The organism is Zoogloea sp. (assembly GCF_017302315.1).
Taxonomy (GTDB): Bacteria; Pseudomonadota; Gammaproteobacteria; order Burkholderiales; family Rhodocyclaceae; genus Zoogloea.
In genome coordinates this window covers 1-55,599 of sequence record NZ_JAFLDT010000006.1, presented here as the reverse complement: position 1 = coordinate 55,599, position 55,599 = coordinate 1, and the positions used below count along the sequence as shown (strand labels likewise).

At 64.4% G+C, this 55,599-nt stretch carries 59 protein-coding genes (1 of these 59 only partly in view); 26 read left to right on the top strand and 33 right to left on the bottom strand.

Annotated elements, in window-relative coordinates; genetic code table 11:
• From ptsP to J0L98_RS03645, 5 genes are all read left to right on the top strand, one after another.
• Window positions 1–305, top strand: the 3' portion of a protein-coding gene (gene ptsP, locus J0L98_RS03665; protein ID WP_296410151.1) for a phosphoenolpyruvate--protein phosphotransferase. It extends 1,417 nt beyond the left edge of the window; the window shows 305 of its 1,722 coding nt (coding positions 1,418–1,722); its start codon lies beyond the left edge, outside the window; it ends in the stop codon at window positions 303–305.
• Between the two features lie 171 nt (window positions 306–476).
• The gene (locus J0L98_RS03660; protein WP_296410150.1) at window positions 477–1,601 is read left to right on the top strand and encodes a homoserine O-acetyltransferase; all 1,125 of its coding nucleotides are present in this window, start codon (window positions 477–479) and stop codon (window positions 1,599–1,601) included.
• 10 nt (window positions 1,602–1,611) lie between these two features.
• Window positions 1,612–2,214, top strand: a complete 603-nt coding sequence (gene metW / locus J0L98_RS03655; protein ID WP_296410149.1) for a methionine biosynthesis protein MetW — start codon at window positions 1,612–1,614, stop codon at window positions 2,212–2,214.
• A 58-nt stretch (window positions 2,215–2,272) separates the two neighbouring features.
• On the top strand, window positions 2,273–3,127 hold the full coding sequence (locus tag J0L98_RS03650) for a Dyp-type peroxidase (protein WP_296410147.1): 855 nt from the start codon (window positions 2,273–2,275) through the stop codon (window positions 3,125–3,127).
• A 752-nt stretch (window positions 3,128–3,879) separates the two neighbouring features.
• Entirely contained in the window at window positions 3,880–4,371 is a 492-nt protein-coding gene (locus J0L98_RS03645) for a ribonuclease HI family protein (RefSeq protein WP_296410146.1), read from the top strand.
• On the opposite strand, the gene J0L98_RS03640 is transcribed toward J0L98_RS03645, so the two are convergent.
• The 16 genes from J0L98_RS03640 to J0L98_RS03565 form a co-directional block, all read right to left on the bottom strand.
• The gene (locus tag J0L98_RS03640; RefSeq protein ID WP_296410144.1) at window positions 4,339–4,887 is read right to left on the bottom strand and encodes a Gx transporter family protein; all 549 of its coding nucleotides are present in this window, start codon (window positions 4,885–4,887) and stop codon (window positions 4,339–4,341) included. The two genes, J0L98_RS03645 and J0L98_RS03640, sit on opposite strands and share 33 nt — an antisense overlap.
• On the bottom strand, window positions 4,868–5,257 hold the full coding sequence (locus tag J0L98_RS03635) for a NusG domain II-containing protein (RefSeq protein ID WP_296410211.1): 390 nt from the start codon (window positions 5,255–5,257) through the stop codon (window positions 4,868–4,870). Before J0L98_RS03635 ends, J0L98_RS03640 begins: the two co-directional genes overlap by 20 nt.
• A 2-nt stretch (window positions 5,258–5,259) precedes the next feature.
• Window positions 5,260–6,099, bottom strand: coding sequence for an RNase adapter RapZ (gene rapZ, locus J0L98_RS03630; protein WP_296408126.1), 840 nt, complete (start codon window positions 6,097–6,099; stop codon window positions 5,260–5,262).
• Window positions 6,100–6,246: 147 nt separating this feature from the next.
• The gene (locus J0L98_RS03625) at window positions 6,247–7,149 is read right to left on the bottom strand and encodes an MBL fold metallo-hydrolase (RefSeq protein WP_296410209.1); all 903 of its coding nucleotides are present in this window, start codon (window positions 7,147–7,149) and stop codon (window positions 6,247–6,249) included.
• A gap of 16 nt (window positions 7,150–7,165) precedes the next feature.
• Entirely contained in the window at window positions 7,166–7,345 is a 180-nt protein-coding gene (locus tag J0L98_RS03620) for a DUF1289 domain-containing protein (RefSeq protein WP_296410143.1), read from the bottom strand.
• A gap of 9 nt (window positions 7,346–7,354) precedes the next feature.
• Window positions 7,355–7,564 (bottom strand): DUF1289 domain-containing protein, encoded by a 210-nt coding sequence (locus J0L98_RS03615; protein WP_296410142.1) that lies wholly within the window; start codon window positions 7,562–7,564, stop codon window positions 7,355–7,357.
• Between the two features lie 90 nt (window positions 7,565–7,654).
• Entirely contained in the window at window positions 7,655–8,323 is a 669-nt protein-coding gene (locus tag J0L98_RS03610; RefSeq protein ID WP_296410141.1) for a DUF4126 domain-containing protein, read from the bottom strand.
• Between the two features lie 4 nt (window positions 8,324–8,327).
• On the bottom strand, window positions 8,328–9,176 hold the full coding sequence (fghA, locus tag J0L98_RS03605) for an S-formylglutathione hydrolase (RefSeq protein ID WP_296410140.1): 849 nt from the start codon (window positions 9,174–9,176) through the stop codon (window positions 8,328–8,330).
• A gap of 1 nt (window position 9,177) precedes the next feature.
• Window positions 9,178–10,284 (bottom strand): S-(hydroxymethyl)glutathione dehydrogenase/class III alcohol dehydrogenase, encoded by a 1,107-nt coding sequence (locus J0L98_RS03600; RefSeq protein ID WP_296410139.1) that lies wholly within the window; start codon window positions 10,282–10,284, stop codon window positions 9,178–9,180.
• Window positions 10,285–10,312: 28 nt separating this feature from the next.
• Entirely contained in the window at window positions 10,313–10,897 is a 585-nt protein-coding gene (locus tag J0L98_RS03595; protein WP_296410138.1) for a TIGR00730 family Rossman fold protein, read from the bottom strand.
• 1 nt (window position 10,898) lies between these two features.
• Window positions 10,899–11,501: a 2-hydroxychromene-2-carboxylate isomerase gene (locus tag J0L98_RS03590; protein WP_296410137.1), complete on the bottom strand. Its 603-nt coding sequence runs from the start codon at window positions 11,499–11,501 to the stop codon at window positions 10,899–10,901.
• Window positions 11,502–11,580: 79 nt separating this feature from the next.
• Window positions 11,581–12,201, bottom strand: coding sequence for a 2-hydroxychromene-2-carboxylate isomerase (locus J0L98_RS03585; RefSeq protein ID WP_296410136.1), 621 nt, complete (start codon window positions 12,199–12,201; stop codon window positions 11,581–11,583).
• A 17-nt stretch (window positions 12,202–12,218) separates the two neighbouring features.
• Complete coding sequence (locus J0L98_RS03580) at window positions 12,219–12,677, bottom strand: PaaI family thioesterase (RefSeq protein ID WP_296410208.1); 459 nt, start codon at window positions 12,675–12,677, stop codon at window positions 12,219–12,221.
• Window positions 12,678–12,682: 5 nt separating this feature from the next.
• On the bottom strand, window positions 12,683–13,825 hold the full coding sequence (gene can, locus J0L98_RS03575; RefSeq protein WP_296410135.1) for a carbonate dehydratase: 1,143 nt from the start codon (window positions 13,823–13,825) through the stop codon (window positions 12,683–12,685).
• Between the two features lie 219 nt (window positions 13,826–14,044).
• Window positions 14,045–14,515 carry a PaaI family thioesterase gene (locus J0L98_RS03570; protein WP_296410134.1) on the bottom strand — a complete coding sequence of 157 codons (471 nt, stop codon included), beginning with the start codon at window positions 14,513–14,515 and terminating at the stop codon, window positions 14,045–14,047.
• Window positions 14,516–14,593: 78 nt separating this feature from the next.
• The gene (locus J0L98_RS03565; protein WP_296408353.1) at window positions 14,594–15,031 is read right to left on the bottom strand and encodes a MerR family DNA-binding transcriptional regulator; all 438 of its coding nucleotides are present in this window, start codon (window positions 15,029–15,031) and stop codon (window positions 14,594–14,596) included.
• Window positions 15,032–15,150: 119 nt separating this feature from the next.
• On the opposite strand from J0L98_RS03565, the gene J0L98_RS03560 reads away from it, so the two are divergent.
• The 4 genes from J0L98_RS03560 (at window position 15,151) to J0L98_RS03545 (ending at window position 19,476) form a co-directional block, all read left to right on the top strand.
• Window positions 15,151–16,176 (top strand): MBL fold metallo-hydrolase, encoded by a 1,026-nt coding sequence (locus J0L98_RS03560; RefSeq protein WP_296410133.1) that lies wholly within the window; start codon window positions 15,151–15,153, stop codon window positions 16,174–16,176.
• A 14-nt stretch (window positions 16,177–16,190) separates the two neighbouring features.
• On the top strand, window positions 16,191–18,017 hold the full coding sequence (gene phaC, locus J0L98_RS03555) for a class I poly(R)-hydroxyalkanoic acid synthase (RefSeq protein ID WP_296410132.1): 1,827 nt from the start codon (window positions 16,191–16,193) through the stop codon (window positions 18,015–18,017).
• Window positions 18,018–18,096: 79 nt separating this feature from the next.
• Complete coding sequence (locus tag J0L98_RS03550; protein WP_296410131.1) at window positions 18,097–18,561, top strand: putative toxin-antitoxin system toxin component, PIN family; 465 nt, start codon at window positions 18,097–18,099, stop codon at window positions 18,559–18,561.
• A 93-nt stretch (window positions 18,562–18,654) separates the two neighbouring features.
• On the top strand, window positions 18,655–19,476 hold the full coding sequence (locus J0L98_RS03545; RefSeq protein ID WP_296410130.1) for a mechanosensitive ion channel family protein: 822 nt from the start codon (window positions 18,655–18,657) through the stop codon (window positions 19,474–19,476).
• Between the two features lie 43 nt (window positions 19,477–19,519).
• On the opposite strand, the gene J0L98_RS03540 is transcribed toward J0L98_RS03545, so the two are convergent.
• On the bottom strand, window positions 19,520–20,341 hold the full coding sequence (locus tag J0L98_RS03540; protein WP_296410129.1) for a helical backbone metal receptor: 822 nt from the start codon (window positions 20,339–20,341) through the stop codon (window positions 19,520–19,522).
• 92 nt (window positions 20,342–20,433) lie between these two features.
• Between J0L98_RS03540 and ald the strand changes: the two genes are divergently transcribed.
• Entirely contained in the window at window positions 20,434–21,549 is a 1,116-nt protein-coding gene (gene ald, locus J0L98_RS03535) for an alanine dehydrogenase (protein WP_296410128.1), read from the top strand.
• Between the two features lie 15 nt (window positions 21,550–21,564).
• On the opposite strand, the gene J0L98_RS03530 is transcribed toward ald, so the two are convergent.
• Genes J0L98_RS03530 through argS form a run of 4 tightly spaced genes read right to left on the bottom strand, consistent with a single transcriptional unit; the run spans window position 21,565 to window position 25,477 of the window.
• Window positions 21,565–22,314, bottom strand: coding sequence for an SDR family oxidoreductase (locus J0L98_RS03530; protein ID WP_296410206.1), 750 nt, complete (start codon window positions 22,312–22,314; stop codon window positions 21,565–21,567).
• A 23-nt stretch (window positions 22,315–22,337) separates the two neighbouring features.
• Window positions 22,338–22,976, bottom strand: a complete 639-nt coding sequence (locus J0L98_RS03525; RefSeq protein WP_296410126.1) for a thiol:disulfide interchange protein DsbA/DsbL — start codon at window positions 22,974–22,976, stop codon at window positions 22,338–22,340.
• A gap of 29 nt (window positions 22,977–23,005) precedes the next feature.
• Complete coding sequence (locus J0L98_RS03520) at window positions 23,006–23,725, bottom strand: SPOR domain-containing protein (protein ID WP_296410125.1); 720 nt, start codon at window positions 23,723–23,725, stop codon at window positions 23,006–23,008.
• 18 nt (window positions 23,726–23,743) lie between these two features.
• Window positions 23,744–25,477, bottom strand: coding sequence for an arginine--tRNA ligase (gene argS, locus J0L98_RS03515; RefSeq protein ID WP_296410123.1), 1,734 nt, complete (start codon window positions 25,475–25,477; stop codon window positions 23,744–23,746).
• A gap of 169 nt (window positions 25,478–25,646) precedes the next feature.
• Here argS and J0L98_RS03510 point away from each other — a divergent pair, with 169 nt between their 5' ends.
• The 7 genes from J0L98_RS03510 (at window position 25,647) to J0L98_RS03480 (ending at window position 33,478) form a co-directional block, all read left to right on the top strand.
• Complete coding sequence (locus tag J0L98_RS03510) at window positions 25,647–26,297, top strand: hypothetical protein (protein WP_296410121.1); 651 nt, start codon at window positions 25,647–25,649, stop codon at window positions 26,295–26,297.
• 80 nt (window positions 26,298–26,377) lie between these two features.
• Window positions 26,378–27,913, top strand: a complete 1,536-nt coding sequence (gene ubiB, locus J0L98_RS03505) for a ubiquinone biosynthesis regulatory protein kinase UbiB (RefSeq protein ID WP_296410120.1) — start codon at window positions 26,378–26,380, stop codon at window positions 27,911–27,913.
• Between the two features lie 79 nt (window positions 27,914–27,992).
• The gene (rocD, locus tag J0L98_RS03500; protein ID WP_296410117.1) at window positions 27,993–30,125 is read left to right on the top strand and encodes an ornithine--oxo-acid transaminase; all 2,133 of its coding nucleotides are present in this window, start codon (window positions 27,993–27,995) and stop codon (window positions 30,123–30,125) included.
• A complete protein-coding gene (locus J0L98_RS03495; protein WP_296410116.1) occupies window positions 30,122–30,472 on the top strand; it encodes a YajD family HNH nuclease in 351 nt (116 codons plus the stop codon). Before rocD ends, J0L98_RS03495 begins: the two co-directional genes overlap by 4 nt.
• A gap of 240 nt (window positions 30,473–30,712) precedes the next feature.
• The gene (locus tag J0L98_RS03490; protein ID WP_296410114.1) at window positions 30,713–31,471 is read left to right on the top strand and encodes a hypothetical protein; all 759 of its coding nucleotides are present in this window, start codon (window positions 30,713–30,715) and stop codon (window positions 31,469–31,471) included.
• Window positions 31,459–32,046, top strand: a complete 588-nt coding sequence (locus tag J0L98_RS03485; RefSeq protein WP_296410111.1) for a FlgO family outer membrane protein — start codon at window positions 31,459–31,461, stop codon at window positions 32,044–32,046. The genes J0L98_RS03490 and J0L98_RS03485 overlap by 13 nt, the downstream gene beginning before the upstream one ends.
• A gap of 169 nt (window positions 32,047–32,215) precedes the next feature.
• Window positions 32,216–33,478, top strand: a complete 1,263-nt coding sequence (locus J0L98_RS03480; RefSeq protein ID WP_296410110.1) for an Hsp70 family protein — start codon at window positions 32,216–32,218, stop codon at window positions 33,476–33,478.
• Window positions 33,479–33,827: 349 nt separating this feature from the next.
• On the opposite strand, the gene J0L98_RS03475 is transcribed toward J0L98_RS03480, so the two are convergent.
• From J0L98_RS03475 to scpA, 6 genes are all read right to left on the bottom strand, one after another.
• Window positions 33,828–35,144: a GGDEF domain-containing protein gene (locus J0L98_RS03475; protein ID WP_296410109.1), complete on the bottom strand. Its 1,317-nt coding sequence runs from the start codon at window positions 35,142–35,144 to the stop codon at window positions 33,828–33,830.
• Window positions 35,141–35,884, bottom strand: coding sequence for a transporter substrate-binding domain-containing protein (locus J0L98_RS03470; protein ID WP_296410108.1), 744 nt, complete (start codon window positions 35,882–35,884; stop codon window positions 35,141–35,143). The genes J0L98_RS03475 and J0L98_RS03470 overlap by 4 nt, the downstream gene beginning before the upstream one ends.
• Before the next feature lie 194 nt (window positions 35,885–36,078).
• Entirely contained in the window at window positions 36,079–38,091 is a 2,013-nt protein-coding gene (locus J0L98_RS03465; protein ID WP_296410106.1) for an acetyl/propionyl/methylcrotonyl-CoA carboxylase subunit alpha, read from the bottom strand.
• A gap of 137 nt (window positions 38,092–38,228) precedes the next feature.
• Entirely contained in the window at window positions 38,229–39,764 is a 1,536-nt protein-coding gene (locus J0L98_RS03460; protein ID WP_296410104.1) for an acyl-CoA carboxylase subunit beta, read from the bottom strand.
• 44 nt (window positions 39,765–39,808) lie between these two features.
• Complete coding sequence (gene meaB, locus J0L98_RS03455; RefSeq protein WP_296410203.1) at window positions 39,809–40,801, bottom strand: methylmalonyl Co-A mutase-associated GTPase MeaB; 993 nt, start codon at window positions 40,799–40,801, stop codon at window positions 39,809–39,811.
• Between the two features lie 140 nt (window positions 40,802–40,941).
• Window positions 40,942–43,104, bottom strand: a complete 2,163-nt coding sequence (gene scpA / locus J0L98_RS03450; RefSeq protein ID WP_296410102.1) for a methylmalonyl-CoA mutase — start codon at window positions 43,102–43,104, stop codon at window positions 40,942–40,944.
• Window positions 43,105–43,386: 282 nt separating this feature from the next.
• Between scpA and J0L98_RS03445 the strand changes: the two genes are divergently transcribed.
• Window positions 43,387–44,058, top strand: a complete 672-nt coding sequence (locus tag J0L98_RS03445) for a GntR family transcriptional regulator (RefSeq protein WP_296410100.1) — start codon at window positions 43,387–43,389, stop codon at window positions 44,056–44,058.
• A gap of 114 nt (window positions 44,059–44,172) precedes the next feature.
• Here the strand turns inward: J0L98_RS03445 and J0L98_RS03440 are convergent, their stop codons facing one another.
• Entirely contained in the window at window positions 44,173–45,837 is a 1,665-nt protein-coding gene (locus J0L98_RS03440) for a cation acetate symporter (RefSeq protein WP_296410099.1), read from the bottom strand.
• Entirely contained in the window at window positions 45,837–46,172 is a 336-nt protein-coding gene (locus tag J0L98_RS03435; RefSeq protein WP_296408085.1) for a DUF485 domain-containing protein, read from the bottom strand. The genes J0L98_RS03440 and J0L98_RS03435 overlap by 1 nt, the downstream gene beginning before the upstream one ends.
• Window positions 46,173–46,407: 235 nt before the next feature.
• Here J0L98_RS03435 and J0L98_RS03430 point away from each other — a divergent pair, with 235 nt between their 5' ends.
• Window positions 46,408–47,190 (top strand): enoyl-CoA hydratase-related protein, encoded by a 783-nt coding sequence (locus J0L98_RS03430; protein ID WP_296410097.1) that lies wholly within the window; start codon window positions 46,408–46,410, stop codon window positions 47,188–47,190.
• A gap of 12 nt (window positions 47,191–47,202) precedes the next feature.
• On the opposite strand, the gene J0L98_RS03425 is transcribed toward J0L98_RS03430, so the two are convergent.
• From J0L98_RS03425 to J0L98_RS03415, 3 genes are all read right to left on the bottom strand, one after another.
• Complete coding sequence (locus tag J0L98_RS03425) at window positions 47,203–47,871, bottom strand: hypothetical protein (RefSeq protein ID WP_296410095.1); 669 nt, start codon at window positions 47,869–47,871, stop codon at window positions 47,203–47,205.
• Between the two features lie 132 nt (window positions 47,872–48,003).
• The gene (locus tag J0L98_RS03420) at window positions 48,004–48,813 is read right to left on the bottom strand and encodes a sulfite exporter TauE/SafE family protein (protein ID WP_296410094.1); all 810 of its coding nucleotides are present in this window, start codon (window positions 48,811–48,813) and stop codon (window positions 48,004–48,006) included.
• The gene (locus J0L98_RS03415) at window positions 48,810–49,280 is read right to left on the bottom strand and encodes an EVE domain-containing protein (RefSeq protein WP_296410093.1); all 471 of its coding nucleotides are present in this window, start codon (window positions 49,278–49,280) and stop codon (window positions 48,810–48,812) included. Before J0L98_RS03415 ends, J0L98_RS03420 begins: the two co-directional genes overlap by 4 nt.
• 455 nt (window positions 49,281–49,735) lie before the next feature.
• On the opposite strand from J0L98_RS03415, the gene J0L98_RS03410 reads away from it, so the two are divergent.
• The 4 genes from J0L98_RS03410 to ruvC are packed head-to-tail and all read left to right on the top strand — an operon-like array spanning window position 49,736 to window position 53,185.
• Window positions 49,736–51,472 carry a mechanosensitive ion channel family protein gene (locus J0L98_RS03410; protein ID WP_296410091.1) on the top strand — a complete coding sequence of 579 codons (1,737 nt, stop codon included), beginning with the start codon at window positions 49,736–49,738 and terminating at the stop codon, window positions 51,470–51,472.
• A 58-nt stretch (window positions 51,473–51,530) separates the two neighbouring features.
• Window positions 51,531–51,764 carry a hypothetical protein gene (locus J0L98_RS03405; protein ID WP_296408078.1) on the top strand — a complete coding sequence of 78 codons (234 nt, stop codon included), beginning with the start codon at window positions 51,531–51,533 and terminating at the stop codon, window positions 51,762–51,764.
• 6 nt (window positions 51,765–51,770) lie between these two features.
• The gene (locus J0L98_RS03400) at window positions 51,771–52,628 is read left to right on the top strand and encodes a DMT family transporter (protein ID WP_296410088.1); all 858 of its coding nucleotides are present in this window, start codon (window positions 51,771–51,773) and stop codon (window positions 52,626–52,628) included.
• Window positions 52,610–53,185: a crossover junction endodeoxyribonuclease RuvC gene (gene ruvC, locus J0L98_RS03395; protein WP_296410087.1), complete on the top strand. Its 576-nt coding sequence runs from the start codon at window positions 52,610–52,612 to the stop codon at window positions 53,183–53,185. The genes J0L98_RS03400 and ruvC overlap by 19 nt, the downstream gene beginning before the upstream one ends.
• Window positions 53,186–53,358: 173 nt before the next feature.
• On the opposite strand, the gene J0L98_RS03390 is transcribed toward ruvC, so the two are convergent.
• Window positions 53,359–53,796: an Rrf2 family transcriptional regulator gene (locus J0L98_RS03390; protein ID WP_296410086.1), complete on the bottom strand. Its 438-nt coding sequence runs from the start codon at window positions 53,794–53,796 to the stop codon at window positions 53,359–53,361.
• Between the two features lie 122 nt (window positions 53,797–53,918).
• On the opposite strand from J0L98_RS03390, the gene J0L98_RS03385 reads away from it, so the two are divergent.
• From J0L98_RS03385 to J0L98_RS03375, 3 genes are all read left to right on the top strand, one after another.
• Window positions 53,919–54,158 carry a hypothetical protein gene (locus J0L98_RS03385; protein ID WP_296410085.1) on the top strand — a complete coding sequence of 80 codons (240 nt, stop codon included), beginning with the start codon at window positions 53,919–53,921 and terminating at the stop codon, window positions 54,156–54,158.
• A 52-nt stretch (window positions 54,159–54,210) separates the two neighbouring features.
• Complete coding sequence (locus tag J0L98_RS03380; RefSeq protein WP_296410084.1) at window positions 54,211–55,407, top strand: globin domain-containing protein; 1,197 nt, start codon at window positions 54,211–54,213, stop codon at window positions 55,405–55,407.
• Window positions 55,404–55,599, top strand: a 196-nt coding sequence (locus J0L98_RS03375; RefSeq protein ID WP_296410083.1) for a hypothetical protein, incomplete at its 3' end; no start/stop codon positions are given. The genes J0L98_RS03380 and J0L98_RS03375, both read left to right, overlap by 4 nt.

Here is a 55,599-nt window from a genome sequence, read left to right as displayed (position 1 = left end):
AGGCGGTCGCACACCTCTACAACCCACTGCACCCGGCCGTGCTGCGCCTGATCCACCAGACCATCCAGGCCGGCATCAAGGCCGGCATCCCCGTGTCGGTGTGCGGCGAGATGGCCGGCAACCCGGAGTGCGCCCGCCTGCTCATCGGCATGGGCCTGCGACAGTTTTCCATGCACCCGGCGCAGATCCTGGAAGTCAAGCAGGCCATCCTGCGGGCCGACGCCTCCGACCTGACCCCCAAGGTACAGCGCCTCCTCAAACTGGACGACCCCGACCGGGTGCGCGAAGCGGTGGAGAAACTGTAAACACGCGTTCCGCCGGGTTTGACTTGCCACCAAGCCTCGCGCTAATCTCTGGGCTCAGCGCCGATTTGAACCCTTCAGCTTGCGGGCGCTTTACAAGTACGGCTAAAGCGACGGCAGCCCAGTCAGCGACCGTTCGCCGGCTGGGTTTTTCGTTTTCGGGACGAAACTGAGATGAAAGAACAACAATCCGTCGGAATCGTGGTGCCGCAGACGGCCCACTTCAGTGATCCACTCCCCCTAAAGAGCGGTGGCGTGCTACCCCAGTATGACCTGGTCTACGAGACCTACGGCACCCTCAACGCCGCCCGCAGCAACGCGGTGCTGGTGTGCCATGCCCTGTCCGGCTCCCACCACGTGGCCGGCAAACACGCCGACAGCGGCGCCGAAGGCTGGTGGGACAATCTGGTCGGCCCCGGCAAGCCGCTGGATACCCGCCGCTTCTTCGTCATCGGGGTCAACAACCTGGGTGGCTGTTATGGCAGTTCCGGGCCCAACTGCATCAACCCGGCCACCGGCAAGCCCTGGGGCGCCGACTTCCCCTTCGTCACCGTCGAAGACTGGGTCGATGCCCAGGCCCGCCTGGCCGACCGGCTCGGCATCGAGCGCTTTGCCGCCGTGGTAGGGGGCAGCCTGGGCGGCATGCAGGCCCTGTCGTGGACGCTGCAATACCCCGACCGGGTCGCCCACGCCCTGGTGATCGCCTCGGCCCCCAAGCTCACCGCCCAGAACATCGCCTTCAATGAGGTGGCCCGTCAGGCGATCCTGAAAGACCCGGAGTTCCACGGCGGCCACTACTACGAGCACGGCGTGGTCCCCACCCGCGGCCTCGCCCTGGCGCGCATGATCGGCCACATCACCTACCTGTCCGACGACGCCATGGGCCAGAAATTCGGCCGCGCCCTGCGTCACGACAAACCGGTGTTCAGCTACGACGTGGAGTTCGAGATCGAGTCCTACCTGCGCTACCAGGGCGACAAGTTTGCCGGCTTCTTCGACGCCAACACCTACCTGCTCACCACCAAGGCCCTCGACTACTACGACCCGGCCTTCGACTACAACGGTGATCTGGTAGCCGCCCTCGGCCGGGCCAAAGCCGACTATCTGGTCGTTTCCTTCAGCACCGACTGGCGCTTCGCCCCGTCACGCAGCCGGGAGATCGTCTACGCCCTGATGCACAGCGACCGCCGGGTCAGCTACACGGAGATCGACTGCCCCGCCGGCCACGACTCCTTCCTTCTCGACGACCCCCAGTATCACGGCATCCTGCGGGCCTATATCGACAACATCCAGGTGTAAGGGGCGTGCCATGAGCTTCCAGCGTTACGACTACGACGTGATCGCCAACTGGATCGAACCGGGCGAGCGCATCCTCGACCTGGGCTGCGGTGACGGCAGCCTGCTGCGCTATCTCGCCGAAGTCCGCCAGGTGCGCGGCTATGGCGTGGAGAAAGACCCCGAGCGGGTTCTGGCCTGCGCCCGCAACGGCATCAACGTGATCCAGATCGACATGGAAGAAGGCCTCGCCGGCTTCGACGACGGCTTCTTCGACCACGTCATCATGAGCCTGTCCCTGCAGGCCATGCACAACACCCAGGGCATCCTGAAGGAGATGCTGCGCGTCGGCCGCGAGGCCGTGGTGAGCTTCCCCAACTTTGCCTACTGGCGTCACCGCCAGGCCATCCTCAACGGCCACATGCCGATATCGAAGAACCTGCCGCACCAGTGGTACAACACGCCCAACATCCGCTTCTTCACCATCGCGGACTTCGACGACCTGTGCGCCCAGGAAGGCATCGCCATCCACGAACGACTGGCCTTCGACGAGGACAAGGTGATCACCGACGAACCCAACTTCCTGGCCAGCGTTGCCCTCTACCGCCTCGGCCGGAGCGAACCATCGACAGGCTGACGGCCAGGGGGGATTGCCCTATCATCTCCGCAGATAGCGTCCATTTCCGGAGAGCGTCATGAGTACCCCCCAAGTCGGCATCCTGCTGCCCCTGCCCCCCCTCGCCCGCTACCTCGCCTTCAATCTCGAGCCAGGCACCGACGTGGCCGCCGGGCTCGCAGCCCTGCAGGGCGTCGTTGATGGCGAGCGCACCGTCGCCGGCATCGGCATGGCCCCCCTCGGCGCCCTTGGCCGCAAGGTCCCAGGTCTCAAGCCCTTCCCGCCCCTTTCCGGCCCCGGCGTGGACATCCCCTCCACACCCTTCGCCCTGTGGCTATGGCTGCGCGGTGACGACCGGGGTGAACTCCTGCACCGGGCGCGCCACATCGAGACGGCTCTGGCCCCGGCATTCACCCTGACAGACGCCTGGGACGCCTTCAAGCACGACGGTGGGCGCGACCTCAGCGGCTACGAGGACGGCACCGAGAACCCGGAGGGCGACGACGCCATTGCCGCCGCCATCGCCGCCGACGGCTCCAGCTTCGTCGCCGTGCAGCGCTGGACCCACAACTTCAGCCACCTCGAAGCCATGCAGCCCGAGGAGCGCGACAACTGCATCGGCCGCCGGCGCAGCGACAACGAGGAGCTCGACGACGCCCCCGAGTCCGCCCACGTCAAACGCACCGCCCAGGAGAGCTTCACCCCCGAGGCCTTCCTCGTGCGCCGCTCCATGCCCTGGGCCGAAGGCCGTAACGCCGGCCTGATGTTCGTCGCCTTCGGCCACAGCGTCGACGCCTTCCAGGCCCAGATGCGACGCATGCTGGGCCTGGAGGACGGCATTGTGGACGCGTTGTTCCGGTTTACCCGGCCGGTATCCGGCGCGTACTTCTGGTGTCCGCCGCTGGTGGGCGGGAAGCTGCAGCTACCACGCTGAGGCTCAGGCACCTCAATCCTTCCGTCGACGACTCAGGCCCCCCATTCCACCCAGCGCGAAAAAGTCCATCGTGCAAGGCTCGGGCACAAGTTGTGTCCGTCGACTGAATGCGGAGAGTCACCGACGGCACGTCAGCCAGCCCCATAAATGAAAGCTGGACTGCGAACATATACTCATTCGCTTGCCCCACTGCATCCGGCGACCGGGAGAGACTGGTGGCGGCGCCATCGAGCAAAGTCTCAAGCAGACTCGGTCACATTCGGATTGCTGCGCCAAGCACCCAAGACATAGCCAGCCGGCTGATCGAAGACAAACTGACCGTTCAACGTCACCGTGCCCCACTGATTCACCGCATGCAACCCCACCTGCGAATTGCTTTGGGTAATCACCCGGGGTCACGCGTGGAGAAGTATCCTTCATTGCTTGGGAGAGCCGCCCGGGTGTCACGGGTTGCAGGCTGTAGATGTTCTCAACCTGGATGCTCGCCGGCTCCGTCACCGTATGGATCGCTCCAGTCGCCGGATCCACCGTTGCGCTGTCCCACAGGAGAGCACTCCGTTGCGTTTCCGAACCCGTACCGGCAATCCGGAAGCTATTCCTGCTCCTTGTCCTGCGTTCAGTCGCCGTCGCCGCCATGATGTAAGTCAATCAGCTCAGGACACCCGGGAAACGTATCCTTGGTTTGTATTTGCTGTCGCAGGCCGCCAACGACCAATCATCAAAGATGCGCGTGCACAACGAGCCTGACATTTATGGTCAATTCGAACATGACATCGAACTGCCCCTCCCCAAATCCCGAATGTCCCGCTTGGGCGATCTGGTTCGACGGCTCCGCCCATCCAAACCCTGGCCGTATTGGCTTGGGCGTATTCCTACGCGACCCCGAAGGGCGCAGACACGAATTCTCCGCCGCAGCATCTTCCAGCGGCTGCAACAACGAAGCAGAGTTATTGGCTCTGGAGCAGGCCCTGCTCATGGCGCGGACATTGGGAGCCTTGTCCGTTGCACTGCACAGCGACAGCGACTTCGTCGTAAAGCATGTCAACGGCCTTGCGCATACCGAGGTCTTGCACCTTAAGGCCCTTATTCAGAAAGTGAGGAGGCAACTCGAAGGCTTTCCCGGGAGTACCCTGATCTGGATCCCGCGCCATCGCAACAGTGATGCGGACCGCCTTTCCCGGGCCGCCCTCGGCCTGCCGGACAAGCCGGGGCTACACCCCGGCCTGCTGCGCCGTCGGCGCTGACGTCTCCTGGAGCAGACGTGCGGCCATCAAGCCATTGACCAGCCCGAACAGGGTGGCGGCCAGCGCAAACACCGGGACGAGATAGAACACCCCGTCATGGGGAACCAGCCAGGCCCGCGCCACCACCAGTTGCCCGGCGATATGAGCAAAGGCGGCCAGTACGCTCTGGCTGACCGGCCCGAAAGCCCGCCTGGGCAGATGCCTGGCGAGGCCCAGCACCGCCAGGCTGGCCACGCTACCAGCCAGGCTGAGGAAAAACCCCGGCGCCAGAAACTGCCCGAGGAGCAGGCTGCTGACCAGTACCCGCAGCAGCGCCACCCACGCCGCTTCACGCCAGCCCCAACGGGCGAGCACAACCAGGACGATGATGTTGGCGAGCCCGGGCTTGACGCCGGGCAGGGGCAGCGGGATCGCAGCCTCCGCAACGGTCAGGACGATGGCCGCCGCCGCATGGCGGGCCACCCGATGGTCTTCGGCCGAAGGCCTCAGGATGATCTCAGTAGTTGAGGGAGTCATAGTCGGCGTTACGGCCGGACAGGGCCAGACTGACCTGGTTGGGCGCACAGATCGCCACTGCACCGGCACGACTCAGCCACCCCTGACGCACACAATACTGGCGCGGCCCGGGGTCGGCGGCAACCCGGGCACGGCCGGGCTGGATCTCGATGCGGGTAGCACCAAGCGGCCCGGGCACTTCAAGGATCCGGGGAACGGTCAGATCCACCTCGGCAAAAACCCTGCCACCGGCCTTGATCACAGCCCGGTCGGGGCGGCCCCCCTGCCACAGTGTCACGGCCGATAGCCCGCAGGCCATCAAGGCGATGGCCAGAACCAGCAGGTCGCCAACCTTGAGAAAGGCGGCCCAAGCCCCCAGCCACTGCCGCAAGTTCACTTCAGGGAACGGTGGCGCACATGAACCCGAGCCGTTTCGCGGAAGCGCTCGGCGAGTTGCTCGGCGACATACACCGAGCGATGCTGCCCGCCCGTGCAGCCGATCCCGATGGTCAGGTAGCTACGGTTGTCATTGACATAGGCCGGCAGCCAGGACGCCACGAAAGCGTAGATGTCCTCCACCATCCGCCCCACTTCAGGCAATCTGGCGAGGAAATCGATCACGGGGCCGTCCTTGCCGGTAAGGGGGCGCAGCACCAGGTCATAGTGGGGATTGGGCAGGCATCGGACGTCGAAAACCAGATCGGCATCAAGGGGAATACCGTGCTTGAAACCGAAGGACTCGAAAAGCACGGTGATCTGGCTGCCCGCTTCCAGGTCCATGAAGCCCTTGACCCAATTACGCAGCGTGTTGGCCGACATGTCGCTGGTATCAATGCGTTGCCCAAGCTCGGCAATCAGCGCAAGGGCTTCCCGCTCTCGGGCAATGGCCTCACCCAGGGTGCTGCATTCGTCACCGAGGGGATGCTTGCGCCGGGTTTCCGAGAAACGGGCGATCAGGGTGTCGTCACGGGCATCGAGAAACAGGATCCGCAGATCACTGACCATGGCGCGCAGGGCTTCAACCTGCCGGGGAAGGGCTGCGATGCTGGCACCGGAGCGCACGTCCACTGCCACCGCAATGCGCTGGTAGCCGGCCCCCCTGAGATGGGACACCAGTTGCGGCAGCAGGGCTGAGGGCAGATTGTCCACGACGTAGTGGCCCGAATCTTCCATCACATTGAGGGCGACGCTCTTGCCCGAACCGGACAGACCGCTGATCAAGACGAGTTGCATGGCGTTACCTGTTGAGAGCATGGCTGCTGATCCTTTTGCCAGCCTGCCATTGATACGTGACAGATTCTCACTTTCTTTGAGGCAGCATAAACAACTTTCTACAATCTGGGCGCCTCGTATTTCTGTGAAAATGGCATTTTTGTGAATTTATGTCACAAGAAGAAGATGGCCTTTGCGGCACGCTACGCCAGCCCGCTCCAGATCGGTCACCAGCCACGCCGCGAGCGCCTCGGGCGTCAGCCCGAGAAAACGCCGGTTTGCTTCACGGTAGAGGTAAACCTCATCCAGGTATGCCGGCAGGGCATCCACATCGATGCTCCGCTGTTCGAGGAGCATGAAGGTGATGCAGGCACGAATGGCATTGCGGGCCATCCGGGCACCATCCTGCTCGAAGGCATGCAGACGCGAGAACGCCGCACGCAGGGCTTCATCTACCTCAACAAAGGGGGCACCGTGGCCCGGTATGACCAGATCGACGGGCAAGCGTGCGATGGCCTCAAGGGTTTCACGCACGGCCGTGAGGCCGCCGCCAGCACCGATAACCTCGACAAAAAGAATGCCGAAGCCATCCCGCCATAGGGCATCACCGGAAATCAGCAGGCGGGCGTCGGGAGAATGGAAGACGAGAGCATCCATGTCGTGCCCCGGAGCGGGCAAGGCCTGCCACTCGAGCCCCCCCATGACCAGGCATTCACCGGGCACCAGCGTGAAGTCAACCTGGAAGGGTTCGCCCTGTTGGGCGGCAACGCTCAGCAGCAGGGCTTCCTCATCCCATCGCGCCACCGCGCCGGCCATACCCTCGGGCACGCCGATGCGGCAGTTGAAGGCGCGCTGCACGGCCGCGTTGCAGCCGATGTGATCGGAGTGGGAGTGGGTGTTGATGAGCCGGGCCAGACGCCGGCCGGCGAGCACATCGCCCACCAGCGCGACGGTCTGGGCCGCATGGCTCACGTAGCCGCTGTCCACCAGGGTGGCTTCGGGGCCGTCGAACAGCAGCACATTGTTGGCCGACAGCCAGCCCCGTTCAATGACCTTGATGCCGGGCGGCAGCGTCACGGGCCCAGCCTCAATCCGAGGACTCGACCTGCTCGCCGGGCAGGGGATGAATGCGGTCCGCCCCCGCTTCACTGTCGTCGCTGCCCGCCGAGTCGGTCTCGCCAAAGATGACCTCGGCGCTGCGACCGCAGCCGATGCAGTAGCCGTCCTCGATCTCGCAGATGCCGATACAGGGGTTGTCGTCGCTCATCGCCCGTCCTCAATCCCGCACGCATTCGCCGCGCAGGCCCAGATCGAAGAGATCGGCCGCAGCCCGGCGCGAAGCCACCTCACTCAGGATGGCCTGCTTGCGGGCGTCGCTGGCGCGGCTCCATTCGGTGATTTCGGGGATGCTGCGATAACAGCCTTCACAGTAGCCGCTGGCTTCGTTCATGCGGCAGACGTTGATGCACGGGGACGGAATACTCATGGGGGACTCTTGGGGAAAGCGTGCCCGCCGCTACGTGGCGGCAGGTCATGGATGAAAAGGCCTTGATCCGGTTATCGCAGACCGCAGCCCCTATGGCAAGGGCCGGGCGCTGCGGGGTGCAAACAGGCGCCGCACGAAACGCCACAACATCACGATCAGCAGGAAGGCCAGAACACAGAACACGGCCAGGGCCGCCAGGAAAAGCAGGGGCTGATGGATCAGCGTCCACATCCCGCCGGCAAACAGCGCGTCTTCCCCCAGGGAGGCCACCACGTTGCTGACCGGCTCCGGGGAAGTGTTGATTGCCGCCCGGGCGCCGGCCTTGGCCAGGTGCGTGCCGGCGGCCAGCGTTCCGCCGAGGAGGCCCATGGCGAGCTGCAGGGCGCCGCCCTGATCACCCATCACCGCGGCCGCAAGCGCGGCCCCGGCCGGGATGCGGATGAAGGTATGCACCGCATCCCAGATGGAGTCCAGCCAGGGCAGCTTGTCGGCAAAGAACTCCACCAGCAGGAGCAGACCTGACACCCCGAGGACCAGGGGATGGGCCAGCATGCCCAGGCCGCCCGGCAGCTGCACACCGGCAAAGCGCTCCAGGGCGCCGAGCACGAACACCAGGGCATACAGGCGCAGGCCGCTGGCCCACCCCAGCCCCGCCGCCAGCGCGGCCAGGGACGCCAGATCCACCGGCACATCACGCCAGTCGAGGAGCGGCTTGATGCCCTCGGCCAGGGCGTGCAGATCGGGACTGGCGAGGTCCATGGACTCAGGCCTTCAGGTGCTGCGCGTGGTGGGCCAAGTGGTCCGCCATGAAGGTGGAGATGAAGTAGTAGCCGTGGTCATAGCTCGCATGACGGCGCAGGATGAGGGGCTGACCATCGGCACACACCTGCTCGAAACGGTCTGGGTTGAGCTGGGTCGGCAGGAACTGGTCGGCCATGCCCTGATCAATCAGGATGGGCGGGCAACGCCGGCCATCCTCCACCAGGGTGCTGGCGTCATGCTCGCGCCACACTTGGCGGTCCGCTCCCAGGTAGCCACCAAAAGCCTTTTCACCCCACGGGCACAGACTGGGCGCGGCAATCGGTGCGAAGGCCGATACCGATCGGTACAAGTCCGGATGCCGCAGGGCCAGGGTGAGGGCACCGTGCCCCCCCATGGAGTGGCCGAAGATTCCGCAACGGACCGGATCGGCGGGAAAGCGGCTCGCCACCAGCTGGCGCAGCTCGCCGGTGATATAGCTCTCCATGCGCCAATGGCGGGCCCAGGGCTCGCACACCGCGTCCAGGTAGAAGCCGGCGCCCACACCGAAGTCCCAGCTCTCCGCCTCGCCGGGCACGTTGGCGCCGCGGGGGCTGGTATCCGGCGCAACCAGCATCAGGCCCAGCTCGGCGGCCATCCGCTGGGCGCCGCCCTTGATCGGGAAGGTCTCTTCCGTACAGGTCAGCCCGGCCAGGTAGAACAGCACCGGTACCGGGCCGCTGGCAGCCTGGGGTGGCACGAACACCGCGAACTTCATCGGCAGGCCGATGGCCCGCGATTCATGGCGGTAAAAGCCCTGCCGACCGCCGAAGCAGCCGTGTTCGGAGAGGGTCTCGAAGCCGGTGTCGCCCATCTCAGTACAACACCACCGAGCGGATCGATTCGCCCTTCTTCATCAGGTCGAAGCCGTCATTGATCTGGTCGAGGGTCAGCGTATGGGTGATCAGATCGTCGATGTTGAGCTTGCCCTCCATGTACCAGTCCACGATCTTGGGCACGTCGGTGCGGCCGCGGGCGCCACCGAAGGCAGAGCCCTTCCAGACGCGACCGGTGACAAGCTGGAACGGCCGGGTGGAGATCTCGGCGCCCGCCTCGGCCACACCGATGATCACCGACTGGCCCCAGCCCTTGTGGGTGCATTCCAGCGCCTGACGCATCACCTTGGTATTGCCGATGCACTCGAAGCTGTAGTCGGCGCCGCCGTCAGTGAGCTGAACGATGTGATCGACCACGTTCTCGACTTCGTTCGGATTGATGAAGTGGGTCATGCCGAACTTGCGGGCCATGGCTTCACGACCGGGGTTGAGGTCCACGCCGATGATCTTGTCGGCGCCCACCATCCTGGCGGCCTGGATCACGTTGAGGCCGATGCCACCAAGGCCGAACACCACCACGTTGGCACCGGCCTCCACCTTGGCGGTGAACAGCACGGCGCCCACGCCGGTGGTCACGCCACAGCCGATGTAGCAGACCTTGTCGAAGGGCGCGTCCTCGCGGATCTTGGCCAGGGCGATCTCGGGTACCACGATGTAGTTGGAGAAGGTGGAGGTGCCCATGTAGTGCAGAATGGGCTTGCCATCCAGGCTGAAGCGGCTGGTCGCGTCCGGCATCAGGCCACGGCCCTGGGTGCTGCGGATCTTCTGACACAGGTTGGTCTTGCGCGACAGGCAGAACTTGCACTCGCGGCATTCGGGCGTATAGAGAGGAATCACATGATCGCCAGCCCGCAGGGACTTCACGTCCGGCCCCACATCGACCACAACCCCGGCACCCTCATGGCCGAGGATGGCCGGAAAAAGGCCTTCCGGATCAGCCCCGGAGAGGGTGTAGTAGTCGGTATGGCAGATGCCGGTGGCCTTGACCTCCACCAGCACCTCGCCAGCCTTGGGGCCGTCGAGATCGACCATTTCAACGGATAGCGGTGCTCCGGCTTTCCAGGCAACGGCGGCGCGGGTCTTCATGGGTGTTCTCCTTGGGGTGTAGCAGTTGTCATAGCTGTTTCTCGTCGCGGATGCGCTTGCCGACGGCAGGGGGGTGGTAGACCCCCATGGCGCGCAGCAACGCAAACACGTTGTCTTCAACCAGCAGCAGGCCACGGTTCTCGGCCTTCATGAAACCTTCACCGACGCCACGGTCCATCATCTGGACGAGTGGCTGGTAATAACCTTCGACATCGAGCAGGGCGATCGGCTTGCTGTGGAAGCCAAGCTGCGCCCAGGTGAGGATCTCGAACAGCTCCTCGAATGTGCCCAGGCCACCGGGCAGGGCGATGAAGCCATCGGCCAGTTCGGCCATGCGGGCCTTGCGGGTGTGCATGGAGTCAACCACCTCCAGACGGCTCAAGCCCTCGTGCCCCACCTCCCATTCCATCAGGGCGCGGGGAATCACCCCCACCACCTTGCCGCCGGCCGCCAGGCAAGCATCGGCAACGGCGCCCATCAGGCCGACATTGCCACCGCCATACACCAGTTCAAGCCCGCGCTCGGCGAGGGTCTTGCCGAGAAACTCGGCTGCAGCCCGGTAGGCTGGCCTGACGCCCGGGCGCGAACCACAGAAGACGCAGATGCTGCGCATGTCAGAAGGGGCCGTTGGCCAGCCAGCGTTCGAGCTGCGGCAGGCGGTCGTTGCCCCAGAAACCTTCGCCTTCGACAATGAAGAACGGCGAACCAAACACACCCCGGGCCTCCGCCAGGTCGATCTCGGCCTTCAGGCGAGCCTTGGTGGCGGCATCGGAGAAAGCGGCAGACACGTCCTCCCGGTCAAGCTTGAGCGCTTCGGCGATCTCCAGCAGGACGGCGGTTTCGGCAATGTTACGGCCTTCGACGAAGTAGGCGCGGAACACCGCATGGGCAAAACTGCGGGCCTCGTCCGGGTTGCGGTCACTGAGCCACTGGAAGGCACGTGCGGCATGCTCCGTATGCACGGGGTAGGGTATCGGCGCCTTGTAGGGAATACCGAAATAGGCGGAAGAGCGCTCGACGTCACGCCTGACGTACTCGGTGCGCATCAGCGCCGCCGGAATCTTCATGCCACCCTGGGGCTGAAACTGGGCATCCAGCACGATGGCATGCCACATCACCGCACGGCCATGCCTGGCACCAAGTGCGTCGATCTGCTCCGACGCCAGATAGCCGTAAGGTGAGGAAAAATCGAAATAGAAATCAATGGGCGCTGACATGGGGTCTCCGGGAAGCTCGAGGGTCAACTTAGCTGGCATTATCCCTGTGTTGCCCCCCACTTGGCGGGCGATACAGGGATCAGAAGCCCCCTTCGGCCAGCCACCGCTCCACTTGGGGAAGACGATCGGCCCCCCAGAACGCTTCGCCATCGACGAAGACAAAGGGCGAGCCAAACACCCCGCGCGACAGCCCCAGATCGACTTCGGCCGCCAGACGCGCCTTGATCTCGGTGCCCGTCAGCACTCCGGCCAGTTCGTCACGGTCGACTCCCTGCGCCGCAGCAAGGTCGAGCACCGCCGCGAGATCCGAGATATTCACATCATCAACGAAGTAAGCCCGGTACGCAGCCAGACCGAAAGCCTTTGCCCGCGCCGGACTGCGGTCATTGAGCCACAGGAAGGCCCTGGCCGCATGTTGGGTAGGAATGGGAAAGGCACTGGGCTGTCGGAAGGGCAGATCGAAATAGCGCGCCGAACGTTCGATGTCGTGCAGCGAGTAGGCACCCTTGAGGGGGATCGTGGGCAGCGGCGCGAGGCCGGTGACCTTGAAGGTGACCCCAAGCAGGAAAGGATGCCAATGCACTGTGCGCCCATAGCGCGCCGCCAGGGCATCAATCTTTTCGGCGGCAAAGTAGCCGTAGGGCGAGGAAAAGTCGAAGTAGAAATCAATGGGCGCAGCGGGTTGCCGGGTGTCGGCCATGGCGTAGTCCTCCGTTTTCAGGCCCCCCTGGGCCACAGGATCATCTGGGTGCAGCGGAAGAGGGCCAGACGCCGGCCATCGCCGCTGCTCACTTCCGCATCCCATACCTGGGTGCTACGGCCAAGATGCACGGCCCTGGCCTCGCAACACAGTCTGCCTTCAGTCTGGGTGCCAAAGAAGTTGCTCTTCAGTTCGATGGTAGTGAAACTCTCCGCCCCCGCCGGCAGATGGGCAACGGTCGCATAGCCGGCACTGGTGTCTGCAAGGGCAATGACGGTGGCCGCGTGCAGGAAACCATTGGGTGCGAGCATCTCGGGACGGATCGTCAGGTGCGAAAGAAGCCGCCCGGGGGCGAGCTCGAGCGCCTCGAAGCCGAACCAGCCGGGCAGATGCCCCTGCCCGCGGGCGTTGAGGCCGTCAAGGGTCACCTCCTTGCGCAGAACCCCCTTGGCCATACCACGCACCGCGTCATGCATGGCATTCACGCTTCGAGGGTCTCGAGGGCGGAAAAATAACGGGGCATGAGATCCTCACGACGGCTCACATTGATGCCAAGGTCACGGATCAGGCCGTCCTTCAGGCCATACACCCAGCCATGCACCGTCAGACGCTGCCCCCGCTTCCAGGCATCCTGGACGACGATGGTCTGGCACACATTCACCACCTGCTCCAGGGCGTTCAACTCGCACAGGCGGTCATGTCGCATGTCTGGGGGCAGCAGCTCAACCCGGTCCAGGTGCTTCACATGGACATCCTGCACATGGCGCAGCCACAGATCCACCAGCCCGACCCGCTCACGCTTGAGGGCAGCCTTCACACCACCGCAGCCGTAGTGGCCCACTACCATGATGTGCTTGACCTTCAATACATCAACGGCAAACTGGATCACCGACAGGCAGTTGAGGTCGGTATGCACCACCACGTTGGCCACGTTGCGATGCACGAAGACCTCGCCTGGCAGCAGACCGATGATCTCGTTGGCCGGCACGCGGGAATCGGAGCAGCCTATCCACAGGTATTCGGGGTTCTGCAGGGTGGACAGCTTCTCGAAGAAGCCCGGATCCACCTGGCGCATCTTGCGCGACCACGCCAGGTTGTAGTCGAAGAGGTGGAAGAGGTTCTCGTTCTTGATCTCGGATTCCGACCAGTTTTCCAGGTCGAGGGCGAGGAACATCGTGCCTTCGACCGGCGTCGGGTAGTAGGCCGGCGCCTCCTTGAAACCCAGCTCCCGATAGAGCTTCACTGCGATGCGCATGGCCGGCAGGGTATCCAGCATGACCTTGCGATAGCCCAGGCTCTTGGCGGCCTTGATGGCGGCAAGAGCGAGTTCGCGGCCGACACCGCTGCCCCGCGACTCCGGCTCCACGTATAGACGCTTCATCTCGCAGACGCCTTCGGTGGCCGCCCGGATGCCAATGCAGCCGGCGGGCCGTCCATCCAGCTCTGCAAAGAAAAGACGCCCGCTGGGGGGCGAATAGGCCCCGGGCAGCGAGGCCATCTCCTCGGCAAAGTTCTGATAGCCCAGATCGACACCCAGCCATCCCGCGTAATTGCGGAAAAACTGCCGGACATGCTCGATCTCGGCATGATCATCATCACCCAGGATGCGGAGGGTTACTGCCATCGGTCACTCATCCTCAAAGTTGAGACAGCCCGACAAGATACCCTGCCGCGCAGTACGTTTCATCATGAACGTTTGTAGCCCCCGCCGGATGCGCTCAGCACCTATGAAGAAATCGTCGCGAGCCGTTCGACTTCGTGTCGAGAAGCGCAGGCTCACCAGGCGTGCGGTGCGCCTCGCAGGGGTGAAATCGGACCGTGCAGCAGATTCAATCACGAGCGCTCAAACCCCTTTCTCCTTGCGCCCATGCATGGCCATGATGGTCTGCTGCATCACCGCGCACAGGGTCCATTGCTCGGCCTTGATGGCGAAGACCTCGGCCCTCGTGATGATCAGCGTGCGCCCTGATCGGATCACCTCGCCACGGGCCACAAGGCGTTCCCCGTCGGCCGGGGCGATCAGGTTGAGCTTGTACTCGACGGTGAGCACGCTGCTGTCGGCCGTGGTGAGTGTGTTGGCCGCATAGCCGGCGGCCGAGTCTGCAATCATCCCGACCACCCCGCCGTGGATGAAGCCGTGCTGCTGGGTGATCTCCTGCCGGTAAGGCAGGTGGATCTCCGTATAGCCCGGCTCGACCACCGCCAGATGGGCGCCGATCAGACGCATGGCCTGTTGCAGGTTGAAACTGGCGCGCACTCTGCCGACATAGTCGGGATCGCGGGGGTGGAAAGGCTCCAGGGGTGGGCGGGTCACGACAGGTTTCCTCGATTGGGCCCGCTTCGGCGAGCCGCTTTTTTAACGTTTACGTAAACGTAACTTTAGTGGTAAAAATCATCCACCTTCGCGAAGACGTGCGGCAAGTTCAGCGCGGGCTTCGGCGGCCCCCTCGGGATTCTCGGCCAACAACTCCAAGCATTGCTTTTCGAGCATGCCGATTTCGCCAAGAACGGCAACGATGTCCTCACGCTGCTGCTCGATCACCCGCCGACGCTCATCCAGCACGGACAGAAAACGACGGAGCTGGGGTGCCGAATTGCGCACACCGTCGTACATGCCAAGCAGCTCGCCGATCTCGGCCAGGGACAATCCCAGGCGCTTGCCGCGCAGAACGAGGCGCAGCCGGGTACGGTCACGCTTGGCATAGATGCGATTGCGACCGGCACGGGTCGGCGCCAAGAGGCCTTCATCCTCGTAAAAACGGATGGCTCGCGGAGTGATGCCGAATTCACGGGCGAGTTCGGTAATGGTGTAGGTTTCTTCCTGGCTCATCGGGTCCGGCGCAGAACATGCTTTCGCATAGGGAACGAGGTGCAGTAAATCAGATTTCGCAGCCCCGGGCAACGCGGCGAAGCGAAACAACCCACTGGAAACAACAGGAGAAGAATTGGATGACAGCGACACTGGACTACCCCTTCGAGACCGTGCCCGCGGCCGGCGAGACCCGACAAGTCGCACCCGGGGTGCATTGGATCCGGATGCCCCTGCCTTTTGCTCTCAACCACATCAATCTGTGGCTGATCGAGGATGGCGAGGGTGTCGTGATCGTCGATACCGGCTACGGGCTTGAAGGCAGTCAGGATGCGTGGAATACCATCCTCGACGGACTTGACCGGCCGGTGACACGGATCATCGTCACCCACTGCCACCCGGACCACCTGGGCCTGGCCCAGTGGCTTGCCGAAAAGACCGGCGCACCGGTCACCATGACCCTGGGTGAGTTCCTCTGCGGTCACGCCCTGTGGAACCAGCTACCTGGCTACAACGTGACCGACATGGTTGCCCAGTTTCGCCAGCATGGCCTAGACGGGGAACGTTGCAACGCGCTCGCTAGCCGTGGCAACGCCTACAAGCGGGGCGTCCCGTCCCTGCCGGCCCGCTACGACCGGGTGATCGGTGGAGACAGCCTGGAGATCGGCGGCCGCCGCTGGACCGCGATCACCGGACACGGCCACTCGCCCGAGCATATGTCACTGCATTGCGAGTCCGTTGGCGTACTGATTTCGGGCGACATGCTGCTTCCCCGCATTTCCACCAACGTGAGCGTATTTGCCGCCACGCCGGATGACGATCCACTGGGACGATTCCTCGATTCAATCCGCGGTTTCAAGCAGTTGCCCGCAGCCACGCTCGTGCTACCATCCCACGGGAGCCCGTTCCGAAACATCGGTTTGCGCGTGGATCAGCTCGTCGAGCACCATGCCGACCGCTGTGCGGAACTTCTCGCCGCCTGTACCGTGCCGCGCTGCGCGGGGGAGCTTCTTGCAACCCTTTTCCCGCGAGAACTGGACACGCACCAGGTCATGTTTGCCATGGGAGAAGCCATCGCTCACCTGAACCATCTTGTGCACAAGAGAGAATTGTGCCGTTCAGGGGAAACCGATGGGATCGTCCGTTTCGTCATAAGCCATCAATAAAGGAGAGCCCGAGAATGGCTGCGCAAGACAAAGAAGTTGCCAAGTCCGAACTGCCGGACCCCAAGGAAGTCGCCAAGACCTACGCTGAAGTCGCGCAACGGGCCTCCAAGCTGCTGGCCGATCACATCCAGAAGCAGGTCAAGAAGGGCATCACCGCGCCCGCCGACGAGCTGGGCATCGCCCAGGCCTTCATGGACATGATGGGCAAGCTGCTGTCCAATCCCTACCGCCTCGCCCAGGCCCAGATGAACCTCGTGTGGGACTACTTCTCGCTGTGGCAGCACTCCATGATGCGCCTCACCGGAGTCGGCGCCGGCAGCCCGGTAGCCACCCCGGCCAAGGACGACAAGCGCTTCAAGGACGAAGAATGGCAGGAGCACTTCCTGTTCGACTTCATGAAGCAGTCTTACCTCATCGCCGCCCGTCACATCCATGACACAGTGAGCAGCGTTGACGGCCTGGACGACCAGAGCCAGAAGAAGGTCAACTTCTACACCCGTCAGTACATCGACGCCCTGTCCCCCTCGAACTTCGCCCTGACCAACCCGGAAGTCTTCCGTGAGACGGTCAAGAGCCACGGCCAGAACCTAATCAAGGGCCTGAACAACCTGCTGCGCGATGTGGAAGACGGCGGCGGCAACCTGCGCGTCAAGATGACCGACACCACGGCCTTCGAGCTGGGCAAGAACGTCGCCACCACCCCGGGCAAGGTCGTCTTCCAGAACGACATGATGCAGCTGCTGCAATACACGCCGAGCACCCCCGACGTGTCCAAGCGTCCGCTGATGATCGTGCCGCCATGGATCAACAAGTTCTACATCCTCGACCTGCGCGAGAAGAACTCCTACATCAAGTGGTGCGTCGATCAAGGCCACACGGTCTTCGTCATCTCCTGGGTCAACCCTGACGAGCGTCAGGCCGAGAAGAGCTTCGACTCCTACCTGCTCGAAGGCACCCTGGCCGCAGTCGACGCCATCGTCGAACAGACCGGCGCCAAGGAGATCAACGCCGCCGGCTACTGTCTGGGCGGCACCCTGCTCGCCACCACCCTGGCCTACATGGCCGGCAAGAAGGACAAGCGGCTGGCCTCCGGCACCTTCTTCACCACCATGACCGACTTTGCCGATCCGGGCGAACTGGGCGTGTTCATCGATGAAGGCCAGGTGTCCAGCCTCGAGAAGAAGATGTTCGAGCGCGGTTACCTGGAAGGCTCCGAAATGGCCGGCACCTTCAACATGCTGCGTGCCAACGACCTGATCTGGTCCTTCGTGGTCAACAACTACCTGATGGGCAAGGACCCCTTCCCCTTCGATCTCCTGTACTGGAACTCCGATTCCACGCGCATGCCGGCGAAGATGCACAGCTTCTACCTGCGCAACATGTACATGAAGAACCTGCTGAAGGAGCCGGGCGGCATCGAGATCGGCGGCGTCGCCATCGACCTCTCCAAGATCAAGGTTCCGACCTACTTCATCTCCACCATCGAAGACCACATCGCCCCGTGGAAGAGCACCTACTCCGGTGCCCGCAACTTTGGCGGCAACGTGCGCTTCGTACTGGGCGGCTCCGGCCACATCGCCGGTATCGTCAACCCGCCGGCTGCCAACAAGTATGGCTACTGGACCAACCCTGCCGCCAAGCTGCCGGCCACGGCCGACGACTTCTTTGCAGGTGCAGAACAGCACCCGGGCTCCTGGTGGACCGACTGGCAAGCCTGGCTACTCGCCCAGGACTCCAGCAAGGTTCCGGCCCGCGACCCCGTCGCCGGCAACCTCAAGGTGCTCGAAGATGCACCGGGCTCCTATGTGAAGGCTCGCCTGGACGCCAAGAAGGCCGCCTGATCGCCTGACCGTTGCAAAGGGCAAGGGGGCTTCGGCCCCCTTTTCCTTTTCAGTCTCACCGTTGTCGCCAGAGCCTGCCGTGGCCACCTATCCCCTCGAAGCCCCTCTCCCCGATGGCCTGCCGGTCATTCTCGACACCAATGTGGTGTTGTCCCTGTGGATGTTCGAAGATCCGGCGCTGCAACGCCTTCGCGCCGCAGTGGAGAACGGTGCCCTGCAGCCCTTCACCCGCGAGGACTGCCTGATCGAGCTGTCCCGCGTCCTGGCATACGCCCAGTTCAATCAACCCCCTGAACGCCAGCAGGCGATTGCAGAGCGCTATCGCTCCCGCTGCATCCTGATTGAACCCCTCGCGCACCCGGACTGTGAGCTTCCCAAGTGCCTTGACCGGGATGATCAGAAGTTTCTCGAAGTGGCCCGCGACAGCGGTGCCCGCGCCCTGCTGAGCCGGGACAAGCTGGTCTTGAAACTGGGAAAACGTCCGGTGATCGCCAGCCGGTTTGCCATCCTCACCCCCGAGCGCTTCCTGCCGCTCTTGCCCTGACACAAAACGAGCCACAAAAATTAACATGACATGAGGAATCCCTCCTATCTCAGCCGTTAGACTGGTATCCCCCTATCACCACGGAGTTCCTCCATGGCCATCGATACCAGCAGCCTGGACGTCAGCACGCTTATCACAACCTACCTGATTCCCCTCGGCTGGAAACTTGCCGGCGCAATCGCCCTGTGGATCATCGGCGGATGGGTCATCAACCTCATCGGCAACCTCTCCAGCCGGGGCATGACCCGTCAAAAGGTCGAGCCCACCCTCGTCCGTTACGTGGAAGCCACCCTGCGCGTGATCATGCGCATCGTGCTGGTCATCGTCATCCTGTCGGTCTTCGGCATCGAGACCACCAGCTTCGCCGCCCTCATCGCCGCAGCCGGCGTGGCCATCGGTGTGGCTTGGAGCGGCCTGCTGTCCAACTTTGCCGCGGGTGCCTTCCTGATCATCCTGCGCCCCTTCAAGGTGGGTGATTTCATCAGCGGTGCCGGCATCACCGGCACCGTCAAGGAAATCGGCCTGTTCGCCACCACCATCGACCAGCCCGACAACGTGCGCACCACCATCGGCAACAACAAGCTGTTCTCCGACAATATCGTCAACTACACCCTCAATCCCTGCCGCCGGGTGGATCTGACGGCCCAGCTCGCCCATGCCGTCGATCCCAAGCAAGCGATGGAACTGATCCGCGCCCGCATCACCCAGATCCCCAACGTGGCCACGGACCCGGCGCCCGACGTGGAGATCCTGGAATTCAATGCGGCCGGCACCAAGCTGGTGGTGCGCCCCTACTGCCACAACGACCACTACTGGCAAGTCTATTTCGATACCAACAAGGCCCTGGCCGAAGTCGGCAGCGCCAACGGTTGGCCCATCCCTGCGCCGCATCAGGTGTTGCGTCAGCCCTCCTGAAGTCGGTCTGCGGTCCCGACGCCCACCACCCGGTGGGCGTCTTTCATTCTGCCGCCAGGCGGCGACGCAAGGCCGCCAGATGACGCAGGCCTTCGATCGCGCGGCTGCCGTACCAGGACGCCATCTCACCATCGATCAGACTCGCCGGCAGCCCGGAAAGTCGCCCGACCTCCTCCACGTGCCGCTCGCGGAACCGATAGGGCTCCGACGACAGGAAGACCCGTTGCACCTCCGGCAACCAGGGCGCATCCCACTCGAAGGCCGGGTAGCGGGGCTCGCTGAGGACAGGGCGGGTATCCCAACCCACTGCAGCCAGCGTTGCCGCAATATAGGTGCCCTGGGCCACGGTCATCCAGGGCTCACGCCAGATCAGGTAGAGCACCTTCTCGCGCGGCAGGGTCGCGCCCACCGCCCTGGCCTCCGCCAGTGCCGCATCGAGGGCCGCTGCCAGCCGTTCCGACTCGGCGCGCCGATGGAAGATCGCCCCCAGCAGGCGATACACCGGCAGATTGTCCTCCGGTGTACAGGGATGGGTCACGATCACGTTCGGCACGAAGCCGGCAATCTCCTCGACACATTCCCGCCTGTTCTCATCCACGTTCACGATGATGTGGGTTGGCGCCAGGGCCCGCAGGCGCGCCAGGTTCACATCCTTGGTGCCGCCCACCTTGGTAACGGCCCGCAGCACCGGCCGGGGATGGATGCAGAAGCCGGTGCGCCCCACTAGCTGCGGCGCGAGACCGAGGTCGCACACCAGCTCGGTCAGGGAGGGCACAAGGGAAACGATCCGGGCGGGCCCGTCATGGGGTTTGTGACGCTGTCCGGCAGCATCGATCAGCACTTCGTCAGAGGTATCGGTCATCATTGTCAAAGTATCTCAAGAGCCGCGCCGTTATTGGAACCAGGCTTACATCCGGCCACTCTGAAAAAGCACGGCCCACGCACATGGAGAAAAACATGAAGATCGGCGTTCCCAGGGAAACGAAGAACCACGAATATCGGGTCGGCCTGACACCCGGCGCAGTCCGTGAAGTTGTGGCCCACGGGCACGAGGTGTGGGTCGAATCGGGTGCGGGTCACGGCATCGGTGCCAGCGACAGCGATTACGAACGCGCAGGTGCCCGCATCGCCTTGAGCGCCGAGGAGGTCTTCGAGCAGGCCATCATGATCGTCAAGGTCAAGGAGCCCCTCCGCGACGAACGCGCCCGCCTTAAAACCCACCACTTGCTGTTCACCTATCTGCACCTGGCACCCGACCCGGGCCAGGCCGAAGAGCTCATCGCCAGCGGCGTCACCGCCATCGCCTACGAAACAGTCACCGCCCCGGGCGGCGGCCTGCCGCTGCTCGCCCCCATGTCTGAAGTGGCAGGGCGCATGAGCATTCAGGCTGGCGCCTCAGCCCTTGAAAAATCCCACGGCGGCCGCGGTGTCCTGCTGGGCGGCGTACCCGGTGTGGAACCGGGCCGCGTGGTGATCCTGGGCGGTGGCACCGTCGGCAACAACGCGGCCCATACCGCCGTCGGCATGGGCGCGGACGTGACCATCTTCGACAAGTCCCTGCCCGTCCTGCGCCACCTGGACGAGGTCTACGGCGGGCGGGTCAAGACCCTCTATGCCACTCAGGACGCCATCGAACGCCTGGTACTGCAGGCTGACCTGGTCATCGGCGCAGTGCTGATTCCGGGGGCCACCGCCCCCAAACTGGTCACCCGGGCCATGCTCGGCGCCATGAAGCCCGGTGCCGTGATCGTCGACGTAGCCATCGACCAGGGCGGCTGTTTCGAAACCTCCCGCCCGACCACCCATGCCGACCCGACCTACCTGGTGGACGGCATCGTCCATTACTGCGTGTCCAACATGCCTGGCGCCGTCGCGCGCACCGCCACCTATGCCCTCAACGCAGCCACACTTCCCTACGTGCTGGCGTTGGCGGACAAGGGCTGGAAAGAAGCCCTGAAGGACGATGCGGGCCTGCGGGCCGGACTCAATATCTGCAACGGAAACGTGACCCACCCCCAGGTGGCGGATGCCCTGGGCAAGAAGTACCTTCCGGCCATCACTCAGCTCGGCTGATACACGGCGCCGTCGCTAAAGGGGCAGGCCGCGGGGTTTGCGCCCAGCCCGCGCAAAGAGTCGATCAAAGAGGGGGTTGGGCAGCAGACGCAGCAGCTTGCCGACCACCCCCATCTGCCATGGAATGACGGTATAGCTGACGCCGGCTTCGATCGCGCGGGCAAAGCGGACCGCGGCCTGGTCCGCGGGCAACAAGAAGGGCATGGGGTAAGTATTGACCGACGTCATTGGCGTCTCGATATAGCCGGGCGCAATGGTCACGACCTTGACGCCGGTGCCATGGAGTTCGACACGCAGGCTCTCCAGGTAAGCAATCACCGCCGCCTTGGAAGCACTGTAGGCACCCGCACCAGGAAGGCCGCGGATACCTGCAACGGATGCGATACCGACCAGCCGCCCCTGCCCGCTGGCACGCAGGGGCGCCACAAAAGGCTGGAAGGTGGCGACCATGCCAAGCACGTTGGTCCGCAAGACTCGCTCGAAGGCATTCAGATCGTCTGCCATCTCGGTCAGGGTACCCACCGACACGCCGGCATTGGCGATCACGACATCCGGCGGTCCAAACCGAGCGATAAAGTCGCGGGCAGCATCACCCAAAGCGGCCGCATCACCCACATCCAGCCCATACACCGCATGCCTTCCCGGCAGGCTGGCCGCCAGCGCATCAAGGGCCTGAACGCGCCGACCAACCAGCCCGAGACTTGCCCCCCGGGCAGCATAGTGCCGCGCCAGGGCTTCACCGATGCCGCTGGAGGCACCGGTAATGAATACACGGGAAACCGGGCGAATTACTTACGACCCTGTTCGGTACGCGCACGCGCGATCAGTTGATCCGCCACCTTCAGCGCAGCTTCATGGGAACCGGCAATGGAGCCCGATGTGAAGTACTTGCCATCCACAGCCAGGGTCGGCACGCCCTGGACCTTGTAATCACGACCGAGCTTTTCGATGCGCTGCATGCCCACCTGCACGCCAAAGGAGCGGTAGGCATCAGCGAACTTCTTAGCATCGACACCCTTCTTCACCGCCCATTCCTGGGCACCGGCCTCGGTGTTGAGAGGCAGCTTGTCGGTCTGGACAGCATCAAAGGCCTGGGGATGCAGCCGTGCCAGATCACCCGTGGCAGCCAGGGTGAGGTGCAGCTTGGCAAGACCGGCCAGTTGCGGATTGCCCCAGGTCACCGGCACCTGACGGAAGAGCACGTCGGCGGGGAGCTTCTTGACCCAGAGTTCCAGCAAAGGATCGAAGGCCTTGCAATGGGGGCAGCCGTAGTGGAAAAACTCCAGCACCTCGACCTTGCCCTTGGTTTCAGTGGGCTGAGGCGGATTGACCACCTCGAACCCCCCGCCCTGGGCAGCGGCAGGCAGGCCAAGGCTGCCAAAGGCGGCAAGGGCGGACAACTGTAAAAGGACATCACGACGCTGCATTACGGTTTCTCCTGGTTCGGCCAAAGCTCTCATTGAGCGGCGGTGGCCGGCTTTGGTTCCTTTGGCTTGATCTTGATGATGGCCGCGTTGATGCCATTGGACGTCAGCTGCTGCCGCGCCTTGGTCATCTCCTCCTGGCCCAGGTAGGGGCCCATGCGCACGCGATGGACGGTGCCCTTCTCGGGCAATTCGACCTTCTGGACGCTGGCCTCCACGCCCATCAACGCAAGACGCGCCTTCAGGTTGTCTGCTTCGGAAGGATCTTCGAAGGAACCGGCCTGCAGGAAGAACTTCTCGGGGACGGCCGGCTTGTCAAGTAAGGCCGCCTCGGCCTTGGCCCGTTCGGCATCACTCTCGGGCTTGCCATCCGCCTTATCGGCCTTCTCGGGCTTGACCGGAGGCTTGACGACCTCTGTGGTCTCTTCAGGCTTGGTCGGCACCGGCAGGGCATCCGAGCCTTTCGGCAGGACATTGTAGAAATCGAAGCGGGGCTTCTCCACAGGTTTGTCGCCGGCCTTGCCGGGCAAGGCGATGGGCTCGCCTCCCTGGGGTTTGGGCGGCGGCGGTGCAACCGGCCGCTCATCCTGCTTGGGCTTCTGGAAAGGGGAAGACGCCGTGAAATACAGCGCAATCCCCGCCGCCACCAATGCGCCGAGAATCAGTCCGACAAAGATGCCGACCAAGGTACTACCGCGACTGCCCGATTTGGGCTTCTTGGTCTGCAGGCGTGGCTTGAGATCGCGACTCATGAACGGCAGGTCCGGGAGTTACATGGAATCAGGAGCGGAAACCCCCAACAGCCGCAGGCCGTTGCGGATGACATGACGCACGGCAGCAGCAAGCGCCAGACGGGCAAGTTTGAGCCCTTCGTCGTCCACCAGCATGCGCTCGGCGTTGTAGTAGCTGTGGAACTCACCCGCCAGATCCTTGAGGTAAAAGGCAATTTGATGCGGCGCGTAGTCAGCCGCAGCGTTCTGGACGATTTCGGGGAAAGCGGTCAGGCGGGCGCACAGGGCCAGCTCGCGCTCGTTGTCGAGGCGCGCCAGATCCGCTTCGGCCAGATCGGCCAGTACACCGTTCCACTGGTTCAGCACCGAGCACAGGCGGGCGTGGGCGTACTGGATGTAATAAACAGGGTTCTCATTGCTCTGGCTCTTGGCCAGATCAAGGTCGAAATCCAGATGCTGATCGGCCTTGCGCAGCACGTAAAAGAAGCGACAAGCGTCGTTACCGACCTCCTGGCGCAACTCGCGCAAGGTGACGAACTCACCGGAGCGGGTGGACATGGCCGCCTTCTGGCCGTCTCGATAAAGCACCGCAAACTGCACCAGCGCGACATCGAGCTTTTCGGGCGGCAGGCCAAGCGCCTCCAGGGCGCCCTTTACACGGGGGATATAGCCGTGGTGGTCGGCTCCCCAGATGTCGATGATGCGGTCGAAGCCACGCTCGTACTTGTTGGCATGGTAGGCGATATCGGAAGCAAAGTAGGTGAAGAGCCCATTCTCACGCTGCACGACCCGGTCCTTCTCATCGCCGAAGGCCGTCGAACGGAACCACTTGGCTCCATCCTGCAGATAGATGTGCCCAGCTGCCTCAAGGGCAGTGACCGCCTTTTCAACCAGACCCGTATCAAACAGAGAGCGCTCGGAAAACCACTTGTCGAAAGTGACACCGAACTCGGCGAGGTCTTCGCGGCCATCACCGAGCTGCTCGGTCAGGGCAAAACCATGGACCCACGCGTAATCCGAACCCAGCAGGTTCTTGGCATTGGCGATCAGGGTATCCAGATGAGCTTCCTTGTCCGCCTCGACGCTCGGGGCTCCCGCCAACACGTCGACCGCCGTCACCCTGGCAAAGCGGTCACCATGACCATCCTTGATCTGGACTGCCATGTCTTTCACATAGTCACCCTGATAGGCGTTGGGCGGAAAAGGAACGGTGATGGCGAAAAGATCGAGGTAACGCAGCCAGGTGGACAGGGCCAGGATGTCCATCTGCCGGCCCGCATCATTGATGTAGTACTCGCGGGTCACCTCGAAGCCGGCGAAGTCGAGCACATCGGACAAGGAAGCGCCATAGGCGGCCCCGCGACCGTGCCCGACGTGCAGCGGCCCGGTGGGATTGGCCGACACATACTCCACCTGAACCCGCACCCCGGTCTTGGTCCCGCGGCCAAAAGCCTCACCCGCAGCAAGCACGGCACCAACGACCGCGGTCTTGGCGTCGGCCACCAAAGTGAAATTGATGAACCCTGCACCGGCCACTTCGGCCTTGGCGATCAGGCTGGAAGCTGGCAATTCGGCCAGCAACAGGTTGGCCAACTCGCGCGGATTGCGCTTGAGAGGCTTGGCGAGCTGCAGCGCCAGATTGCTCGCAAAGTCTCCGTGACCGGCCTGCTTCGGACGCTCCAGGTTGATCGGGGTCTCGGCTTGCTCGGGCGCCACGCTAAGAAGGGCGGCACGGAGGAGATCGGCAAGCTGGGTCTTGGAATCGGCGCTCATGGGCAGTACTGCGACTAAAAGCACAGGATTATAGCCAAGCGCCGGGCAAACCGGCGGGAAGGCGGGCTTTTGACAGCAACAAAGTACAACAGGCATGACAGAATCGGCGGAACTGACATAGTGTACAAGGCGTGGAGCCCCTCGCAGTCAAATGAGTCCCGAGCTATCCGTGAGCATTCGCTTCCTGCAAGCCCTCGCACTTGCCCTCGGCGTCGTGGCCAGCCTGCCGGCCTTCGCCGAAGCGCCCACCCTGCGCTGGCCCCTTCCGCTGCCCGCCGGCCAACCCTGGCGCATTGTGGATCTCCGCGAGGGCAACGGTATCCGCCACGAGGAGTACATCCCCCGTGGTCAGGGTGTTGAAGACTACCGGGACCGCATCGTCGTACAGCGCATGGTGTCCCAGAACCTCAACCCCGAGACCTATCTGGCCCATGTCTCGGCCGGCCTTCGCGCCCACTGCAGCGAACTCACCACCAGCGGCCTGTTCGCCTCCGAGCGGGATGGTCTCCCATCCGCAGCCCTGACGGTCTACTGCTCACGCTTCGACTCCCGCAGCTATGGCTACGTCGTGGCCCAGAAAGCGGTTCTCGATGGAGACCACCTGTTCGTGGTGGAACGGGAATGGCGACTGCCTGCCTTCAGCGTCGACGCCACCGGCCTGCCCCAGTTCGGCGCCGGCTCACCCGACGACGAGGCCATCAAGCGGGAAATCCGCCTGGCCTTGCGTTGGCTGGTGGAACAGGTCCAGCCGGGCGGGGCGGTCATCGCCCCCGCCCCGCCGCCGGCCAAGCTGCCGCAACACCCCAAGCGCCGCTCCTGATCCATGGCGCGGGGGGCCTGGGCGCTTTGCGCGCCCAGGCTTTCCGGGCACAATCCGCGTTTTACTTTTCGCCACCTGCCGTGCGCCTCTTCCGACTCGTCAAGATCATCTCCGTCAGCCTGAAGTATGGGCTGGACCAGATGATTCTCTCCAACGAGCCGTCCGGCCGGCTGGCCTGGCTGGCGAGGCTTACGCTTTTTCGCCGGACCTTCGACGAACCCGCCGGCGCCCGCCTGCGCCAGGCCCTCGAATCCCTGGGCCCGATCTTCGTCAAGTTCGGCCAGATGCTGTCCACCCGTCGCGACCTCCTGCCACCCGCCATTGCCGAAGAGCTGGCCCGCCTGCAGGACCGTGTTCCGCCCTTCACCAGCACGGAGGCCCTCGCCCAACTGGAAGCGGCCTACGGCAAACCCGCCGATGCGGTTTTCGCGCGCTTCGACCGGGAACCCATCGCATCGGCCTCGATTGCCCAGGTCCACTTCGCCCAGTTGCCCGACGGCACCGAGGTGGCCGTCAAGATCCTGCGACCGGGCATTGCCCCGGTCATCGCCCACGATCTGGCCCTGCTCGACGTGGCCGCCACCCTCCTGGAAAGACTATGGCCGGAAGGACGCCGCCTGAAACCCCGGGAAGTGGTGGCCGAGTTCTCCAAGTACCTGCGCGACGAGCTCGACCTGATGCGCGAAGCCGCCAACTGCTCGCAGCTAAGGCGCAACTTCAAGGACTCCGAACTGCTGGTGGTCCCCGAGGTGCACTGGGATTTCTGCACCACCAATGTCATGGTGATGGAGCGTATGAAGGGCGTGCCCATTTCCCAGCTCGACGCCCTCAAGGCCCACGGGGTGGATCTCAAGGCCCTGTCCCGGGCCGGCGTGGAGATCTTTTTCACCCAGGTGTTTCGCGACGGCTTCTTCCACGCCGACATGCATCCCGGCAACATCTTCGTGGCCACCGATGGCCCCACCCGAGGGCGCTACATCGCCCTTGACTTCGGCATCATCGGCAGTCTCAACGACTCGGACAAGAAATACCTGGCCACCAACTTCCTGGCCTTCTTCCAGCGCGACTACCGGCGCGTGGCCCTGGCCCACATCGAAGCGGGCTGGGTGCCGCCGCACACCCGGGTCGACGAGTTCGAGGGAGCCATCCGCGCCGTCTGCGAGCCCATCTTCGACCGCCCCCTGAAGGACATCTCCTTCGGCAAGACCCTGCTGCGCCTGTTCCAGACAGCCCGACGCTTCGAGATGGAAGTGCAGCCCCAGCTCGTGCTGTTGCAGAAAACCCTGCTCAACATCGAGGGCCTGGGCCGCCAGCTCGACCCGGACCTGGACCTGTGGAAGACGGCAAAGCCCTTCCTCGAACGGTGGATGAACGACCAGATGGGCTGGCGTGCCCTGCTGCGCCACGCACGAGATGAAGCACCTGCCTGGGCAGCCGCCTTGCCCCAGTTGCCACGCCTGGTTCATCAGGCTTTGTCAGCGCCCCGGGACGACGACACCCGTGCCGAACTCGCCCGCCTGACGGCCGAAGCTCGGCGCAACACTATCTGGCTGATCACCTGCACCCTGCTCCTCTCCTGCCTTGCCGCCCTCGAGGCCTGGCACTGGCTGCACTGAACAAAGGGCGGTCTCCTCCGCTCCAACGGGCGTAAAGGTTCCACTTTCGGCACCAACGACCTGACAACGAAAGAAGAACATGCCCGCCCCGCTCGCGCCCCCCCGTCCGGTCCGTATCGTCGGCGTCGGATCCTGTCTTGGCGCCCCCATCTTCGGCCCCGCAGCAGGCCCCCGCGCCCTCAAGGATCTCGGCTTCGACATCCGGCTGCGGCACCGCGGCATTCCCGCCCGCTGGCAGAAGCTGATGGAACCCTCAGCCCCCAAACCCCCCCAGGCACCGCTGCCCGAGCGTCTTGGGGTGGTCAGCGCAATGCTCCACGATCTGGCTGACGAAGTAGCTGCAATCTGCCTGGACAACGCCATTCCCCTTGTCCTGGGGGGCGACCATGCCATTGGCGCAGGCACCTGGCGCGGGGTATCCCGAGCCCTTGCCCATCGGGGCAAACTCGGCCTGATCTGGATTGATGCCCATCTGGATGCCCACACCGACCGCAGCACCCACAGCGGCAACATCCACGGCATGCCACTGGCAGCGCTGCTTGGCATCGGCGACGAGAACCTCACCGGACTCCCGGGCCCGCACCTTGACCCGGCCAAGGTGGCCATCGTCGGGGCGCGCTCCTGGGAGCCCGAGGAGCTTGTGCTGCTGAACCGCCTGGGGGTCCGGATCTTCACCATGGCCGAGGTGAACAAACGCGGGCTGCCCGCCGTTCTCTGTGAAGCCATGAGCATCGCGCGGGAAGGCACCGCCGGCTTCGGCGTTTCCGTGGATCTCGATTCCATGGACTGCGCCGCCCTGCCGGCAACCACCTGCCTGGTTCCCGACGGCCTTGACCCCCAGGATCTGGTGGACAACCTCCACGGCCTGCGTAGCTGTGCCGACCTGGTGGCCCTGGAGATTGTCGAGTACGTCCCGTCACGGGATCGGGACGGAAGCGGTGCCCGCTGGGTCATGGAACTCGCCGCCGCCGCCCTTGGACCAACCACGGCCACCCTGCGCCAGCGTGAGGACACCTTCGGCGCGCACAACTACGCCCCCCTGCCCGTCGTCTTCACCCGCGGCAAGGGTAGCTGGCTGTGGGACGTGGAAGGGCGCCGCTACCTGGACATGATGAGCGCCTACTCAGCGGTCAGCTTCGGCCACAGCCACCCCCGTCTGGTTGCTGCACTCACCGACCAGGCGGGGCGCCTGGCGCTCACCTCCCGCGCCTATTCCAACGACCGCCTGCCGCTGATGCTCGAGCGCCTGTCGGCGCTGCTCGGCTACGACCGGGCGCTGCCCGTGAATACCGGCCTCGAAGCCGTCGAAACCGCCCTCAAGGCGGCCCGCAAGTGGGCCCACACCATCAAGGGTGTACCCGATGGCCAGGCCGAGATCATTGTCTGCGACAACAACTTCCACGGCCGCTCCACCACCATCATCAGTTTCTCCAGCGAGGCCCAGTACCGCAACGGCTTCGGCCCCCTGACACCAGGCTTCCGCAGCATCCCCTTTGGCGATGCCGATGCCCTGGCCGCCGCCATAACCCCGCGCACGGCGGCCTTCCTGTTCGAACCCATCCAGGGTGAAGGCGGCATCGTGATCCCACCGCCAGGCTGGCTGGCCCGCTGCGCCGAAATCTGCCGCGCCAACGGGGTTCTGCTGATCGCCGATGAAGTGCAGACCGGTCTGGGCCGGACAGGCCGACTGCTGGCCTGCCAGCATGAAAATGTTCGCCCCGATGGCGTCATCCTCGGCAAAGCCCTGGGTGGTGGGCTGCTGCCGGTGGCCGCCTTCCTGGCCGACGATGCCCTGATGCAGGTCTTCCAGCCCGGTGACCATGGCTCCACCTTCGGTGGCAACCCGCTTGCCGCGGCCGTCGCAGCCGAGTCCCTGGCCCTGCTGGCCGAAGACCGGCTGACAGAGCGCTCCGCCACCCTCGGCGCCCTTTTCCTGGCCCGCCTGCAGGCCATCGACAATCCGCTGATCGTGGAAGTCCGGGGTCGCGGGCTGATGATCGGCATGGAACTGGACACCCGCCGTGTGCCCGCCCGGGTTGCGGCAGAATGGATGCTTGCCCGCGGCCTGATGACCAAGGACACCCACGACAAAGTGCTGCGTTTCGCACCGCCCCTGATCGTTACCGAGATCGAACTGGATTGGGCCGCCAGGGCCATCGAAGATGCCCTCACCGACCTTGCCCGTCGCTTTCCCGCCGGAGACGCCCCATGACCGACAAACTTGACCGCCTCGTCGCCGAAGCCCGCCGCGCAGCAGACCAGCGCGCCGAGGGCTACCGGGAGAAGGCCCTCAAACTCTACCCCTGGATCTGCGGCCGCTGCGCCCGGGAGTTCACGTCCACCAACCTGCGCGAGCTCACCGTTCACCATCGCGACCACAACCACGACAACAACCCGCCCGACGGCAGCAACTGGGAGCTGCTGTGCCTCTACTGCCACGACAATGAGCACCAGCGGCAACTGGAAGCCACCCGCGGTCAGGTCGCCGCCAAGCAGCCTGCCAAGGCTGCCACCCACTCTCCCTTTTCCGGGTTGGGCGACCTGCTCAAGAAGAACTGAGCGGCCCGGCGCATCGCCGGGAGGAATATGCCCCACGCAATGGCAGATTCCTGTCTGCAAGCCCCCCATCCCGGTGTTCCGGTGCTAAGCTCGCGGACGTGGAAGACCTTCCCCGCCCCAGGCTCAGGTATGTTTTCCACATCCAAACGGAAAGCCACGGGACGATGCCTTGTCATCGTTTGTCCTGCGTGGTCGTCGAAAACAGCTCCCTTTTAGAGCGAGCGTTTTGAGAGGGTTGTCGTGAATAAACTTGCAACGTCCGGCATCGCCATCGCCCTTGCCGGCATGATGATCGGCTGCGCGCCGCGCTACGCGGATGTCCCCGCCCCGACCCGCTTCGAGCACTCGAAGCAGGACAAACTCCAGGCTGCCGAGCACTGGCGCAAGATCGCCGAGCACTTTGCCGGCCAGCTCGCCACCGATCTGCGCGACAAGCTGGGCGGCCGGGCCATCCATGTCCCGAACCCGGGCGGCGAACAAGCCTTCGTGGACGGTTTCCGCGAACTGCTGACCACTGCCCTGGTCGCCCAGGGTCTGCCGGTCAGCACCGAGGCCCGCAACGCCCTGTCGGTGGACGTTCGCTACGCCATCTACCGCTTCCGTCCCGATCGGGCGCAGAACACCTACTACTACGGGGACGCCACGGCCCTGACCGCCGGCCTGTGGGCCATCGGCGCCGTTGCTGCCGCGGACATCTCGCCCAATGCGGGCATCTCGGCCGGCGTCAAGGCACTGACTGCCGTCGCCGGCATCGAAGGCTTCGCCTGGCTTTCGGAAGAGGGCATGGGGCGCGGCCAGTACGCCTCCGGCCCGGTACCACGCTCCGAGATCATCCTGACCGCTGCAGTGGCCGACAACGCCCGGCTTGTCAGCCGCCGCACCAACATCTACTACACCATGGATGAAGACAGCGATCTGTACTGGAAGAAGCCGGGCCGCGGCGTGAGCATCCCGGTGGTGGGTGATTGTGGCGAGAGGAGCAAACCATGCGCTCGCTGATCTATGTCACCCTGGCCTCGGCAAGCCTTCTGCTGGCAGCCTGCGAGACCACGCCCAAGGTCAGCACCCTTTCCGAACCCACTTACGAGCAAGCCCAGAACAACGCCTTCAGCGTCGCCAACTACAACGCTGTGGGCGAGCTGATGAAGCGCTATCCGGCCGCCCCCGCGATGGCGAGCAACGCTGCCGACGGCGGCACCGGCGGCGCCCCCTTCATCATCGCCACCCTGGTCAACATCGACCAGCTGGAACAGTCCTCGACCCTCGGGCGCCTGATCTCCGAACAGGTCGCTTCGCGCATGAGTCAATTGGGCTACGGCGTGCTCGAACTCAAGGTGCGAAATGGCGTCTACATGAAGCGCAACGAGGGAGAGCTCCTGCTGACCCGGGAGATCAAGGAAGTGGCCTCCACCCACAACGCCCAGGCTGTCATCGTGGGCACCTACGCCGAGAGCTCGACGATGGTCTATGTCAATCTCAAGGTGGTCAACCCGGCAAGCAACATCATCCTCGCCGCCTACGACTACGCCCTGCCCCTCGACAAGCAGGTCCACAGTCTGATCCGCAAACGCTGAACCCGCGGGCTCGGCCAGTGCAGGTCGCAAATGGGGGCGTCTCAATGACGCCCCCTTTTCGTGGACACCCCACGAGGATGTGCCTGGCGCAGGGGCGATCTCTCCGGACATCACCGCAAACACGCCAATCCGGCGTAGGATTCGCCCCCCGCCATTTCCTGCACTGTCCATGAGCCCTGCCCCCGCCCGTGCCTGTGGCATCGACTTCGGAACATCCAACTCGACGGTGGGCTGGCTGCGGCCCGACGCACCCACCCTGCTGCCCCTGGAAGCCGGCAAGCCGACCTTGCCCTCGGCGGTGTTCTTCAATGCGGACGAGGAAACCACCCACTTCGGGCGCGATGCACTGGCCGAGTACCTGGAAGGCTACGAGGGACGTCTGATGCGGGCGCTGAAAAGCCTGCTGGGCAGCAGCCTGATGGAAGGCAGCACCGAAGTCGGCGGCCGGGCCCTGCCCTTCAGGGATCTGCTTGCCAGCTTCATCGGCGAACTCAAGAGCCGTGCGGAAGCCCAGGCGGGGCGCCCCTTCGAGCAAGCCGTGTTCGGTCGTCCGGTGCATTTCGTGGACGACAACGAGACGGCCGACCGCCGGGCCCAGGACACCCTGGAGGCCATTGCCCGACAGGTGGGCTTCAAGGAGGTGAGCTTCCAGTTCGAGCCCATCGGGGCGGCACTTCACTACGAGGCCGGCCTGGACCGGGAAGAGCTGGTACTGATCGCCGACATCGGCGGCGGCACGGCAGACTTCTCGCTGGTACGCCTGTCCCCCGAACGGGCACGGCAGGTGGATCGCCGCGAGGATCTCCTCGGCAATGCCGGCCTACACGTGGGCGGCACCGATTTCGACAGGGCCCTGAGCCTGGAATGCGTGATGCCCCTGCTCGGCTACCGTGGCCGCATGAAGAGCGGCGTCGAAATTCCCTCGAGCCTGTTCTTCCAGCTCGCCACCTGGCACACCATCAACTTTGCCTACACTCGCCAGGCATTCGCCGACTTTCAGCACATCTACCGGGATGCGGCAACCCGCAGGGAGCTGGATCGCCTGGCCCGCCTGATCGGCCAGCGGGAAGGTCATTGGTTGGCCCTTCAGGTGGAGCAGGCCAAGATCGACCTGTCCGCCGGTGACACCACCCTGCTGCACTTGGACCGGCTCGAAGCGGGTCTCGCCCACCGCATCGACCGTGAAGACTTTGCCCTGGCCACGCGCAGCCTGGTGGAGCGTGTGGCCGCGACGGTTGGCAACCTGCTGGACCGTACCGGTGTCGCCCGGGAAAAGGTGGACACCCTGTACTTCACGGGTGGCGCCAGTGGGGTCCCGCAGCTTCGGGCCCGCATCGCCGCGGAACTGCCCCAGGCCCGCAGCATAGAGGGCGATCTTTTCGGCAGCATCGGCGCCGGCCTGGCCGTGGAGGCAGCCCGGCGCTATGGCTGAACGCCTGCGATCAAGTCTGCGTGCGGGGCCGATTTCACTCCTCCACCACTCACCTTGCGCCCTGCGCGGCTGCGCGCTTCAGGGCGAATGATCCTTGAAACCTCAGGTGGACGTGGTCGATGGTGCGTCTGGGCGGGATGGCCGGCGCGAAGCGACGACGCGGCAGGCCCATGCCTGCAAGAAGGAGCGACAAAGCCGGGCGCCCGACAAGATGTGCCAGCGGCCGCGTAGCGCCGTCACCCATCGGGTGAGTGGACTTGATGGCACCAAGGCCAGTGTTCAAAGGGTTGATGAAGGAGAGATAAGCGGTCAACTGAGGTTTCAAGGATAACTGCTCGCCGCGATGCCCTCACACACGCTGAGGGCTGGCTTGCGCCTCCGCACGGGTCGCCAGGACGCTACGATCCCTGCCGCCACCCTTGGCCTCATAGAGTGCAGCATCGGCCTGCGCCAGACTCTCCTCGAGGCGTTGCCCGGTGGCATCGGCAAGACCGAAGCTCGCCGTCACCGCCAGAAGAGTGCCATCCGGCAGGGCCACGGGGGACTCCCCCAGGCGCTGACGCAAGCGCCCCGCAAGCCTCAGCGCCTCGTCCGGCAGGGTTTCGGGGAAGATGAAGGCAAATTCCTCACCACCAAAACGCCCAACCCGATCAGTCTCCCGCAGGGTTTCCAGCATCACACTGGCAAAACGCTGCAGCACCTGGTCGCCAACCCCGTGGCCAAAGCGGTCATTCACCTGCTTGAAGTGATCGAGATCGGCGATACCCACCGTGATCGGACGCCCATAGCGTCGGGCCCGGGCCATCTCATCCGAAGCCAGCCCGAGAAAGTGGCGCCGATTGGGCAGGCCGGTCAGGCCATCGGTGGTTGCCAGACGCTCCAGTTTGAGACGAACCTCCTCGTTCTCCCGCAGGGTGGCGTGAAATCGCATGATGGCCTCCTCCACCGCGTGAATTTCCGCCATGGAGGATGAACTCAGGAGCGGCAGAGGCTCGCGCCCATCCAGGCTGACCAGCACGGCGTGGATGCGCTGCAGGGGCTGGATCAGATAGCGGCGCAGGATGAACAGGAAACTTGCCAGGAAGACGCCGACCAGCAGCACGTTGAGCAAGAGCTTGTAACGGGTCTGCTCCACCGCCTCGGTCATGCGGTCGAGCTCGGCACTCACCCTTTGCCCACCCTCGACGGAGAGATCGTCGGCAAGCAGGCGCAGACGCCGTGAATAGACATCCCAGGCCTTCATGTCCGGAGCACCTTCGGTCGCAGCCGACCTCACCAGAAAACCTTCGACCTCCGCAGCCAGTTCGGCGGTGCGTGGATCCTCCCCCATGCCCGGGTGAGCGGCCAGGATCCGCACCACGAACAAGGCATCGCTGCGGGTGGGCGGGTCGGAAGCGGTCAGCACCCGCTGCCCGCCCATCCGCAACTCCTCAAGATTACGCGCCAGGCGCTGGCGCTCGAGGGTCCATGGCACGGTCTCGTCGTGAAGACGGGTCACCGCCTCGGTCACCAGGCGCTGGTCCACGGCAAGAAGCGCCACCAGACTCACCGCGATGAGCGCAAATACACCCCCGAGGACAGCCAGGACCGTGCCTGCGGGCCAACGCCCGACGGTCCCGCCCCCCTCGACGGACTGTGCTGCGGGGAGGCGCTCGTCCTGACTCATTGGAGACGGAAGGGAATGAAGCGGCTGTTGATCCGGTCGAAACGCCCATCCCGCTTGACCCTGTCGATCGCCTCATTGAGCTGGGCGAGCAGTTCCGGGGAGCGGGGATTGACGCCCAGACACACATCACCCGCTAGCTGGGGATCACGCAGCAGGGTTGTGGCCAGGCCCAGCGGGTGGATGCGCGCGTCCTGCTGCAGCGCGACGGCGGTGGACATGGGCAGCAGGGCCGCCTCGATCTTGCCCTGAACCAGGGCGGTGATCACTTCCGCATGGGTGTCGAGGGCGACGCTACGCCAGCCATGGGCCTGGATGTAGCGGGCCTGGACCCCACCACGGACCACACCGGCCAACGCCCCGCCCGGCACAACGCCGGGCCGGGCAAACCAGACGCTGAGCGAACGATAGTAAGGCTTGCTCATCAACACGCGGGCACGCCGCTCCGGCGTGGCCAGGAGGCTCACCGCGGCAAAATCGAACTCGCCTTCGGCGACGGCATCCACCACCCGATCAAGGGACATCGGGACGGGCACGCACCTGACCGCCATCACATCGCACAAGGCACGCATGATCTCCACGTTGAAACCCGTCAGCACCCCCGTGTCGTCGGTGTAGGACATGGGAGGCGAATGATTGAGCACCGCTACCCGCAACACCCGCTCGGCCGCATGCATCGGCGGCGCGAGCATCAGCGATGCCAGCACTACAAGCAGATGGCGGTAAATCAGGTTTCGCGTCACGGGAAGCCACTCTGTACCCAATGCTTTGATCTTACCTGTCCGCCTTCAGGCTTGGATAGGCGAAAAAAAGGGGCCGTCCAAGGACGACCCCACTCCCTCGACAGGAACCCGCCACAAGGACGAGTCTCCCTCCCCATCGAACGAAACCTGTCGATTCTGCCCGGCGGGAGACGCCAGGCAGAACCCCATGCTGATTACTCGAACTCGATGATGACTTCGTCCACAGCCAGACTCTGGCCGGCCTCACCGACGATCTTCTTGACCTTGCAGTCCTGCTCCGCCTTGAGAATGTTCTCCATCTTCATCGCCTCAATGACCGCCAGCTTCTCGCCGGCCTTCACTTCCTGACCCACCTTCACCGCTACTTCACGCAGCAGGCCCGGCATCGGCGACAGCAGGTACTTGGACAGGTCGGGCGGCAACTTCTCGGGCATCAGGGCCAGCAGCTCGGCTGCGCGGGCGCTCATCACCATGAAATCGGCGCGGGTACCCCAGTGGAACAGGCTGTAACGGGTCTTGTGGCGTTCCACCTGGAGGGTGAAGGACTCGCCGTTGCAGGTACCGTTGAACAGGGATTCACCCAGCTTCCAGTCGGACTTGAGCTCATAGCTCTTGCCCTTGTATTCCACGTGGTAGCCACCGGGAATGGGCTTGGCGAGCACCGGGTGATGCTCGTTGCCATCCTTGTTCAGGCGCACCACCATCCAGCTGTCGCTGACGATGCGCTCGTGGCCCTGCAACTGACCGGAGATCGATGCGGAGCGGTCGGTGAAGGCACGGTAGACATAGGCGGCCACGGAAACCAGCAGCGCCGGATCGTCGTGGGGCACCATCGAGGCGTCGAAACCCGTCGGGTAGTACTTGGGGATGAAGCCGGTGTCAAAGATGCCGGAATGGAAAACCGGATGCTGCATCAGCGCGGCCTGGAACGGGATGTTCGAGGAGATGCCACGGATCACGAAGCCGTTGAGGGCGTCGCGCATGCGGTCGATGGCCTGGGCGCGGGTCGGAGCGTGCACGATGAGCTTGGCGATCATCGAGTCGTAGAACATGGAGATCTCGCCACCATCGTACACACCGGTATCGACGCGGGTGGTGCCCTTGTCGTCGGTGGTCTCCTTGGGCGGCAGGAACTTCACCAGCCGGCCGGTGGAGGGCAGGAAGCCGCGGAAGGGGTCTTCGGCGTTGATCCGGCATTCCATGGACCAGCCGTTGATCTTGACGTCGGCCTGGGTCAACGGCAGCTTCTCGCCATAGGCGACGCGGATCATCTGCTCGACCAGGTCGAGGCCGGTGATCAGCTCGGTGACCGGGTGTTCCACCTGGAGACGGGTGTTCATCTCGAGGAAGTAGAACTCCTTGGTGGCACCGGACACCACGAACTCCACGGTACCCGCGGACTCGTAGTTGACCGCACGGGCCAGGGCCACGGCCTGCTCGCCCATGGCCTTGCGCATTTCGGCGTCGACGAAGGGGCTCGGCGCCTCTTCGATGACCTTCTGGTGACGGCGCTGGATGGAGCAGTCGCGCTCGTTGAGATAAACGTAGTTGCCGTGGGAGTCGCCCAGCACCTGGATCTCGATGTGGCGCGGCTCAAGCACGTACTTCTCGATGAAGACGCGGTCATCGCCAAAGGAGTTGCGGGCTTCATTGACGCAGGAGGAGAAGCCTTCATGGGCTTCGGCGTCGTTGTAGGCCACACGCAGGCCCTTGCCACCGCCGCCGGCGGAGGCCTTGATCATCACCGGGTAACCGATCTTCCTGGCGATCTCGACGGCTTCATCCGGACCGGCGATGGCGTCGTTGTAGCCCGGGATGGTGTTGACCTGGGCCGCGATGGCGAGCTTCTTGGACTCGATCTTGTCACCCATCTTGGCGATGGAGTAGTGCTTCGGACCGATGAACTTGATGCCTTCTTCTTCAAGACGACGGGAGAACTCGGCGTTCTCCGACAGGAAGCCGTAGCCGGGGTGGACAGCCTGAGCGCCGGTCTGCTTGCAGGCGGCGATGATCTTGTCGGCGACCAGGTAGGATTCCTTGGAAGCCGCCGGGCCGATGCACACGGCCTCGTCGGCCATGTCCACGAACAGGGCGTCCTTGTCGGCCTCGGAGTAGACAGCAACGGTAGCGATGCCCATCTTGCGGGCAGTCTTGATGACACGGCAGGCGATTTCACCGCGGTTGGCGATAAGGATTTTATTGAACATTCGGGGTCTCCGCGGTGAAACCGCCTGCGCACGCTTCGCGTGCAAGGCAATGTGACTTCGTCGCTGCGCCGCTTCGCGGCTGGTCACCGCGGTTTGCAATCAGGATCTTGGTAAACATGTCTTGGCGTCCTCGGCGATCACAGCGGAATGTTGCCGTGCTTGCGCCACGGGTTGTCGAGCTGCTTGTCCTTCAGCATGGCCAGGGAGCGGGCGATGCGCTTGCGGGTGGCGTGGGGCATGATCACATCGTCGATGAAGCCACGGGCGCCGGCCACGAAGGGGTTGGCGAACTTGGCCTTGTACTCGGCTTCACGCTCGGCCAGCTTGGCCGGATCATTCTTCTCTTCACGGAAGATGATCTCCACGGCGCCCTTCGGGCCCATCACCGCGATTTCGGCCGACGGCCAGGCGAGGTTCACGTCGCCACGCAGGTGCTTGGAGGACATCACGTCATACGCGCCGCCATAGGCCTTGCGGGTGATCACGGTCACCTTCGGCACGGTGCACTCGGCGTAGGCGTAGAGCAGCTTGGCGCCGTGCTTGATGATGCCGCCGTATTCCTGGGTGGTACCCGGCATGAAGCCCGGGACGTCCACGAAGGTGACAACCGGGATGTTGAAGGCATCGCAGAAGCGCACGAAGCGGGCGGCCTTGATGGAGGACTTGATGTCCAGGCAGCCGGCCAGCACCAGCGGCTGGTTGGCCACGATGCCCACCGGGTTACCATCGATGCGACCAAAGCCAATGATGATGTTCTTGGCGTAGTCGGCCTGCAGCTCGAAGAAATCGCTGTCGTCCACAATCTTGACGATCAGCTCCTTCATGTCATAGGGCTTGTTGGCGTTGTCCGGCACCAGGGTGTCGAGGGAGTAGTCGAAACGGTCCACCGGGTCGTTGGTCGGCGTGACGGGGGGCTGCTCCCGGTTGTTGGCCGGCAGGAAGTTCATGAAACGGCGCAGCATGGACAGGGCTTCGACGTCGTTCTCGAAGGCCAGGTCGGCCACACCGGACTTGGTGGTGTGGGTCACGGCGCCGCCCAGTTCCTCGGCGGTCACGTCTTCGTGGGTCACGGTCTTCACGACTTCCGGACCGGTCACGAACATGTAGGAGGAGTCCTTCACCATGAAGATGAAGTCGGTCATGGACGGGGAGTACACCGCACCACCGGCACAGGGGCCCATGATCATGGAGATCTGCGGCACCACGCCGGAGGCCATCACATTGCGCTGGAACACGTCGGCGTAGCCACCCAGGGAGGCGACACCTTCCTGGATGCGGGCGCCGCCCGAGTCGTTGAGGCCGATCACCGGCGCGCCGACCTTCATGGCCTGATCCATGACCTTGCAGATCTTCTCGGCGTGGGTCTCGGACAGGGAACCACCGAATACAGTGAAGTCCTGGGAGAACACGAAGACCAGCCGGCCGTTGATGGTGCCATAGCCGACCACAACACCGTCACCCGGGGTCTTCTCGGCTTCGTTCATGCCGAAATCAACGCAACGGTGCTCCTTGAACATGTCCCATTCTTCAAAGGAGTCCGGGTCGAGCAGCAGCTCGATACGTTCACGGGCCGTCAGCTTGCCCTTCTTGTGCTGGCTGTCGATTCGCTTCTGACCGCCGCCCAGGCGGGCGGCTTCGCGCTTCTCTTCCAGCTGGTGGATGATGTCGTGCATTTACAACCTCCAGTCAATGATCCTGTTGTATGTCGTTATATTGTTCAGCCCAGATACGCCAGCAGCCGCTGGGCAGCGGCGGAAGGCGTGGTCTGTCCGGCCTCGACGGCCGCCTGCAAAACGGGCAAATCCTGCCGTACCTGGGCGTGACCTGCAAATCGGGCTCGCAAACCCTGGTCGATCAATTCCCACATCCAGGCCCGCGCCTGATGGCGGCGGCGGGCTTCGAATTCACCGCTCTGCTGCATCGCGGAGCGGTAATCCCCGATGGTATTCCAGAACTCGGCAATGCCCTGCTTCTGCAAAGCGGAAAGCATCAGTACCGGCGGCGTCCAGTTGGGCGATGCATGCCGCAGCATGCCCAGCGCACTCTTGATCTGGGACCGGGCCACATTGGCCGCCTGGGGGTTGATATCCGCCTTGTTGATGACGATCAGGTCGGCGATCTCCATGATCCCCTTCTTGATCGCCTGCAGATCGTCGCCGGCATTGGGCAGTTGCAGCAGGCAGAAGATGTCGGTCATGCCGGCGACGGCGGTTTCCGACTGCCCCACGCCCACCGTCTCGATGATAATCACGTCAAACCCGGCGGCCTCGCACACCAGCATGGCCTCGCGGGTCTTCTCCGCCACGCCGCCAAGGCTGCCCGCCGACGGACTCGGGCGGATGAAGGCCTCGGTGCGCTGGGAAAGCAGCTCCATGCGCGTCTTGTCACCGAGGATGGAGCCCCCGGTGACGCTGGAGGACGGGTCCACCGCCAGCACCGCCACCTTGTGCCCCTGCCCGATGAGATACAGCCCGAGGGCCTCGATAAACGTGGACTTGCCCACCCCAGGTACGCCGGAAATCCCCACCCGCATGGAGTTGCCGGTATGGGGCAGCAGGCCTTCCAGCACGTTGCGGGCCCGCTGCTTGTGATCCGGCCGCTGGGACTCGATCAAGGTGATTGTCTTGGCGAGCGGACGTAGCTGATGCGCCAGCACCCCATCGACCAGGGCCTGGTCGGCGGGGTCGCGCTGGGGCAGGTCGGCAGGCATGTTCATGGAAGGCATCGGCTTCAGCTCAGGGGCATTGCAAACATCGCTAACACGCCCTGGCGTCGTGAGCAGCAGCACCGTACTTTCAGTACAGCGGATCACGAAACGTCAGGGCATGCAGCAGACGGATTCGAAGCCTCTCAGGGCTTGCGGGCAGCGCGAATCTGCTTGAGCACTTCCCGGGCCGAGGTTTGGATCGGCGTGCCCGGACCGAAGATGCCCTTGGCACCGGCGGCGTAGAGCGCGTCGTAGTCCTGGGCCGGAATCACGCCCCCCACGAAGGTGATGATGTCGTCCGCGCCCTGAGCCTTGAGGGCGTTGATGATGGCCGGCACCAGGGTCTTGTGGCCGGCGGCGAGGCTGGAACAGCCCACGGCATGCACGTCGTTCTCGATGGCATGACGGGCGGCCTCTTCGGGCGTCTGGAAGAGGGGGCCGATGTCGATGTCGAAGCCCAGGTCGGCGAAGGCCGAAGCCACCACCTTGGAGCCCCGGTCATGGCCGTCCTGACCCAGTTTGGCGATCATGATGCGCGGACGGCGACCTTCTTCAGCCACAAAGGCTTCGATGTCGGACTTGAGGGCCTTCCAGTCGTCGTCGCCTTCGACGACGGCGTTGTAGATGCCGGTGACCGCCTGGGGGTTGGCGCGGTAGCGGCCGAAGATCTCTTCCAGCGCATCGGAGATTTCACCGACGGTGGCACGCAGACGCACGGCCTTCACGGCCAGATCGAGCAGGTTGCCTTCGCCGGTCCTCGCGCATTCGGTCAGGGCCGCCAGGGCCGCGGTGACGGCGGCGCCGTCGCGGGTGGCACGGATCTGGGCCAGACGGGCGACCTGGGCATCACGCACGGCGTGATTGTCGATGTCGAGGATCTCGATCGGGTCTTCCTTGGCGAGCTTGTACTTGTTCACGCCGACAATCACATCCTTGCCGGAGTCGATGCGGGCCTGCTTGTCGGCAGCACACTCCTCGACCTTCATCTTGGCCCAGCCGGACTCGACCGCCTTGGTCATGCCGCCCATGGCCTCGATCTCCTCGATCAGGGCCCAGGCCTTGTCGGCCATGTCCTGGGTGAGCTTTTCCATCATGTAGGAGCCGGCCCACGGGTCCACCACGCTGGTGATGTGGGTTTCTTCCTGGATGATGATCTGGGTGTTGCGGGCGATGCGCGCCGAGAACTCGGTGGGCAGGGCGATGGCTTCGTCGAGCGCGTTGGTGTGCAGGGACTGGGTGCCGCCGAACACGGCCGCCATGGCTTCGATGGTGGTGCGCACCACGTTGTTGTACGGGTCCTGTTCGGTCAGCGACCAGCCGGAAGTCTGGCTGTGGGTGCGCAGCATCATGGACTTCTGGCTCTTCGGCTCGAACTGCTTCATCAGGCGCCACCACAGCATGCGCGCGGCGCGCATCTTGGCGATCTCGAGGTAGAAGTTCATGCCCACCGCCCAGAAGAAGGACAGGCGGCCGGCGAAGGTGTCCACGTCCATGCCGGACTTGATGCCGGTGCGCACGTATTCCACGCCGTCAGCCAGGGTGAAGGCCAGCTCGATGGCCTGGTTGGCGCCGGCTTCCTGGATGTGATAACCCGAAATCGAGATCGAGTTGAACTTCGGCATGTGGGTCGACGTGTAATTGAAGATATCAGCGATGATCTTCATCGACGGCGTCGGCGGGTAGATATAGGTGTTGCGGACCATGAACTCCTTGAGGATGTCGTTCTGGATGGTCCCGGACAGTTTGTCCTGCGACACGCCCTGCTCTTCAGCGGCCACGATGTAGCCGGCCAGGATCGGCAGCACGGCGCCGTTCATGGTCATGGACACCGACACCTTGTCGAGGGGGATCTGATCGAACAGGATCTTCATGTCCTCAACGGAGTCGATGGCCACACCGGCCTTGCCCACGTCACCCACCACGCGGGGGTTGTCGGAATCGTAACCCCGGTGGGTGGCCAGATCGAAGGCCACGGACACACCCTGACCACCGGCGGCCAGCGCCTTGCGGTAGAAGGCATTGGAAGCCTCGGCGGTGGAGAAGCCGGCGTACTGGCGGATGGTCCACGGGCGGGCCGCATACATGGTGGCCTGGGGGCCGCGCAGGAAGGGCTCGAAGCCCGGCAAGGTGTTGGAGTACTTGAGGCCTTCCAGGTCCGCCGCGGTATACAGCGGCTTGACCGTGATGCCCTCGGGCGTCACCCAGTTCAGCTTGGCGACATCGCCACCGGGGGCCGACTTGGCCGCAGCCTTGTTCCAGGCGGCCAGATCGGGTTGGGGAAAGGTCGGTTCGGTGTTGTTCGCCATGGCTTTTCTACCCTCACGTAGCGCGGGCCGCTCGGCAGCCCTTGATAATTTGTGACGCCAGTACCGGCCGTGACCCCAGGCCACGGCCGGCTGCCGTGCCCTGCGCAGGCAGTTTTCTCCCTCCCTCTGTTTTGTGTGGCCCGATGACATCTTGCCAACGCGCCTTACAAGGGTTACATCCTGCGCAGGAACTTGACTTGCTATCTGCTAGATAATACTTTATCCATAATTATGGATGCAACAGCTGAAGACGACACTTTTCCAACCTTGTCACTCAAAACCATGAACGCAGGCCGGATTGCCCCTCTCGCCCTCTACCAGGAAGTCGCGGAACGCCTGCGCCAGCGTATCTTTGCCCACGAGTTGCCCCCCGGCACCTGGGTGGACGAGCAAGCCCTGGCCACCCAGTACGGCATCTCCCGCACGCCCCTGCGGGAGGCACTGAAGGTACTCGCGGCCGAAGGCCTCGTCACCCTCAAGCCCCGCCGCGGCTGCTACGTGACCGAGATCTCCGAGCGCGACTTGGACGAAATCTTCTCGGTCATGGCCCTCCTCGAAGGCCAATGTGCGGCCGACACCGCGCGCAAGGCCACCGATTCCGACATCAAGCGCCTGCTGGACATCCACGCCGAGCTCGAACAGGCGGCCCGCACCAGCGACATTGACGGTTTCTTCGAAGCCAACCAGGCATTCCACCAGGAGGTCCAGCTGATCGCCGACAACCGCTGGCTGACCCAGGCAATCACCGACCTGCGCAAGGTCATCAAACTGTCACGGCACCACTCCCTGTTCATCGACGGGCGTATCGAGCAATCCCTGGCCGAGCACCGCCTCATCCTCGACGCGCTCGGCAAGCGGGACATCAGCGCCACCGAGATGGCGATGCGCGAGCACATCTCCAGCGGCCGCCGGGCCCTGGCCAAGATCGCCGCCAAGCGCGAAGCCACCGCCTGACCCACGCAGCGCCGGCGACTGCAACGCAGCCGCGGCACCCAACAAAAACCCCCGACGGGCCGGCCCGTCGGGGGTTTCGTCTTTCAGCCCGCACCCTTGCGGGCGCTGCGGAGATCAGTGGGCGCTGGCTTCAGCGGCACCGAAACCGGTCTGCGCACGCACGTACTGGTCGTCGAAGGCAGCACGCTCGGCCTGGGCCTCGGCGCTGTTGTCGAGCTTGGACACGATGAACGTGATCAGGAAGGCCAGGGGCATGGAGAACAGGGCCGGCTGGTCGTAAGGGAACAGGGCCTGGGCATTGCCCAGCACCGTGACCCACACCGACTTCGAGAACACCACCAGCAGCACGGCCGCCACCAGGCCGGCGTAACCGCCCGCCACCGCCCCGCGGGTGGTCAGGCCTTTCCAGTACATGGAAAGGATAAGCACCGGGAAGTTGGCGGACGCCGCGATACCGAAGGCCAGGGCCACCATGAAGGCCACGTTCATCTTCTCGAAGGCGATACCGAGAACGATGGCCACGAGCCCCAGACCCACGGAAGCGAAGCGGGACACGCGCAACTCTTCGGTCTCGGTGGCCTTGCCCTTGCGGATCACGCGGGCGTAGATGTCGTGGGAGATGGCCGCCGCACCGGCAAGCGCCAGACCGGACACCACCGCCAGGATGGTGGCGAAGGCCACCGCAGACAGGAAGCCGAGCAGCAGGTTGCCGCCCACGGCCTTGGCCAGGTGCATGGCGATCATGTTGCCACCGCCAACGATCTTGCCGCCGATCTTGCCGCCCTCGAAGAACTCGGGGTTCTGGCCCACGATGATGATGGCCGCAAAGCCCATCAGCAGGATCACGTTGAAGAAGTAGGCCACGAAGCCGGACGCGTACAGCACGGACTTGCGGGCTTCCTTGGCATTGGTCACGGTGAAGAAGCGCATCAGGATGTGCGGCAGGCCAGCCGTACCGAACATCAGGCCCAGACCCAGGGATAGCGCGGTGACGGGGTCCGGCAGCAGGGTGCCCGGGAAGAGCAGCTTCTCGCCCAGACTGTGCAGCGAGACGGCCTGGCCCATCATGGTCTCGAAGCTGAAACCAAATTGCGACATGGCCAGCACCATCACCAACGTGCCACCGGCCAGCAGCATGCAGGCCTTGATAATCTGCACCCAGGTGGTGGCGACCATGCCACCGAAGGTGACATAGACCATCATCAGGGCGCCGACCACGAACAGGGCGATGTTGTAGTCCAGACCGAACAACAGCTTGATCAGCTGGCCGGCACCGACCATCTGGGCCACCAGATAGAAACACACCACGGTCAACGAGGACACCGCCGCCATCGTCCGCACCTTGCCCTGGTTGAGCCGGTAGGAGGTGATGTCGGCAAAGGTGAATTTACCCAGGTTGCGCAGGCGCTCGGCCATCAGGAACAGAATGATGGGCCAGCCGGCGAAGAAGGCGATCATGTAGATGTAGCCATCGACGCCCTTGGTATACACCAGCGCGGTGAGGCCCAGCAGCGTGGCGGCGGACATGTAGTCGCCCGCAATGGCCAGACCATTCTGGAAGCCAGTGATGCCACCGCCGGCCGTGTAGAAGTCGGAAGCGGACTTGGTACGGCCGGCCGCCCAGTAGGTGATGCCCAGGGTCATGGACACGAAGAGCACGAACATCCCGATGGCGTGCAGATTGAGGGGCTGCTTCTCGGTGGCGGAGATCGCATCACCCGCGAAGGACAGGGCCGGCACCAGCAGGGCCAGCAGGGCAACATTCAGACGGGCCAGCATTACTTCACCTCCTTGGATGCGTCGCGGATGATCTCGGTGGTGATGGCATCGAACTCGCCATTGGCGCGCTTGACGTACACCGCGGTGAGCACCCAGAAGAAGATGAACATGAACAGTTCGGCGGCAATCCCGACGGTCACATAGGACCCTTCGGACAGACGCTGACCGATCAGATTGGGGTTGAAGGCCACCACCATGAAAAAGCCGTAGAAGATCGTCAGAACGATCACCGACAGCAGGGTGGCAAAGCCCTGGCGCTTCGACACCAGTTCGGCGAAGCGGGGATTTTTGCGGATACGGGCGTACACCGCATTCTGGCTAGCATTGGTCGACATCTTTTCCCTCCCTCGAGAAAGTCAGTGAATTCGGCGCGATCTGCCTGTTGGTATTCTTGGAACGGCGATCAGTGGGTTATTTTTTTATGTTGCATCCCGTGGGCGACGTCGCGCCATTAACGACGCCCAGTCTGATGATATAGCATATAGAAGACTCCATACCACAACGTACGGCGGCTTTCGTGCGCTGCAACAAGCCTGCTCCAGCCGCCTTCTCTCAAGGAAACAGCCCCCCATGCCCGGAGAAATCCTCTTCAGTCAGGACGCTGGAATTGCCACCCTCAGTCTTTCCAATCCCGACAAGCTCAACGCGGTGGATGCCGGCATGTGGCGCGGGCTGCAGACGCGGATGGCGGTCATCAATGCCGATCCGGACGTGCGCTGTGTGGTGCTGCGGGGAGCGGGAGACAAAGCCTTCGCGGCGGGGGGAGACATTGAGGAGTTCCTCACTGTGCGGGCCACGGTCGACGACGCCCTCCACTATCATGAGGGCCTGGTGGCTGCCGCCCTGGACGCCATACGCGCCTGCCCGGTGCCCACCGTGGCACTGATCCAGGGTGCCTGCGTGGGTGGCGGGCTGGAGATCGCCGGCTGCTGCGACCTGCGCATTGCCGGCGAGTCGAGCCGCTTCGGGGCGCCGATCAACAAGCTGGGGTTTTCGATGTATCCCGGCGAAATGGCTGGTCTGCTGGGCCTGGTCGGCCCCGCCGTGCTGCTCGAAATCCTGCTTGAGGGGCGCATCCTGGGTGCCCGGGAAGCCCTGGCCAAGGGTCTCCTGACCCGGGTGGTGGACGACGAAGAGGTGGAGCGGGAAACCCTTGCCACCGTCGGCCGGATCGTCAAGGGGGCACCACTGGTGGCCCGCTGGCACAAACAATGGGTTCATCGCCTGATGGACGGGCGGCCGCTGGGTGCCGACGAGAAGCGCGCCGCCTTCGACTTTCTTGCCACCGACGACTATCGGGAAGGCCTGGATGCCTTCCTCGGCAAACGTTCGCCGGTATTCAAGGGGCGCTGAGGCTCCAGCCGCTCAGCCCGCCACCCAACGGGCGAGCAACGCTGCCCGGTGGGGTACGAGCTGCTTCACAGCCACGTCCAGCACGGGGCCCGTCAGGGTATGACCGGAGCACTCCGCCATCAGCACCACGTCCGTACCGGCCACCGCCACCCGCAGCGGGCCTTGGGCGTTCTGCAGACGGGTCTGGCGATGGGATGCATCAAGGAAGACATGGCCGTTGGTCAGGTTGAGCTTGCCCTCGATCTGTGAGAGCTTGCCGCTCGAGAGAAGGGCGTCCACCCGGCAGGAGACCAGCCGATATTCATTGACGAGGGCCAGCGCCTGGCTACGCAGGTAGCTCGCCCGTTCGGCCTCACCCTTCGGCAAACGCGCCGCCGCGCGCACGGCGAGGGTCGCCACCTCGGCGTCAGTCAGATGGGGAGCGGCATCCACAATGCGCGACGGCTCGACGCGGGCGGCCGTCTTCACCTCGGCCTCGAGCCGGTGATGGTGCTTGAGGACCCGCATCTCGGCCTTGGCCAGTTGCTTGCCGGCAATCACCGGCAAGCCCTGGATGACGGTCGGCCCCAGCAGCCCGGCGAGCGTCTTGCATAGCTGCGCGTGATCCAGGGCAACGAGGGAATCGGGTACGGCCAGTTCGAGGTCGAACTGGAGCTGAAGACGGACATTGGCAACGGACATGGAAGTACCCGGACGGAATGGACCGGGTAATTGACGGCGCATGGCAAGCAATTCTGAAGGGTGCGTACCGACGAAAACACCCCGTCAGTGTTGGCGAGGAAAGCTCGCCGCCAACATGCGCCTCACACGCGCTCAGCCCAACACCGTATGCAGCATCTTTGCCGACAACAGCACCAGCACACCAGCGAAGATCTTCTTCAGGGTAGCCACCGGCAGCCTGTGGGCGAGCCGGGCGCCGACGGGGGCGGTGAGGCTCGAGAGCAGGCTCAGCAGCACCAGCGCCGGCAGATAGACGAAGCCCACTGACCACGCCGGCAGCCCCTGGACCGACCAGCCGTTGATCAGGTAGCCGAGCGCGCCGGCCAGGGCGATGGGCAGGCCGATGGCGGCGGAGGTGCCGATGGCGTTGTGCACCTTCACGTTGCACCAGGTCATGAAAGGCACCGACAGGGAACCGCCCCCGATCGCCACCAGCGACGAGATCGCCCCGATCCCCGCACCGACGCCCGCCAGCCCTGCGCGCCCCGGCAGTTCGCGGGAGGGCTTGGGCTTGACGTTGAGGATCATCTGCACCGCCACATAGGCGGTGAAGCAGGCGAAGAAGATGGCCAGGGGCTGGGTGGGCGCCCGGGATGCCACGAACGTACCGGCGAAAGTACCCGCCAGCACGCCGGGGGCGATGCCCCGGACGATGTCCCAGCGCACCGCCCCGTGGGCGTGGTGCGCACGCAGGCTGGAGATGGAAGTGACCACGATTCCGGCCATGGAGGTGCCCAGGGCCAGGTGCACCATGTGCTCCTTCGGAAACCCCTGGGCGGCGAACAGGGTGGTCAGCATCGGCACCATGATCGCGCCACCCCCCACGCCCAGCAGCCCCGCGAAGAAGCCGACGAAGGCCCCGAGGGCGAGATAGGCGGCCAGCCATTCGATTCCGATGCTCATTTCCAGTCCTGAAGATCCGTTGCGCCAAGCAGATGCCCGACGATGAAGCGCCACTCGGCCGGCGCCACCGGTGTGATCGACAGCCGGTTGCCGCGGGCGAGGACGCGCATGTTCTCCAGTTCCGGGTGGCTGCGCAATTCGGACAAACCCAGCAGGCGGGTCTTGCGCACGAAGGCCACATCCACATGCAGCCAGCGGGGATGCTCGGGGGTGGCCTTGGGATCGAAGTACTTGCTCGCCGGATCGAACTGGGTGGCGTCCGGGTAGGCCGTGCTCGCCACCCGGGCAATGCCGGCGATGCCCGGCTCGCTACACCCCGAATGGTAGAACAGCACCCCGTCCCCCACCTGCATCCCGTCACGCATGAAATTGCGCGCCTGATAGTTGCGCACGCCGTACCAGGGCACGGTCTGATCCGGCCGGCCGGCGAGGTCGTCGATGGATACGTCGTCGGGTTCGGATTTCATGAGCCAGTAATGCATGGAATGCTCCGTTCTCGATGCAAGCCCTGCCGGGGCCGACAGATCCGGATTGAGCTCGCAATTCAACCTAATTTCCTCCGTTTGACGCGTCGTCTGACGGTCGATACGGTCTCTCCTGCAGAGGCGACTTGTAGGGGCGACTTCAGTCGCCCATCCGCGCGTTATTCACCGACACACCCTTGATCGACGTCCGCGGGCGACTGAAGTCGCCCCTACAGTCCCCACAATTCCTCCAGCCGCCCTCAGCGCGTTCCATAAACCCCTTCAGCTTCACCCATCGGGTGATCCGGCCAGTGGAGGGCAAACCCGCGTCAGCATTGGGTTTGCGTCTGGCTCGGGGAGGACAACCGAGGAAAACAGGTTCAATGGGAGGAAGATTCTGTCACACAATGCCGGGTACGCCCCTGCGCACGCAGACAACGAGAAGGAAGCCCCTCCGAATGCACGCTCAGCTCGAACGCCGCCTCCCTTTATCCGCCCCCAAGGGGCATCCCGCGGCCATCCATCTGATCTCCCTTGTTGCGCGCATCATCGTTGTCCTCGGACTTCTCCTGCCAAGCAGTGTCCCTGCAAGCCCCAACGGGGAGCCGGCACAGACGGCGGAAACCACTCCGCCCCGGCCCGAAACCCCGGTCTTGGCCACCACGGCGCCGGGCAGCGGCGAGGCCGACCTGATCCTGATGAACCGTCACGTGGTGCGTTTTCGCAGCAGCCTGCTCGGCTCGCCAGCCAGCCAGCGCGCCGAACGCGGCGAGCGCAATCTGGCCGCCATCCTGGCCCGGGACGAGAGTGATGAGGTCAAGGTCCAGCACAACCAGATGGGCAACATCTTCCTGGTGGGGGGGCAACTTGCCTTCATCCTCACCCACGACGACGTGGACAAGCTCAGCGGCGAGACGCTCGAAGGCCTCACCCACAGCACCCTGGACAAGCTGCGCACGGTCATTGCGGAGACCCGTGAGAGCCGTGACAGCGAAGCCTTGGCCCGGGGTGCAGCAGCGGCGGCGGGCGCAACAGTGGCCGCCCTGCTCCTCACCCTGGCCCTGAACCGGCTGCATGCGGGCATCAGCAGGCGCCTGGTCAGCGCCATCGACCAGAAGGCCCGTCACCTCAAGCTTGGCGGCACCGAACTGATCCGCCGCGACCGCATCCTCGCCGCCGTGGGCTGGCTGATGAGCGCAAGCTACTGGCTGCTCACCCTCTTGCTGGGCTATGCCTGGCTCGGCTTCGTGCTGGCGCGCTTCCCCTTCACCCGGGCGTGGGGCGAGCAGCTCAATGGCTATCTGCTCGGCATGCTGTTCGATCTGGGTCGGGGCATCCTCACCACCCTGCCCAATCTGCTCATCGCGGCCATCATGTTCCTCCTCGCCCGGGGCGTGGTCGGGCTGCTCAAACCCCTCTTCGACCACGTGTCCGCGGGCGCGTCCGGCATCGGCTGGCTGGACCGGGACACGGTGGAACCCACCCGCAAGATCACCAACATCCTGATCTGGATCTTTGCCCTGGTGATGGCCTACCCCTACCTCCCCGGCGCCCACACGGAGGCCTTCAAGGGCATGTCGGTGCTGATCGGCCTGATGGTCTCCCTGGGCGCCTCAAGCATCGTCGGGCAGGGCGCCAGCGGGCTGATCCTGATGTACTCCCGCACCCTGCGCACGGGCGAGTACGTGCGTATCGGCGAGCACGAGGGCACCATCGTCGACATCAGCCTGTTCACCACCCGCCTGCGCACCGGCCGAGGCGCCGAGATCACCCTGCCCAACGCCCTCATCGTCGGGAGCGCCACGCGCAACTATTCGCGCACCGTGACCGGCGAAGGCTTCATGGTGGACACCAGCGTGACCATCGGCTACGACACGCCCTGGCGCCAGGTGGAAGCCATGCTCATCGAGGCAGCGGGGCGCACGCCGGGCATCCTCACCACGCCAAGCCCGCGGGTCTTCCAGACGGCGCTCTCCGATTACTATCCGGAATACTGTCTGGTCGCCCAGGCCCTGCCTGCCGGAGCCTACCCCCGGGCCGAAGTCGTCAGCCGCCTGCACGCCAACATCCAGGATGTGTTCAACGAGCATGGCGTACAGATCATGTCTCCCCACTACATGGGCGACCCGGCCAACGACAAGATCGTGCCCCGGGAAAAATGGTACACACCGCCCGCCCGGGAGCCCGAGGCCTGATTGCCGTGGGGTATCATCCACGCCGCGCCCACGCCCAAACCGTCCTCAGGAGCCCGCCATGAGCAGCACCCCCGAACGCCGCAAGAACCTCAGCCTGCGTGAGCTGGTGGACAAGGCCTACGTCATCATCGAACCCTTCTTCGATCCCGCCAATGCCTGGAACGGCCAGTCCCTGGAACATCTCGCCTACCGTGTCGTGCGCGAGCAGTTGCCGGACATCGCCCCCCAGGACGCGCAAGTCATCGTCTCCGCCTCGACACGGATCTACCGCAGCAAGATCAAGACCCCGTAAGCGCTGGTGACCCGCTTCTACCCCCTGCTCTTCGTGCTCCTCTGGAGCACGGGCTTCATCGGCGCCAAGTACGGCCTGCCCTACGCCGAGCCCCTCAGTTTCCTGTCCACCCGCTACGTGCTGGTCATCGCCATCATGGGCATGGTCGCCCTGGCAACCCGTGCCCCGTGGCCAAGCTCGCCACGCCAGTGGCTGCACATCGGCATCACCGGCGTGCTCGTGCATGCGGTGTACCTGGGCGGCGTCTTCACCGCCATCCGCCACGGCCTGCCGGCGGGCATCACCGCCCTGGTGGTGGGGCTGCAACCACTTCTGACCGCGTTGGGGGCGGGCGCCATCCTGGGTGAGCGCGTGCTGCCCCGCCAGTGGGTCGGGCTGGTGCTGGGTTTCGGTGGTGTCGGGCTCGTCGTGGCCCACAAGGTGGCCGCCGCCGCCAGCACGCCGGAACTCACCGCCATGCTCACGCCCGCCGTGCTGGCGCTCCTCGGCATCACCGCCGGCACCCTTTACCAGAAGCGCTTCTGCCCCGCCTTCGACCTGCGCACCGGTTCGGTCATCCAGTTCCTGCCCACCCTCGCCCTGTCGGCCCTGCTCGCCAGCCAGACCGAAAGCATGGTCATTGAATGGACCGGCCCATTCATCTTCGCCCTGCTGTGGCTGGTTCTGGTGCTGTCGGTGGGTGCCATCAGCCTGCTCAATCTGCTGATCCGCAATGGCAGCGCAGTGAACGTGGCCAGCCTGTTCTATCTCACGCCCCCCACCACCGCCCTGATCGCCTGGGCCGCCTTCGGTGAAACCCTCACCGGTCTGGCCCTGATCGGCATGGGTCTGACGGTGTTCGGGGTATGGCTGGCGCGCAAGTGAAGGTCAATGGCCCGGCGGCCTCGGCCAGCGTTGCCACCCGCATCCTGGGCATCGACCCGGGCCTGCGCAGCACCGGCTTCGGCCTCATCGACAGCCTCGGCAGCCAGCTACGCTACGTGGCCAGTGGCTGCATCAAGACCGGCGAGGGCAGCCTGCCGGAACGCCTCAAGATCATCCTCGACGGCGTGCGCGAAGTGATCGCCACCTACAAGCCCGATCAGGCCGCGGTGGAAATCGTTTTCGTCAATGTCAATCCCCAATCCACCCTGCTGCTCGGCCAGGCCCGGGGCGCGGCCATCTGTGGCGCCGTATCGTGCAACCTGCCGGTGGCCGAATACACCGCCCTGCAGGTCAAGCAGGCAGTGGTCGGCCACGGCAAGGCCGCCAAGGAGCAGGTGTGTCACATGGTCGAACGTCTGCTGGCCCTCGACGCGAGCCCCTCGCCGGATGCCGCCGACGCGCTGGCCTGCGCCATCTGCCACGCCCACGGCAGCAGCGGCCTCGCCGCCATGGCCGGCATCGGCACCCGCAGGCGCGGCGGCCGCCTGTCCGCCTGAGCCCCTGCCCTCAGTACGCGTGAAGCAGTCGTAGCGAGCAGCGCCAGCGCTCGAAGGGTGTAAAGAAATCGTTGCGAGCAGTTCGAGTTAGCGCCGAGAAGCGCAGCCGTACAAGGGTACGGTGAGCATCGCAGGGGCGAAATCGGGCTGCGCAGCAGATTTATCACACCCTCTCAGGGCATCCGTTTCAGCACGTGGAGCAACGCCCGCTGGGAGGGGCCCATCACCTCTGAAAGCGGCACCTTGTCGAGGGAGGCAAAGAAAGCCTCCAGCGCCGCCCCCAATGCCCCCTTGAGCTGACAGGTGGCGGTGAGGAGGCAACGGCTCTTGTCGGTGAAACACTCCACCAGGGCCAGGTCGCTCTCCATCTTCCGCACCACATCCCCCACGGCAATCTGCTGCGGCGGTCTTGCCAAGCGCAATCCGCCGCCCTTGCCACGCAAGCCTTCCACGAATCCGTTGCGGATCAGCTGATTGACCACCTTCATCAGGTGGCTGCGGGAGATCTCGAAACGCTCGGAGATTTCCTGGATGGTCACCAGGCGATGCTCGTTGGACGCCAGGAAGATCAGGACACGCAGGGCGTAGTCCGTGTGCTGGGTGATGTGCATGAATGACGGCGTCCGGGGGAGCTTCGACCCGTGAATTGTAAGGGATCTTAAAGATTCATTTTAGTTGACTCTTTTAAAGATGCATTTTAGAGTCTACTTAAACCCCAGCCACGGAGATGACCATGCCCACGCGCCCCCCTGACCCGCACCGCATCCTCACCACTGGCCGCACCATGATGGCCCTGGCCGCCCTCGGCATGGTCGTCTCGACCCTGGTGGCCTACCCCCTCGCCGAGCGCTTCAGCCTCGGCGTTCAGATTGCCAGCCACCTGGCCCTGCCTGTATCGGCGGCCTTCTTCAAGCTCGGCTACGTGGTGCGCCTCGCCGCCCACCACGCCCTCGGCAACCTGCGAGCCGGCTGAGTCCGGCGCAAAGACAACTACGCCCCCCGACCCCAACAGAGAGAACCTCAACATGCTGTCCACCACTGCACGCCCCCTCATCGAAGCCACCGTGCCCGTCCTCCTTGCCAACGGAGAGGCCATCACCCGCCACTTCTACGGTCGGATGTTCGGCGCCCACCCGGAGCTGAAGAACCTCTTCAACCTCGGCAACCAGGCCACCGGCGATCAGGCCCAGGCCCTGGCCGGCGCCGTGTATGCCTTTGCCGCCCACATGGACAAGCCGGCGGTGATCGGCCCGGTCCTCGACCGGATCGCCCACAAACACGTCAGCCTCGGCATCACGCCGGCCCAATACACCATCGTCGGGCGGCATCTTCTCGCCGCCATCGGCGAAGTGCTGGGCGACGCCATCACCGCCGACATCGCTACCGCCTGGGACGAGGTGTACTGGCTGATGGCCACCGAACTGGTGGCCCGGGAGGCCCGGCTTTATCAGGAGCGGGACTGGCAGGCGGGCCAGGATTGGCCGCAGCTCGAAGTCGTGGCCCGGGATATGGCCAGCGCCGACACCGTCGCCCTCACACTGAAGTCGGCAGACGGTACCCCCCTGCCAAGCTTCGTGCCCGGCCAGTACCTCAGCGTGGCCATCCCGGTGCCCGAGGCGGGCCTGACCCAGGTCCGCCAATACAGCCTTTCCGACGCACCAGGCGACGACACCTGGCGAATCACCGTAAAGCGTGTCGCCGCGGGTGACGCCACCCCCGCCGGCGTGGTGTCGAACCGCCTCCACGACACCATCCGGGTTGGCGACACCCTGCGTGCCGGCCCCCCCGCGGGCGACTTCCGGCTACGCGACGGCGATCACCCGGTGGTCCTGATCAGCGCTGGAGTAGGCATCACCCCCATGGTGTCGATGCTGCGCCACCTGGCCCTGACACGCCCGGCACGCCCGGTGGTCTTCGCCCACGCCACCCAGGACATCAGCCGCTATTCCCACCAGCATGAGGTGGAGACCAGCCTCGCCAACCTCGACGAGGGGCGCTATCACCTATGGCTGGAAGCGCCCGCCGCCCATGACGCCCACGCCTTCCCCGGGCGCATGGATCTGAGCCGGATCGAAGCCCTGCCCGACGATGGCGACTTCTACCTGTGCGGCCCCCTGCCCTTCATGCAGACCCAGCGCCGCTGGCTGCTGGGCGCCGGCATCCCGCGGGAGCGCATCCACTACGAAGTCTTCGGCCCCGACCTGTTCGGCGAACTGCAATGAAGCCGAGGCTGCGCGCCGGCCTGGTGTGCCTCGCCTGCATTGCCGCCGGCAGCCCCTGGGGCGCCGAGGCCGGGGCCTTTCCCCTGGCCGTCACGGCCCTGCTCGTCGGTGAAGGATCGCGGGCACAGGGGCGGTTCGCGGTGGCCAGCCACCTTCTCGCCGCAGCCCTGGCCGGGGGCGCGGCGGCGCTGG

Excerpts from the sequence above, each read along its gene's own strand:
- J0L98_RS03415 (WP_296410093.1), bottom strand. The coding sequence starts at position 49,280 with ATGAAATCCGAACCCGACGACGTATCCATCGACGACCTCGCCGGCCGG.
- argS (WP_296410123.1), bottom strand. The coding sequence starts at position 25,477 with ATGAGCGCCGATTCCAAGACCCAGCTTGCCGATCTCCTCCGTGCCGCC.
- J0L98_RS03610 (WP_296410141.1), bottom strand. The coding sequence starts at position 8,323 with ATGGACCTCGCCAGTCCCGATCTGCACGCCCTGGCCGAGGGCATCAAG.
- J0L98_RS03495 (WP_296410116.1), top strand. The coding sequence starts at position 30,122 with ATGACCGACAAACTTGACCGCCTCGTCGCCGAAGCCCGCCGCGCAGCA.
- J0L98_RS03525 (WP_296410126.1), bottom strand. The coding sequence starts at position 22,976 with ATGCAGCGTCGTGATGTCCTTTTACAGTTGTCCGCCCTTGCCGCCTTT.
- J0L98_RS03475 (WP_296410109.1), bottom strand. The coding sequence starts at position 35,144 with ATGAGTCAGGACGAGCGCCTCCCCGCAGCACAGTCCGTCGAGGGGGGC.
- fghA (WP_296410140.1), bottom strand. The coding sequence starts at position 9,176 with ATGGGCGACACCGGCTTCGAGACCCTCTCCGAACACGGCTGCTTCGGC.
- J0L98_RS03565 (WP_296408353.1), bottom strand. The coding sequence starts at position 15,031 with ATGAGCCAGGAAGAAACCTACACCATTACCGAACTCGCCCGTGAATTC.
- J0L98_RS03405 (WP_296408078.1), top strand. The coding sequence starts at position 51,531 with ATGAGCAGCACCCCCGAACGCCGCAAGAACCTCAGCCTGCGTGAGCTG.
- ald (WP_296410128.1), top strand. The coding sequence starts at position 20,434 with ATGAAGATCGGCGTTCCCAGGGAAACGAAGAACCACGAATATCGGGTC.
- J0L98_RS03545 (WP_296410130.1), top strand. The coding sequence starts at position 18,655 with ATGGCCATCGATACCAGCAGCCTGGACGTCAGCACGCTTATCACAACC.
- metW (WP_296410149.1), top strand. The coding sequence starts at position 1,612 with ATGAGCTTCCAGCGTTACGACTACGACGTGATCGCCAACTGGATCGAA.
- J0L98_RS03480 (WP_296410110.1), top strand. The coding sequence starts at position 32,216 with ATGAGCCCTGCCCCCGCCCGTGCCTGTGGCATCGACTTCGGAACATCC.
- J0L98_RS03390 (WP_296410086.1), bottom strand. The coding sequence starts at position 53,796 with ATGCACATCACCCAGCACACGGACTACGCCCTGCGTGTCCTGATCTTC.
- J0L98_RS03580 (WP_296410208.1), bottom strand. The coding sequence starts at position 12,677 with ATGCATGACGCGGTGCGTGGTATGGCCAAGGGGGTTCTGCGCAAGGAG.
- J0L98_RS03600 (WP_296410139.1), bottom strand. The coding sequence starts at position 10,284 with ATGAAGACCCGCGCCGCCGTTGCCTGGAAAGCCGGAGCACCGCTATCC.
- scpA (WP_296410102.1), bottom strand. The coding sequence starts at position 43,104 with ATGGCGAACAACACCGAACCGACCTTTCCCCAACCCGATCTGGCCGCC.
- J0L98_RS03430 (WP_296410097.1), top strand. The coding sequence starts at position 46,408 with ATGCCCGGAGAAATCCTCTTCAGTCAGGACGCTGGAATTGCCACCCTC.
- J0L98_RS03540 (WP_296410129.1), bottom strand. The coding sequence starts at position 20,341 with ATGATGACCGATACCTCTGACGAAGTGCTGATCGATGCTGCCGGACAG.
- J0L98_RS03465 (WP_296410106.1), bottom strand. The coding sequence starts at position 38,091 with ATGTTCAATAAAATCCTTATCGCCAACCGCGGTGAAATCGCCTGCCGT.
- J0L98_RS03385 (WP_296410085.1), top strand. The coding sequence starts at position 53,919 with ATGCCCACGCGCCCCCCTGACCCGCACCGCATCCTCACCACTGGCCGC.
- J0L98_RS03590 (WP_296410137.1), bottom strand. The coding sequence starts at position 11,501 with ATGTCAGCGCCCATTGATTTCTATTTCGATTTTTCCTCACCTTACGGC.
- J0L98_RS03420 (WP_296410094.1), bottom strand. The coding sequence starts at position 48,813 with ATGAGCATCGGAATCGAATGGCTGGCCGCCTATCTCGCCCTCGGGGCC.
- ruvC (WP_296410087.1), top strand. The coding sequence starts at position 52,610 with ATGGCTGGCGCGCAAGTGAAGGTCAATGGCCCGGCGGCCTCGGCCAGC.
- meaB (WP_296410203.1), bottom strand. The coding sequence starts at position 40,801 with ATGCCTGCCGACCTGCCCCAGCGCGACCCCGCCGACCAGGCCCTGGTC.
- J0L98_RS03435 (WP_296408085.1), bottom strand. The coding sequence starts at position 46,172 with ATGTCGACCAATGCTAGCCAGAATGCGGTGTACGCCCGTATCCGCAAA.
- J0L98_RS03560 (WP_296410133.1), top strand. The coding sequence starts at position 15,151 with ATGACAGCGACACTGGACTACCCCTTCGAGACCGTGCCCGCGGCCGGC.
- J0L98_RS03380 (WP_296410084.1), top strand. The coding sequence starts at position 54,211 with ATGCTGTCCACCACTGCACGCCCCCTCATCGAAGCCACCGTGCCCGTC.
- J0L98_RS03410 (WP_296410091.1), top strand. The coding sequence starts at position 49,736 with ATGCACGCTCAGCTCGAACGCCGCCTCCCTTTATCCGCCCCCAAGGGG.
- J0L98_RS03640 (WP_296410144.1), bottom strand. The coding sequence starts at position 4,887 with ATGACTCCCTCAACTACTGAGATCATCCTGAGGCCTTCGGCCGAAGAC.
- J0L98_RS03520 (WP_296410125.1), bottom strand. The coding sequence starts at position 23,725 with ATGAGTCGCGATCTCAAGCCACGCCTGCAGACCAAGAAGCCCAAATCG.
- J0L98_RS03460 (WP_296410104.1), bottom strand. The coding sequence starts at position 39,764 with ATGCACGACATCATCCACCAGCTGGAAGAGAAGCGCGAAGCCGCCCGC.
- J0L98_RS03660 (WP_296410150.1), top strand. The coding sequence starts at position 477 with ATGAAAGAACAACAATCCGTCGGAATCGTGGTGCCGCAGACGGCCCAC.
- J0L98_RS03595 (WP_296410138.1), bottom strand. The coding sequence starts at position 10,897 with ATGCGCAGCATCTGCGTCTTCTGTGGTTCGCGCCCGGGCGTCAGGCCA.
- J0L98_RS03615 (WP_296410142.1), bottom strand. The coding sequence starts at position 7,564 with ATGAGTATTCCGTCCCCGTGCATCAACGTCTGCCGCATGAACGAAGCC.
- phaC (WP_296410132.1), top strand. The coding sequence starts at position 16,191 with ATGGCTGCGCAAGACAAAGAAGTTGCCAAGTCCGAACTGCCGGACCCC.
- can (WP_296410135.1), bottom strand. The coding sequence starts at position 13,825 with ATGGCAGTAACCCTCCGCATCCTGGGTGATGATGATCATGCCGAGATC.
- J0L98_RS03645 (WP_296410146.1), top strand. The coding sequence starts at position 3,880 with ATGGTCAATTCGAACATGACATCGAACTGCCCCTCCCCAAATCCCGAA.
- J0L98_RS03440 (WP_296410099.1), bottom strand. The coding sequence starts at position 45,837 with ATGCTGGCCCGTCTGAATGTTGCCCTGCTGGCCCTGCTGGTGCCGGCC.
- rocD (WP_296410117.1), top strand. The coding sequence starts at position 27,993 with ATGCCCGCCCCGCTCGCGCCCCCCCGTCCGGTCCGTATCGTCGGCGTC.
- J0L98_RS03425 (WP_296410095.1), bottom strand. The coding sequence starts at position 47,871 with ATGTCCGTTGCCAATGTCCGTCTTCAGCTCCAGTTCGACCTCGAACTG.
- J0L98_RS03585 (WP_296410136.1), bottom strand. The coding sequence starts at position 12,201 with ATGGCCGACACCCGGCAACCCGCTGCGCCCATTGATTTCTACTTCGAC.
- rapZ (WP_296408126.1), bottom strand. The coding sequence starts at position 6,099 with ATGCAACTCGTCTTGATCAGCGGTCTGTCCGGTTCGGGCAAGAGCGTC.
- J0L98_RS03445 (WP_296410100.1), top strand. The coding sequence starts at position 43,387 with ATGAACGCAGGCCGGATTGCCCCTCTCGCCCTCTACCAGGAAGTCGCG.
- J0L98_RS03485 (WP_296410111.1), top strand. The coding sequence starts at position 31,459 with ATGCGCTCGCTGATCTATGTCACCCTGGCCTCGGCAAGCCTTCTGCTG.
- J0L98_RS03650 (WP_296410147.1), top strand. The coding sequence starts at position 2,273 with ATGAGTACCCCCCAAGTCGGCATCCTGCTGCCCCTGCCCCCCCTCGCC.
- J0L98_RS03620 (WP_296410143.1), bottom strand. The coding sequence starts at position 7,345 with ATGAGCGACGACAACCCCTGTATCGGCATCTGCGAGATCGAGGACGGC.